The sequence below is a fragment of the Aequorivita sp. 609 genome (assembly GCF_014212065.1).
Classification (GTDB): domain Bacteria; phylum Bacteroidota; class Bacteroidia; order Flavobacteriales; family Flavobacteriaceae; genus Aequorivita; species Aequorivita sinensis.
Genome location: NZ_JACJVM010000014.1, coordinates 1 through 56,663, shown reverse-complemented (window position 1 = coordinate 56,663; position 56,663 = coordinate 1). Strand labels below are relative to the sequence as shown.

General features: G+C 35.0%; 50 protein-coding genes and 1 riboswitch. Of the genes, 27 read left to right on the top strand and 23 right to left on the bottom strand.

Translation table 11 applies throughout. The annotated features are described in order from the left end of the window. Positions 1-83: 83 nt before the first annotated feature. The 12 genes from H4O20_RS07005 to H4O20_RS06955 all read right to left on the bottom strand — a co-directional run bounded on the left by H4O20_RS07005 (position 84) and on the right by H4O20_RS06955 (position 9,916). Entirely contained in the window at positions 84-584 is a 501-nt protein-coding gene (locus H4O20_RS07005) for a hypothetical protein (protein WP_185098734.1), read from the bottom strand. A gap of 6 nt (positions 585-590) precedes the next feature. Then, positions 591-1,496, bottom strand: coding sequence for a GYDIA family GHMP kinase (locus H4O20_RS07000; RefSeq protein WP_221442762.1), 906 nt, complete (start codon positions 1,494-1,496; stop codon positions 591-593). A gap of 21 nt (positions 1,497-1,517) precedes the next feature. After that, complete coding sequence (locus tag H4O20_RS06995) at positions 1,518-2,831, bottom strand: hydroxymethylglutaryl-CoA reductase, degradative (RefSeq protein ID WP_185098733.1); 1,314 nt, start codon at positions 2,829-2,831, stop codon at positions 1,518-1,520. Positions 2,832-2,988: 157 nt separating this feature from the next. Next, a complete protein-coding gene (locus H4O20_RS06990) occupies positions 2,989-3,114 on the bottom strand; it encodes a 30S ribosomal protein THX (RefSeq protein WP_139856681.1) in 126 nt (41 codons plus the stop codon). 50 nt (positions 3,115-3,164) lie between these two features. Next, positions 3,165-3,293, bottom strand: coding sequence for a hypothetical protein (locus tag H4O20_RS15150; RefSeq protein ID WP_260402650.1), 129 nt, complete (start codon positions 3,291-3,293; stop codon positions 3,165-3,167). A 78-nt stretch (positions 3,294-3,371) separates the two neighbouring features. Then, positions 3,372-4,160, bottom strand: a complete 789-nt coding sequence (trpA, locus tag H4O20_RS06985; protein WP_185098732.1) for a tryptophan synthase subunit alpha — start codon at positions 4,158-4,160, stop codon at positions 3,372-3,374. 34 nt (positions 4,161-4,194) lie between these two features. Then, complete coding sequence (gene trpB, locus H4O20_RS06980; RefSeq protein WP_185098731.1) at positions 4,195-5,376, bottom strand: tryptophan synthase subunit beta; 1,182 nt, start codon at positions 5,374-5,376, stop codon at positions 4,195-4,197. Continuing rightward, positions 5,366-5,962, bottom strand: a complete 597-nt coding sequence (locus H4O20_RS06975; RefSeq protein ID WP_185098730.1) for a phosphoribosylanthranilate isomerase — start codon at positions 5,960-5,962, stop codon at positions 5,366-5,368. Before H4O20_RS06975 ends, trpB begins: the two co-directional genes overlap by 11 nt. A gap of 62 nt (positions 5,963-6,024) precedes the next feature. Next, positions 6,025-6,804, bottom strand: coding sequence for an indole-3-glycerol phosphate synthase TrpC (trpC, locus tag H4O20_RS06970; RefSeq protein WP_185098729.1), 780 nt, complete (start codon positions 6,802-6,804; stop codon positions 6,025-6,027). A gap of 91 nt (positions 6,805-6,895) precedes the next feature. After that, entirely contained in the window at positions 6,896-7,888 is a 993-nt protein-coding gene (gene trpD, locus H4O20_RS06965; RefSeq protein WP_185098728.1) for an anthranilate phosphoribosyltransferase, read from the bottom strand. A gap of 1 nt (position 7,889) precedes the next feature. Then, entirely contained in the window at positions 7,890-8,456 is a 567-nt protein-coding gene (locus H4O20_RS06960) for an aminodeoxychorismate/anthranilate synthase component II (RefSeq protein WP_185098727.1), read from the bottom strand. Between the two features lie 62 nt (positions 8,457-8,518). Then, positions 8,519-9,916, bottom strand: a complete 1,398-nt coding sequence (locus H4O20_RS06955; protein ID WP_185098726.1) for an anthranilate synthase component I family protein — start codon at positions 9,914-9,916, stop codon at positions 8,519-8,521. Positions 9,917-10,237: 321 nt separating this feature from the next. Here H4O20_RS06955 and H4O20_RS06950 point away from each other — a divergent pair, with 321 nt between their 5' ends. The 4 genes from H4O20_RS06950 (at position 10,238) to ctlX (ending at position 12,563) form a co-directional block, all read left to right on the top strand. Then, positions 10,238-10,549 carry a rhodanese-like domain-containing protein gene (locus tag H4O20_RS06950; protein WP_185098725.1) on the top strand — a complete coding sequence of 104 codons (312 nt, stop codon included), beginning with the start codon at positions 10,238-10,240 and terminating at the stop codon, positions 10,547-10,549. A gap of 10 nt (positions 10,550-10,559) precedes the next feature. Continuing rightward, complete coding sequence (locus H4O20_RS06945) at positions 10,560-10,955, top strand: rhodanese-like domain-containing protein (RefSeq protein ID WP_260402649.1); 396 nt, start codon at positions 10,560-10,562, stop codon at positions 10,953-10,955. A 127-nt stretch (positions 10,956-11,082) separates the two neighbouring features. Next, positions 11,083-11,460 carry a hypothetical protein gene (locus H4O20_RS06940; protein WP_185098724.1) on the top strand — a complete coding sequence of 126 codons (378 nt, stop codon included), beginning with the start codon at positions 11,083-11,085 and terminating at the stop codon, positions 11,458-11,460. A 200-nt stretch (positions 11,461-11,660) separates the two neighbouring features. Then, positions 11,661-12,563, top strand: coding sequence for a citrulline utilization hydrolase CtlX (gene ctlX, locus H4O20_RS06935; RefSeq protein WP_185098736.1), 903 nt, complete (start codon positions 11,661-11,663; stop codon positions 12,561-12,563). A 1-nt stretch (position 12,564) separates the two neighbouring features. Here the strand turns inward: ctlX and H4O20_RS06930 are convergent, their stop codons facing one another. After that, on the bottom strand, positions 12,565-13,998 hold the full coding sequence (locus tag H4O20_RS06930; protein WP_185098723.1) for an SDR family oxidoreductase: 1,434 nt from the start codon (positions 13,996-13,998) through the stop codon (positions 12,565-12,567). Between the two features lie 123 nt (positions 13,999-14,121). Between H4O20_RS06930 and H4O20_RS06925 the strand changes: the two genes are divergently transcribed. After that, entirely contained in the window at positions 14,122-14,328 is a 207-nt protein-coding gene (locus tag H4O20_RS06925; RefSeq protein WP_139856670.1) for a hypothetical protein, read from the top strand. A 3-nt stretch (positions 14,329-14,331) separates the two neighbouring features. On the opposite strand, the gene H4O20_RS06920 is transcribed toward H4O20_RS06925, so the two are convergent. Beyond that, positions 14,332-14,964 (bottom strand): MarC family NAAT transporter, encoded by a 633-nt coding sequence (locus tag H4O20_RS06920; protein ID WP_139856669.1) that lies wholly within the window; start codon positions 14,962-14,964, stop codon positions 14,332-14,334. Positions 14,965-15,147: 183 nt separating this feature from the next. Here H4O20_RS06920 and argS point away from each other — a divergent pair, with 183 nt between their 5' ends. Further along, positions 15,148-16,923, top strand: coding sequence for an arginine--tRNA ligase (argS, locus tag H4O20_RS06915; RefSeq protein WP_185098722.1), 1,776 nt, complete (start codon positions 15,148-15,150; stop codon positions 16,921-16,923). 85 nt (positions 16,924-17,008) lie between these two features. Here argS and H4O20_RS06910 read toward each other — a convergent pair whose 3' ends face one another. The 4 genes from H4O20_RS06910 to H4O20_RS06895 form a co-directional block, all read right to left on the bottom strand. Beyond that, positions 17,009-17,656 (bottom strand): carbonic anhydrase, encoded by a 648-nt coding sequence (locus H4O20_RS06910; RefSeq protein ID WP_185098721.1) that lies wholly within the window; start codon positions 17,654-17,656, stop codon positions 17,009-17,011. A gap of 74 nt (positions 17,657-17,730) precedes the next feature. Next, complete coding sequence (locus H4O20_RS06905) at positions 17,731-18,333, bottom strand: C40 family peptidase (RefSeq protein ID WP_185098720.1); 603 nt, start codon at positions 18,331-18,333, stop codon at positions 17,731-17,733. Between the two features lie 43 nt (positions 18,334-18,376). Further along, positions 18,377-19,495, bottom strand: coding sequence for a lipid-A-disaccharide synthase (gene lpxB, locus H4O20_RS06900; protein ID WP_185098719.1), 1,119 nt, complete (start codon positions 19,493-19,495; stop codon positions 18,377-18,379). A 74-nt stretch (positions 19,496-19,569) separates the two neighbouring features. Then, on the bottom strand, positions 19,570-20,550 hold the full coding sequence (locus tag H4O20_RS06895) for a D-alanine--D-alanine ligase (RefSeq protein WP_185098718.1): 981 nt from the start codon (positions 20,548-20,550) through the stop codon (positions 19,570-19,572). Positions 20,551-20,769: 219 nt separating this feature from the next. Between H4O20_RS06895 and H4O20_RS06890 the strand changes: the two genes are divergently transcribed. Both H4O20_RS06890 and H4O20_RS06885 read left to right on the top strand, forming a co-directional pair. Beyond that, a complete protein-coding gene (locus tag H4O20_RS06890; RefSeq protein ID WP_139856663.1) occupies positions 20,770-21,405 on the top strand; it encodes a PASTA domain-containing protein in 636 nt (211 codons plus the stop codon). Beyond that, positions 21,392-22,438 carry an RluA family pseudouridine synthase gene (locus tag H4O20_RS06885; protein ID WP_139856662.1) on the top strand — a complete coding sequence of 349 codons (1,047 nt, stop codon included), beginning with the start codon at positions 21,392-21,394 and terminating at the stop codon, positions 22,436-22,438. The genes H4O20_RS06890 and H4O20_RS06885 overlap by 14 nt, the downstream gene beginning before the upstream one ends. A 90-nt stretch (positions 22,439-22,528) precedes the next feature. Here the strand turns inward: H4O20_RS06885 and H4O20_RS06880 are convergent, their stop codons facing one another. Beyond that, complete coding sequence (locus tag H4O20_RS06880) at positions 22,529-24,286, bottom strand: T9SS type A sorting domain-containing protein (RefSeq protein ID WP_185098717.1); 1,758 nt, start codon at positions 24,284-24,286, stop codon at positions 22,529-22,531. Positions 24,287-25,630: 1,344 nt separating this feature from the next. Here H4O20_RS06880 and H4O20_RS06875 point away from each other — a divergent pair. The 10 genes from H4O20_RS06875 (at position 25,631) to H4O20_RS06830 (ending at position 39,369) form a co-directional block, all read left to right on the top strand. After that, the gene (locus tag H4O20_RS06875; protein ID WP_139856370.1) at positions 25,631-27,772 is read left to right on the top strand and encodes a S46 family peptidase; all 2,142 of its coding nucleotides are present in this window, start codon (positions 25,631-25,633) and stop codon (positions 27,770-27,772) included. Between the two features lie 138 nt (positions 27,773-27,910). After that, positions 27,911-28,879, top strand: a complete 969-nt coding sequence (locus tag H4O20_RS06870) for an alpha/beta fold hydrolase (protein ID WP_185098716.1) — start codon at positions 27,911-27,913, stop codon at positions 28,877-28,879. Positions 28,880-29,086: 207 nt separating this feature from the next. After that, positions 29,087-30,580 (top strand): MFS transporter, encoded by a 1,494-nt coding sequence (locus H4O20_RS06865; RefSeq protein WP_185098715.1) that lies wholly within the window; start codon positions 29,087-29,089, stop codon positions 30,578-30,580. A gap of 198 nt (positions 30,581-30,778) precedes the next feature. Beyond that, positions 30,779-31,852 (top strand): hypothetical protein, encoded by a 1,074-nt coding sequence (locus H4O20_RS06860; protein ID WP_185098714.1) that lies wholly within the window; start codon positions 30,779-30,781, stop codon positions 31,850-31,852. 227 nt (positions 31,853-32,079) lie between these two features. After that, complete coding sequence (locus H4O20_RS06855) at positions 32,080-32,961, top strand: DUF808 domain-containing protein (protein ID WP_185098713.1); 882 nt, start codon at positions 32,080-32,082, stop codon at positions 32,959-32,961. 62 nt (positions 32,962-33,023) lie between these two features. Next, a complete protein-coding gene (locus tag H4O20_RS06850; protein WP_185098712.1) occupies positions 33,024-35,429 on the top strand; it encodes a TonB-dependent receptor in 2,406 nt (801 codons plus the stop codon). Between the two features lie 55 nt (positions 35,430-35,484). Beyond that, the gene (locus H4O20_RS06845) at positions 35,485-36,042 is read left to right on the top strand and encodes a PepSY-associated TM helix domain-containing protein (protein ID WP_139856365.1); all 558 of its coding nucleotides are present in this window, start codon (positions 35,485-35,487) and stop codon (positions 36,040-36,042) included. A 697-nt stretch (positions 36,043-36,739) separates the two neighbouring features. Beyond that, positions 36,740-38,377: an ABC-F family ATP-binding cassette domain-containing protein gene (locus H4O20_RS06840; protein ID WP_185098711.1), complete on the top strand. Its 1,638-nt coding sequence runs from the start codon at positions 36,740-36,742 to the stop codon at positions 38,375-38,377. Positions 38,378-38,460: 83 nt separating this feature from the next. Next, complete coding sequence (locus H4O20_RS06835; RefSeq protein ID WP_185098710.1) at positions 38,461-38,961, top strand: DUF4251 domain-containing protein; 501 nt, start codon at positions 38,461-38,463, stop codon at positions 38,959-38,961. 30 nt (positions 38,962-38,991) lie between these two features. After that, positions 38,992-39,369 carry a PH domain-containing protein gene (locus tag H4O20_RS06830; RefSeq protein WP_139856362.1) on the top strand — a complete coding sequence of 126 codons (378 nt, stop codon included), beginning with the start codon at positions 38,992-38,994 and terminating at the stop codon, positions 39,367-39,369. A gap of 38 nt (positions 39,370-39,407) precedes the next feature. Here the strand turns inward: H4O20_RS06830 and H4O20_RS06825 are convergent, their stop codons facing one another. Further along, on the bottom strand, positions 39,408-39,791 hold the full coding sequence (locus tag H4O20_RS06825; RefSeq protein WP_185098709.1) for a DUF3037 domain-containing protein: 384 nt from the start codon (positions 39,789-39,791) through the stop codon (positions 39,408-39,410). Further along, entirely contained in the window at positions 39,769-40,566 is a 798-nt protein-coding gene (locus tag H4O20_RS06820) for a HipA family kinase (RefSeq protein ID WP_185098708.1), read from the bottom strand. The genes H4O20_RS06825 and H4O20_RS06820 overlap by 23 nt, the downstream gene beginning before the upstream one ends. A gap of 241 nt (positions 40,567-40,807) precedes the next feature. On the opposite strand from H4O20_RS06820, the gene H4O20_RS06815 reads away from it, so the two are divergent. The 6 genes from H4O20_RS06815 (at position 40,808) to H4O20_RS06790 (ending at position 50,571) form a co-directional block, all read left to right on the top strand. Next, entirely contained in the window at positions 40,808-42,283 is a 1,476-nt protein-coding gene (locus H4O20_RS06815) for a potassium/proton antiporter (RefSeq protein ID WP_185098707.1), read from the top strand. 76 nt (positions 42,284-42,359) lie between these two features. Continuing rightward, a complete protein-coding gene (locus tag H4O20_RS06810; protein WP_221442760.1) occupies positions 42,360-42,887 on the top strand; it encodes a DUF3124 domain-containing protein in 528 nt (175 codons plus the stop codon). Positions 42,888-43,004: 117 nt separating this feature from the next. Beyond that, on the top strand, positions 43,005-43,766 hold the full coding sequence (gene yaaA, locus H4O20_RS06805) for a peroxide stress protein YaaA (RefSeq protein ID WP_185098706.1): 762 nt from the start codon (positions 43,005-43,007) through the stop codon (positions 43,764-43,766). A 50-nt stretch (positions 43,767-43,816) separates the two neighbouring features. Further along, positions 43,817-44,476, top strand: coding sequence for a uracil-DNA glycosylase family protein (locus H4O20_RS06800; RefSeq protein WP_185098705.1), 660 nt, complete (start codon positions 43,817-43,819; stop codon positions 44,474-44,476). A 340-nt stretch (positions 44,477-44,816) separates the two neighbouring features. After that, complete coding sequence (locus H4O20_RS06795; RefSeq protein WP_185098704.1) at positions 44,817-48,323, top strand: HYR domain-containing protein; 3,507 nt, start codon at positions 44,817-44,819, stop codon at positions 48,321-48,323. Between the two features lie 124 nt (positions 48,324-48,447). Further along, positions 48,448-50,571 (top strand): M3 family metallopeptidase, encoded by a 2,124-nt coding sequence (locus H4O20_RS06790; RefSeq protein WP_185098703.1) that lies wholly within the window; start codon positions 48,448-48,450, stop codon positions 50,569-50,571. A gap of 144 nt (positions 50,572-50,715) precedes the next feature. Here H4O20_RS06790 and H4O20_RS06785 read toward each other — a convergent pair whose 3' ends face one another. Then, positions 50,716-52,884: a S46 family peptidase gene (locus tag H4O20_RS06785; protein WP_185098702.1), complete on the bottom strand. Its 2,169-nt coding sequence runs from the start codon at positions 52,882-52,884 to the stop codon at positions 50,716-50,718. 189 nt (positions 52,885-53,073) lie between these two features. After that, positions 53,074-53,307: riboswitch (cobalamin riboswitch) on the top strand. A 394-nt stretch (positions 53,308-53,701) separates the two neighbouring features. On the opposite strand from H4O20_RS06785, the gene H4O20_RS06780 reads away from it, so the two are divergent. The 3 genes from H4O20_RS06780 (at position 53,702) to H4O20_RS06770 (ending at position 56,404) form a co-directional block, all read left to right on the top strand. Further along, the gene (locus H4O20_RS06780; RefSeq protein WP_185098701.1) at positions 53,702-54,994 is read left to right on the top strand and encodes a DUF5074 domain-containing protein; all 1,293 of its coding nucleotides are present in this window, start codon (positions 53,702-53,704) and stop codon (positions 54,992-54,994) included. After that, positions 54,991-55,965: a T9SS type A sorting domain-containing protein gene (locus H4O20_RS06775; RefSeq protein WP_185098700.1), complete on the top strand. Its 975-nt coding sequence runs from the start codon at positions 54,991-54,993 to the stop codon at positions 55,963-55,965. Before H4O20_RS06780 ends, H4O20_RS06775 begins: the two co-directional genes overlap by 4 nt. 244 nt (positions 55,966-56,209) lie before the next feature. Continuing rightward, on the top strand, positions 56,210-56,404 hold the full coding sequence (locus H4O20_RS06770; protein ID WP_139856351.1) for a hypothetical protein: 195 nt from the start codon (positions 56,210-56,212) through the stop codon (positions 56,402-56,404). A gap of 56 nt (positions 56,405-56,460) precedes the next feature. Here H4O20_RS06770 and H4O20_RS06765 read toward each other — a convergent pair. Beyond that, on the bottom strand, positions 56,461-56,663 hold a 203-nt coding region (locus tag H4O20_RS06765; protein ID WP_185098280.1), incomplete at its 5' end, for a transposase.

Below are 56,663 nucleotides of genomic sequence, written 5' to 3'. Positions count from 1 at the left end.
TGATTAAAAATTCAGGCAGGATAAGTTTCAGTAGGTCTAGATAATTGTCCAAAGCTTTGTTTTAAAAAACAAAAATCAGAATTCTATTTCAATTCACACACAACTTTTGAGAATGATCCCTTATATACATAGTATATAGCTACAAACTCCTCGATAGTAACCAAATTGTCTATTGTAAATAATACATCACTATTGTAACTGGAATTGCCATTGTAAACTTTTCCGTCTCTTATAGTAAGGATGACATCACTTGAGTAATTAGAGTTTTTCTTATATAGCTTCCCATCCTTGATATTCATCAAGATGTCGCTTGAGTAGTTAGAGTTTCCTTTATAGACCTTTCCTTCTTTTACGTTAAATAGAACATCACTTGAGTAATTGGAGTTGTTCTTGTACACTTTATTTCCAGAAACTTTACAAAGAATTTCGCTCGAATAATTTGAGTTTTTCTTATAAACTTTTCCATCCTTAAGATTACAAATAATATCTCCACTGTAATTGGAATTTCCTGAATAAACTTTTGTTTGTGAATTTGATGTACCGACAGAAAGCAGCGTAAAAACGGCAATTATTATATGTTTCATACAGATTTAGGATTTAATCATATCTGCAAAAGATACGATTTTTTTAAATCCTTTTTTTCTAAAATACTCCATTTCTGTTTTGTTTCCGGTAGCTAAAACAAAATCGCCACCCCACGCGCCTAAGCTTTTAACGGTACCTGAAAAATCACTAAATAACTTCGACTTTACTGTAGGAAGGTTTATTATATCTGAAATAATTTGCTCGTGTTCCTTCATCAAGCTTTCAAATTCCTCAAGTGATCTGCAGACTAAAAGTGTATTTGTAATCTCCGAAATTCTCTTAATTGTTGCTTTCGTGACAGTCGCTTTATTAAATCTTGAAATCCCTTGCTTACTGTCTTGTTTTTGATTCAGATAAACAAAAAATATCGAATCGGTGAAACCCCAAGGAAGATGTGCTTTATTTATTTCGGGAATTTCATTGTTTAACCTATATACAATAGGAGTGTCGTTTTGAGCCGCTGCAATATCGTATCCGCTGCCTCCAAAACTATTTTTAAGTAATTGAAATGCATCAACATTGGCCCATTGGGCAATATTGTTTATTAAAGTAGAGGAGGTGCCTAAGCCCCAATTACGAGGAAAATCGAGTGTTGTAATAACGTGAAGCCCCGTGTCATTTAAAAGATATTCAGGATTTAAATTTCGAGCTTCAAGCAAAATATTCGATAAAGTTTTTGAAATGGAATTATTGGTATTTTTACTTTTTAAGCTTTTTAGGTCGAATACATCTGAAAACCAAATGGAGCCTTTTTCATCAAAGCTTTCCCAATGAAGTCCGCTTTTTTCTGAAAATTCAATTTTTAAACTTTGTCCATAAGCCGTTGGAATGGCTAAAGCAGAAGCCCCACTAAGCACGACATATTCTCCTGTGAGTAGTAATTTCCCGTTGCTATGAAAGTTATTAATCAATTTTCTATTCTTCTAAAATCTTCAGCTTCTCAATTCCTTCAAAAATGCTTCTACCGAACTATGGGAAACGGCATTTTCTTTAAAATACACTAAGGCTTTACTTTTTTCATCCTTAGTAGCCTGCATTTGATTCATAATATTCATCAAGTGCATTTTCATATGTCCTTTTTGAATTCCTGTAGTAACTAATGAACGTACTGCAGCAAAATTTTGAGCTAAGCCAGCAACTGCAATTATCTTCATCAATTCTTTAGCATCTGGTTTTTGTAGGATTTCAAAAGCAAGCTTAGTTAAAGGGTGAAGGGAAGTTAACCCTCCAATAGTTCCAATTGCTAAAGGTAATTCAATCCAAAAAGTGAAAGTATCGTCATCAATTTTTGCGTGAGTTAAGCTTCCGTAGTAGTTGTTTTTTGCAGCATAGGCGTGAACTCCAGCTTCAACAGCACGGAAATCGTTTCCAGTAGCCAAAACCACTGCATCTATCCCATTCATTATACCCTTGTTGTGTGTAACTGCTCGTCTTGTTTCCGTTTTTGCTATTTCAATAGCTCTTACAAACTTTTCAGCAAACTGTTTCCCATCGTGGTGTTTTGTTGTAAGTTCATCTACTTTACAGCTTACTTCAGCTCGAACTAAACATTCAGGTACATAGTTGGAGAGTATGCTCATTACAACCTCTGGAAAGATTTCTTCTTTTTGAAAGAGCTCATAGTGTCGCGCCTCTTCTTCAAAAACCTGAGCCATTTTCTCTAAACAACTATTAATGAAATTAGCTCCCATGGCATCCAAGGTTTCAAAAGTAGCGTGGATGTAAAAGTAGCCATCCAGGATATGCGACTTGTCAATTAAAGAAAGTTCTAAAAGTCCGCCACCACGAGCTTTCATATTTTTCTCGATAGATTGAATACTAGTGCGGAGTTTAGGCTTAACTTCTTCAAAAAACGCTTCAATGTTTTTTTCGTCTCCATAGAAATTTAAATGAACTTGGCCGTTCTTTTCTGTAGAAATTACTTCAGCTTTAAATCCGCCACGTTCCAACCAAAATTTTGCAGCATTACTAGCTGCAGCCACAACGGAGCTTTCCTCAATAACCATTGGTAAGGCGTACAATTTATCATTGATTAAAAAATTGGGAGCAATACCAAATGGGAGGTAATAGTTTGAAAGTGTGTTTTCAATAAAATCGTCGTGAAGTTGCTGTAAAGAAGCATCTTCATTCCAGTAATCTTTTAAAATTTGAATGGAATTTGGATTGTTTTGCAGATAATTTTCTGCTAACCATTCAATTTTTTCGGCTTTGGTTTTTTTAGAAAATCCAGAAACGGGCTGATTCATTTACTTAAATATGAGTTCGCTGCAAAGATAGTATTTCGACTTAGTTTCTTAGGAATCATTTAAAAAAGAAAAGGTATTTAGAACAAACTTGTCGTTCTAAATACCTTAAAGATTTACAAAATGTCACAATCAGAGTTTCCCTGATGGGATTTTACTCTTATTTTACTTGTGTACCTTTAGTAGGCATACTCCTAATTTTGAACTTTTTGCGCTTTGGCCTCAATTTTCCAAAAGAGCCAATATTAATTTTTCCGCGTTTGGTTTTTTTGTCTCCTTTTCCCATATTCTAAATTATCTTTTTAGTTGCATAAACGTTGTAAGTCTGACAATACTTTAATTTTTATTTTGTTGTTTTTTGATTGTCTTCTTGTCAATATCAAACTCATTGTTTTCGCGCTTTGTCTTCCCAGTTGGGTTGGTTGGATTCTTTTGCTCTTTTTTTCTTTCAAATTTCTTTTCCATAATCTCTCTGTTTTTTGATTTACCACCAAATTACAGAAATCTGAGTACAAATTATATTAAACTCTTGCTAAATAATGGTTAAACCTCACGGATAGAGGCTATAAAGTTTGAAATTCCACTTTTACCATCCCTAGCAAGTGTTTTTATAAAAGCACTACCAATTATAGCGCCTTTAGTTTTTGAAGTTGCCTGTTTAAAAGTAGTAGCATCCTTGATTCCGAATCCTACAATTAGAGGGTTTTTTAGCTGCATGGAAGCCACACGACTGAAGTAATTCTCTTGATTTTCATCAAATTCATCCGAATTTCCTGTAACACTTGAGCTGCTCACTAAGTAGATAAATCCATCGGAAGCTGTATCGATTTGCCTAATGCGATCATCAGAAGTTTGGGGTGTGACTAAAAATACGTTTATCAAATTGTATTTTTTAAAAATTTCGTGATAATGCTCTTTGTATTCCGACAAGGGAAGATCGGGGAGAATGAGGCCGTCGATGCCTACTTCTGCACATTTTTTACAAAAATCTTCAATTCCATATTGCAGAATAGGATTAAAATACCCCATAATTATAAGTGGAATTGAAACAGTTTTTCGCACATCTTTCATTTGCTGAAAAAGAATTTCGGTGGTCATTCCATTCTTTAAGGCTAGTTGTGAACTTTCCTGAATAGTGGGACCGTCTGCCAAAGGATCGCTAAAAGGCAAACCGATTTCAACCATATCGACACCGTTTTTCTGCAATTGCTGAAGAATTTCAACAGTATCATCCAATTTTGGATAACCAGCAGTGAAATAGATTGACAGTAGTTTTCCTGCCTTGTCGGCTTGTAGGTTTTTTTCTGAAAGTTTATTTTGAATTCTATTCATAGCTAAAAATTGAACCAAATAGGTCTAGATTTAATTAGAGGTTGAAATATTTTATAAAAGTATCAAGGTCCTTATCACCTCGGCCACTTAAATTCACAACAACCACATCATTTTTTTTGAATTTTCTCATTTCAAAAATTGCAAGAGCGTGACTGCTTTCTATTGCGGGAATAATGCCTTCTAGTTTGCACAATTCAAGACCTGCTTTCATCGCTTTATCATCGGTAATTGAGATAAATTCTCCTCGGCCCGAAGTAAATAGATTTGCGTGCATTGGGCCGACTCCAGGATAATCTAAACCAGCAGAAATGGAGTAGGGCTCTGTTATTTGTCCGTCTGCGGTTTGCATTAATAGCGTTTTACTACCGTGAATAATTCCCACTTTTCCTAATGCTGAAGTTGCAGCACTTTCACCACTATCAATGCCTTTTCCAGCGGCTTCTACAGCAATAAGTCCTACGTCTAGATTGTCTAAATAATGGTAAAATGCTCCTGCAGCGTTACTTCCACCGCCAACGCAAGCCACAACAAAGTCTGGGTTTTCGCGATCTTCTTTTTCACATAGCTGTGTTTTTATTTCTTCAGAAATTACACTTTGAAATCTCGCGACCATATCTGGATATGGATGTGGCCCTACAACACTTCCTATAATATAGTGTGTATCAACAGGGTTGTTAATCCAATCGCGAATGGCTTCGTTGGTAGCATCTTTTAATGTTTTACTTCCACTTGTTGCTGGAACCACTTTTGCGCCAAGCATTTTCATTCTAGCAACGTTTGGGGCTTGACGTTTTATGTCAACTTCTCCCATAAAAATAATACATTCTAACCCCATTAAAGCGCAAACGGTAGCTGTTGCAACTCCGTGCTGACCCGCACCTGTTTCAGCGATAATACGAGTTTTACCTAGTCGCTTTGCCATTAAAATCTGCCCGATGGTGTTGTTTACTTTATGAGCTCCTGTATGACAAAGATCTTCGCGTTTTAAATAAATTTTGGTGTTGTATTTTTCTGAAAGACGTTTTGCAAAATAGAGTGGAGTAGGGCGTCCTACATATTCTTTTAGTAATTGGCGGAATTCTTTTTGAAAAGATTCCTCGCCCATAACTTTTAAATAACTCTGCCTAAGCTCTTCCACGTTTGGATAAAGCATTTCTGGAATATATGCACCGCCAAAATCGCCGTAATACCCTTTTTCGTTTACGTTATAATTCATTTTTGAACCTTTTTAAATCTTCAATATTTTTCAAGCCTGGTTTAGTTTCTAATCTGCTGTTTACATCTATTGCGTAAATTGGGAGGTCGGTTTGTAGAAGCTCTTTTAGCGATTCGATTTCATCCAAACCAATGCCACCACTTAAAATGAAAGGTTTTTTAAGTGTATAGTCTTTCAAAATCTCCCAATTGAAAGTGTAGCCGTTTCCTCCTTTTTCCTTTCCTTTTGTGTCGAAAAGAAATTTATCTACTGTGTTTTCATAATTTGATAATTCACTAAAGTCGAATTTATCATCAAGACTAAAAGCTTTCCAAACAAGTGTGTCTGAAAACTCAAGATTAGATTGTAAATCCCGTACATACGCATTGCTTTCGTCACCGTGAAGCTGGATTATATCTAAAGTATGTTTTTTAGTCAATTCAATAACTTTTGAAATGTTTTCATCTACAAAAACACCAACTTTCTTAACGCCTGCAGGCAGTTGTGGGATTTCTTCCGCATTGAAAAATCGCGGACTTTTATCATAAAAGATGAAGCCCAAATAATCTGGCTGAAGTTTTGCTACTTCAGCGATGTTGTGTTTCATGCCGCAGATTTTCAACTTAACATTCATAGGTATATTTTGATATACCTTGCAGGTTTTAAAACCTACAAGGAGCTTATAAAAAGTTTAGCAGTTTCTCCAGGGTTTTCGGTTTTCATAAAGTTTTCACCTATTAAAAATCCTTGAAATCCATAAGTTTTTAGTTCTGAAATGGTTTCAATATCGCTAATTCCGCTTTCAGAAACTTTTACAAAATCATCGGGTATATGTTCCGATAATTTTTTACTCGTTTCTATATTTACTTTAAAGTTTTTTAGATTTCGGTTGTTTACGCCAATCATATCTATACTTGGTAATAATGATTTTTCGAGTTCTTCTAAATTGTGAACTTCCAACAACACTTCGAGATTTAAAGATTTTGCTAGATGGGAATACTGTTTCAACTCTTCAGAAGAAAGACAAGCAGCAATCAATAATATCGCATCTGCTCCGTAGGCTTTTGATTCGTATATTTGATAAGGATCAATTATAAATTCTTTTCTTAAAATTGGGATTGAAGTATGCTTTTCAGCAACCAATAAATCATCTAACGAACCTCCAAAAAAGTTAGAATCTGTCAACATTGAAATCCCTTTAGCTCCAGCTTCTTCATAACCCGTAACTACTTCGTGGATTAAAACTTTATCATTAATAACGGATTTGCTAGGGGAGCGACGCTTGTGTTCGGCAATAATTCCCGTAGTTGAAATCTGTAAAATCTCAGCTAAAGACTTCGTTTCTTTTTTAAACAATGGAAACCTCTCCAATAAACGCGTTGGAATTGCGTCCTTCTTGGCAGCAACTTCTTTTAGCTTGTAAGCTGTTATTTTATCTAAGATTGTCATTTTATTTGTGATTAAGTTTTCGGTTTGAGTTCAGTTTTGGGTTATTTGAAAAATTTTTAATCGCTTTTAAGCAGGTGTTTATTTAAGGTTTTCATTTAGAAAGTTCCTGTAATTTTCTTAATGAATTCAAAGCTTTTCCAGATTGCAGTGATTCTTTGGCTTTTTCAAAACCTTCAAGAATCGTACAATTCTCAAAAACTGAAATTGCCATCCCTGCATTTGCACAAACTACATTGTTTTGAGCTTCGTTACCTTTGCCGTTTAAAATATTTTGAAAGATTTCCGCCGATTCTTTTACTGTTTTGCCTCCATAGATTTCTGATTCCTGAATTTTATTCACTCCAAAATTTTCAGCATTTATGAAACCTTCAGAATTTTTTGAAATTATCTTAGTGGGTCCTGTTAACGAAATTTCATCGTAACCATCAATTGCGTGTAAAACAGCATAATTCTTTTCACTTTTTTGATAGAGATAACCATAGATTCTTGCCATTTCTAAATCGAAAACTCCAACTAATTGATTTTTTGGATTCACAGGATTTACCATGGGACCGAGCATATTAAAGAAGGTTTTTACGCCTAACTCTCTGCGAATGGGAGCAACATTTTTCATTGCTGGATGAAATAATGGAGCGTGTAAAACGCAAATTCCAGCTCTGTCTAAACAGCGCTTTAAGTTGTCTTCATTATTTGTAAAATTAATTCCTAGGGCTTCCATTACATTACTACTTCCGCTAACCGAGGATACACCATAATTTCCGTGTTTTGTGACCTTTACTCCAGCCCCAGCAGTAACAAACGACGCTAAGGTTGAAATGTTAAACGTGTTTTTTCCGTCGCCTCCAGTGCCGCATAAATCTATAGTGTTGTAATCGCTAAAATCTATCGACAAACAAAGATCTAGTAAAGCATCACGAAACCCTTCTAACTCTTCAAGGCATACATTTCGCATCATATAAACCGTTAAGAAAGCAGCTATCTGACTGTGATTGTATTTGCCTTCAGAAATATTTACTAAGACAGCTCTAGCCTCTTCTTTTTCAAGATGCTCGTGATTAATCAATCTGTTTAGAATTTGTTTCATATTAGCTTTCAATCCAATTTTTTACAATCTGTTTTCCCATTGGGGTAAGTACGCTTTCAGGGTGAAACTGAACTCCACAAACATCATATACTTTATGACGTAGCGACATTATTTGTCCGTTTTCATCCAAAGAAGTAACCTCTAAAACTTCAGGAAAACCTTCTTTTGAAACAACCCAACTGTGATATCGTCCTATTTCAAATTCTTTTTCCAATCCTTTAAAAAGGGGTTCGTCGGCTTTTACAATGGTAGCAGTGGTAGCAACTCCATGAAAAACTTTGCTTAAGTTTTCTAATGTTCCGCCAAACACTTCGCCAATTGCTTGTTGCCCCAAACAAACGCCTAGTATTGGTTTTGAAGAGGCGTACTTCTGAATTACTTCCTTCAGCAAACCTGCTTCGTCGGGAATCCCTGGACCCGGTGAAAGCAAAATTTTATCGTAATCCTCAACTTCTTCCAAGGAAAACTTATCGTTGCGTTTAATAGTTACTTCGCAATCTAATTCCTCTAAATAGTGGACTAAATTGTAAACGAAACTGTCGTAATTATCTATTACTAATATTTTCATTTTAAACTTGATCTATTCATTTAAATTATTTTTATACCTAATAGGCTAGAACCATTTTTAAGTTAGATGGATTCTGCTAATTCCAATGCTTTTGTTAGTGCGCCTAATTTATTATAAACCTCTTGTAGTTCATTTTCTTCATTACTTTCAGAAACAACTCCAGCTCCAGCTTGATAATGTAAAGTGTGGTTTTTACTCACGAAAGAGCGGATGATAATGGCGTGATTAAAGTTACCGTTAAAATCCATAAACCCTATGGCACCTCCGTAAAATTCACGGCTTCTGTTTTCGTATTTTTCTAGCAACTGCAAGGCTTTGTGTTTTGGAGCACCACTTAAAGTTCCTGCAGGAAATGTGTCTGCCACAATCTGCATTGTGGGTGTATTCGTGTTTTTTGTTGCAGTAACTTTACTTACTAAATGTATAACGTGTGAGAAAAACTGAACTTCGCGATAGGTTTCAATTTTTACATTAGAGCCGTGACGACTTAAATCGTTACGCGCTAAATCAACAAGCATAACGTGTTCGCTATTTTCTTTTTTGTCTTTGGAAAGCTTTCTTGCCAATTCAGCATCTTGTTCGTCGTTTCCAGTACGTTTAAATGTTCCTGCAATTGGATGAATTTCGGCTGTATTTCCCTTAACAATCAACTGAGCTTCTGGAGAACTTCCAAAGATTTTGAAGTTCCCATAATCAAAATAGAAAAGATATGGTGATGGATTCACACTGCGTAAAGCTCTATAAACATTAAAATCATCTCCGGTAAATTTTTGCGAAAATCGTTTACTCGGCACGATTTGAAAAACATCTCCGCGTTGGCAATGTTCTTTACACTTTTGCACTAGTGCCTTAAAATCTTCATCATCGATATTAGTGGTTCGCGCGCCACTTGTTTTAAATGAATATTCCGCAAAACTCTTCGATTTTAATATTTGTTCAATTTCGGCAATGTTGTTTTCAGTATTATAAGTGTGCGCAAAAATATAAGCTTCGTTATTGAAATGATTGATGGCTATTATGTTTTGATATACCGCGTAATAAATATCAGGGATACCAAGGTTCTCTTCTTTTTTTGTGAGTTTAATGTCTTCAAAATAACGAACTGCATCAAAAGCCATATACCCAAAAAGCCCATTATTTATGAATTTATAGTCGTTAGATTCTGAAGTAAAAGAAGAAGCAAATTTATCGATTATTAAAGGTAGTGAGGTGTTTTGATTAATCTCAATGCTAGTATTTTTTCCATCTGGAAAATGCTGAGAAATAGTTTCGTTTTCAACTTTTATTGAAGCAATAGGGTTGAAGCATATATACGTGAAACTATTGTCGTTGGCGTGATAATCACTGCTTTCAAGCAAAAGACTATTCGGGAATTTATCGCGTAGACGTAGGTAAATAGACACTGGGGTTAGCGTGTCTGAAAGTAACTTTTTTGAATATGTTTTTAACTTGTATTTCATAAGTCTTCGTTTCAATTCTATTCAACGATGGTTTGTATTTTATTTATTATAATTTTTTTGCGGCTTAGTTGAGCCGAATCCAAAAAAAAAGGCTTGTCGTGAATGACAAGCCTTTTTGTATATAATTTATACCATAGGTGTTTCGCTCACGACGTTTTCCGTAAGTTATTCCACCACCAAGTATTTATTGTAATTGTGTTCATAATTTGAAAGTTTAAAGATAGAAAGATTTTTAGAAAAATTGCATTTCAACTTATTAATATTTGAAATTTTGTTTTGCTTAGTACATATTGCTTAATTTTACCAAAAAAATATTTTACTATGGCAGATCTTACACAAGAAGAATGGGCTGAACAACTCAAAAATGACGATAAAGGAGTGATAATTGACGTTCGTACGTACGCAGAATTTGAAGAAGGTCATATACCTGAAGCAAAACAAATTGATATATACAACGGAGCCGAATTTCTTAAACAAGCTAAAGAATTAGATCCTGAAAAAAACTATTACGTATACTGCCGTTCTGGAGGTAGAAGCGCCCAAGCTTGTATGTTGTTAAACTCTGTTGGAGTAAAAAACGCATATAATCTTAAAGGTGGTATTACAGAGTGGGAAGGTGAAATTGTTGAATAAAAACATCATTATGAAAAATATTATAACCCTATTTGGGCTTACAATGCTATTGCTTTTTACTGCGTGTAAAGACAAAACTGTAGCCCAAGAAGTAAGCGTAATTCCGCCACAGGAATTTGAAATGGCTATTTCAAAAAACAAAGTACAATTATTAGACGTTCGTACTTCTGAAGAATTTGAAGCTGGACATATTGAAAATGCTGTGAATATCGATGTTTTACAAGATGATTTTACAAGTAAAATAAAAGACTTAGATCCCAAAGAACCAGTTTATCTTTATTGCCGCAGCGGAAGAAGAAGCGAAAAAGCCTCAACTATTCTTAAAGGTTTAGGGTTTGAAGAAATTTATGATTTAAAAGGCGGGTTCCTTAATTGGGAAAGTGAAGGACTTGAGGTTGAAAAGTAATTTCTTTCATAATTTTTTTAACTAACTGAATGCCTAGGCGTTAAACTGACGCCAAATTGCTATTTAAGCATATATCTTTTTACGAAACCTTCGTATCTTCATTGTATTGAATAAAAATACAGTATATATGGAGAGAGATGAGATGCTAATTTTAAATGAAATAAAAGCTTTAATTAGTAAGAGTTGTAAATTTGAAAATATGCCAAATGAGAGATTTCAAAATTTCCACAAAGACTTTTTTAAATTTTCATTTGAGTTGGTAAATGTAAAAATAGATTACGAAGCGAAACAGATCTTTACGTCAAACGCTAAGCCTCTTACTACAGACCTAGTTCGACTTTTTGATATGAATACTGCCTTAGCAGATAAGCTGTCATATACCGATTTAGAAGAAACATTATTAGGCTGTCTTAAAACCGGACATTTGCAAAACCATAGATATGAACTTTTTCTTCAAGAATATGGCGGTAATCCTTTTGATGATTCTGAGTTTTTATGTGCTTAAGCATTGATTTACATTTCATTTACAACGGCCTATTTCTTTAGCTAAATTCACAATAAAAATTAGATTTATTTCTCTGTTTTGATTTCCGTTTAACTAATTAATTTACATTCTTAAAACCGTTTTTTATCTGTTTAATTTCACTTAAATTTGCAGCCTAAAATTTTATTCAATTGGCAAAACAAATTACAGATACAATCTTAATGATTCGCCCAGTAGCGTTTAGGATGAACGAAGAAACGGCGGTTAATAATTTTTTCCAGGAGGACTTAGCACTAAAAAATGCTGAAATTAATGCAAATGCTCAATTCGAATTTGATGCATTTGTAGAGAAATTACGCGCAGTAGGTGTTCAGGTAATTGTGGAAAATGATATTAAAGAAATGGATACTCCAGACTCTATCTTTCCAAACAATTGGATTAGTTTTCACCAAAATGGAGATATAGGTTTGTATCCTATGTTTGCTGAAAATAGACGTCGTGAAAGACGAGAAGAGATTTTGGAGCGTCTAGAAAAAGAAGGATTTGTAATTAATAATGTCTACGATTATACCTCTGCAGAAGATGAAGGTATTTTCCTTGAGGGAACAGGTAATTTATTGCTTGATCGTGTGAATAAAAAAGCATACTGTGCTCTTTCTCCACGTGCTCACGAGGAGTTATTGATTGAGTTTTGTGAAGACTTTGAATATACGCCAGTAATCTTCACAGCAAATCAAACTGTGGATGGCAAACGATTTCCAATTTACCATACAAACGTAATGATGTGTCTAGGAGAAGACTTTTGTGTTATCTGCTTAGATACCATCGACGATGCCAAAGAAAAGAAAAATGTACTTCACCATTTAAAAGAAGATGGTAAAAAAGTAATTGCTATTACTGAAGAACAGATGCATCATTTCGCAGGGAATATGCTGCAAGTTCAAGGTAAGGATAAAAAGTACTTAGTAATGAGTACTGCGGCGCATAAAAGTTTGACCAAAGAACAAATTTCAGAAATTGAAAAGCATTGTGAGATTTTAAGTAGCGAACTCACTACCATTGAAACTTGTGGAGGTGGAAGTGCTCGCTGTATGATGGCTGAAGTTTTTCTTCCAAAAGAATAAGCTAAGTTTTCGGCTGAGTTTTACTGATATTGCGAATCATTCCATCAAAAATAAAATAGTGGAACGGAAGCATTGCATACCAATATAACCTTCCCCAAATACCTTTGGGCCTAAAGGTTGCCGTTTGTATAAGCTCATTTTTTTCGTTGATGCAAAACTCTAACCAAGCTTCACCAGGTAGTTTCATTTCGGCAAATAGAAGTAATCTTTTGTTTTCTTTATCGGCATAAAGTACACGCCAAAAATCTAAAGCATCTCCCGTGTTAATCCTTTTTGGGTCGGTACGTCCTCGGCGTAACCCTACACCACCAAATAAGCGATCTGCGAAACCGCGTATTTTCCAGAGATAATTTCCGTAATACCAGCCATTTTCGCCGCCGATAGCCCAAATATTGTCTAAAACCATTTCGGGGTTTTCTACTTCAACCACTTTTTCATCTTTTAAACACCCGTATTTTGGAACCTGAATATATTGTTTCAAATTTGTGATTCTTCCAGCTACTAACGAATCTTTCCAACTCGATACTACAAGATTCTGTTCGATTTTTTCAAAAGCTTTTTTAATTGCTTCTTCATAAGATATCGGCTGAATGTTCAAAATTTCTTGAAGATTATTGTCGTTAGCAACAACTTCCATCTTCATGCTATCAACTAGGTTTACGGCTAACTTATATGAAGTTGAGGTTACAAAATACAACCAATAAGAAGAGAGTCTTGGAGACATAATCGGAACTGGAATAATCCAAAGTTTTAAACCTCGAATCTTGGAATATTTCATCAGCATTTCTTTGTAAGTTAAAATGTCTGGCCCTCCAATATCAAAAGATTTATTGAAACATCTATCATTATCTAAAACCCCGTATAGAAAGTTAATCACATCGCGAATTGCAATAGGTTGTATTCTTGTTTTTAACCATTTTGGTGCAATCATTACGGGTAACTTTTCGCATAAGTCTCTAATGATTTCAAAAGAAGAGCTGCCGCTTCCAACCACTATTCCTGCACGTAGTACCGTTAAATTATAATTTCCTTTGTAAAGTATTTCTTCTACCTTTTTTCTTGAGGAGAGATGTTTAGATAATTCTTCTTGATTTACAATTCCACTTAAATATATCACCTGCTTAACAGAAGTAGTAGCCATATATTTATTAAAGTTAATTGCCGACCGCGCTTCCATTTCGTCAAAATCTGTAGTGGAGCTACTCATTGAGTGAATTAAGTAGTAAGCAGCATCAATATCTTTTGGAAAATCGTCTGTGTTTACCTCTTCAGCAAAATCTACTTCAACAACTGATACTTTTTTTGTGGTTTCAGGATCTAAAGGAAGTCTATTTTTATCTCGGACGGCGCAAATTACTTCGTGACCGTTTTGTAGAAGTTCGGGTAGTAATCGCATGCCAATATATCCATTGGCTCCAGTTAGTAGTATTTTCAAAGGTTCTAGTTTTATTTAAAAGTAATTGAAAATAATTAAAGCTATGCTAATTTGTAGTTAACATATTAGGCATTTATAAGTAATATCCTATCTTTAAGAATTCAACCAAACAAATATCTTTCTATGAAAATTTTAAAAGTAGCTCTTCTTGTTATTGGAGTAGCTCTAATAATTATTGGTCTTTACAATGCATTTGTTCCTCAATCTGTTCTAGAACTAGGCCCTTTAGAGGTTAATGCAAAAGAAGGTTTGTCTAATCAAACTTTAGGGATGATAGGTATAGGTGTATTAGCACTTGTGGGCGGAGCACTGTTGAAGAATAGGAGTTAAACTTTAGTTGTATATAGTTTTCAAAGTTGAAATAACTGCGGAACTGATATATTCTACACCAATTGAAATTACAATAAATCCTACTATTCTGGAGATAGCATTAATTCCTGAAGCTCCTAATATTTTACTTATATAGTGCGAGCTTCTTAAAATAAGTAGCGTAGCGATACCAACGGCTATTACTGCGAGGATAACGAATGCCATTTCACTCCATCCTTGGTATTCCTGATTAAAAGTAATTAATAATGAAATTGATCCAGGACCTGCAAGCATTGGTATTGCTAGAGGTGTAAGCGAGAATTTTTCACGCTTGTCTAAATCCTTTTTAACGCGCTTGTTTTTCATTCCCTTGTGTTTGGAAAAACTCCCTGTTAACAAGGCAAATCCAGAGGTTACGATTATCATTCCCCCAGCAATTCGCAAAGCGTTTAAACTTATTCCGAAAAAGTCTAATAAATAGGTTCCTGCAAAAAATGAAATTATTAAAATCACAACCACATTAACGGAAGTTAATAATGCAGTTTGATTGCGTTCTCGATTTGTCTCTTCAGTAGTTAAGCCAACAAATATTGGAACAGTGCCTAAGGGATTTATAACCGAAAAAAGTGCTGCAAATACGTATAAAAAAATGTCCATAGTTTTTTCTGCAAAGGACGCACGGCTTCTCGACTTAGACTTTACCAGAAGTTTAAATAAAGGTTAAGTGATAGGTTTGAAAATTTCAGAAATATCAATTCGGATTTAAGGTTTCAAAAAAGTATCTTTGCCGATTAACTCTAAGGCATTAGCGAAAGAGTTTTCCACTTTATATTCGATGTTATGACACTCCAAGAAACCCTTGAAATTAAAATTAAAGAAGCAGTTAAAAGCATTTATGACGCTGAACTTCCATCGGTAGAATTACAGCCAACACGTAAAGATTTTGAAGGCGATATTACCGCAGTTGTATTTCCTATGCTTCGGGTGGTTAAAGGTAATCCTGTACAAATTGGTGAATCCATCGGTAATTATTTAGTTGAAAATGTTGAAGAAATTGAAAAATTCAACGTTGTTCAAGGATTCTTGAATATAGTTTTAAGTGATTCGTATTATCTGAATTTCTTTAATTCAGTGACCGATTTTTCAACTTACGGAAAAGTGCCGCAAGGAAGTGAAGCTTTGATGGTTGAATATTCTTCACCAAACACAAACAAGCCTTTACACTTAGGACATGTTAGAAATGTTTTACTTGGATATTCAGTTTCTGAAATTGAAAAGGCTGCAGGAAAAAAAGTATATAAAACTCAAATTATCAACGACCGTGGGATTCATATTTGTAAAAGTATGCTCGCTTGGGAGAAGTTTGGAAATGGTGAAACTCCAGAATCTACCAATTTAAAAGGCGATAAGTTAGTTGGTAACTACTATGTAAAATTCGATCAAGAATACAAGAAGGAAATTGTAGCTTTAAAAGCTGAAGGTAAAACTGAAGATGAAGCTAAAGCACAAGCCCCACTTATGCTAGAAGCACAAAATATGCTTAGAAAATGGGAAGCAGGTGATAAGGAAACTGTGGACTTGTGGACTAAGATGAATGGTTGGGTTTACGAAGGTTTTGAGGAAACTTATAAATCTATTGGCGTAGATTTCGATTTCTATTACTACGAAAGTGATACTTATTTATTAGGAAAAGATATTATAGATGAAGGTCTTAAAAAGGGCGTTTTCTTTAAGAAAGATGACGGCTCTGTTTGGTGCGATTTAACCGAAGATGGCCTTGACGAAAAACTTGTTTTAAGAAGTGACGGTACTGCGGTGTATATGACTCAGGATTTAGGAACAGCAGTACAACGTGTAAAAGATCATCAAGATGTAGGTGGGATGATTTACACTGTAGGAAATGAACAAGACTACCATTTTAAGGTATTGTTTTTAATCCTTAAAAAACTTGGTTATAAATGGGCAGAAAACCTGTTTCACTTAAGTTACGGTATGGTGGATCTTCCATCTGGTAAAATGAAAAGTAGAGAAGGAACCGTGGTTGATGCGGATGATTTAATTGCTCAAATGACAGCCACTGCTCGCGAGATTTCAGAAGAACTAGGGAAAATCGACGAGTTTTCTGATGAAGAAAAAGAAGCGCTATACAGAACTATTGGTCTAGGAGCTTTAAAGTATTACATACTTAAAGTTGACCCGAAAAAGCGAATTTTATTCAATCCAGAGGAAAGTGTAGATTTCCAAGGAAATACAGGTCCTTTTATTCAATATACTTACGCTAGGATTCAGTCTATTTTGCGAAAGGCGGCTTCTACGTCACAAAGCGTAGACTCTTCCAAAGTTACAATGCATCCAAAAGAGAAAGAGCTGATAAAAATAATTAAGCAATATCCTGAAGCAATTCAGTTGGCAGCACAAAACTATAGCCCTGCACTTATTGCCAACTACACCTACGACTTGGTGAAGGAATTTAATAGTTTTTACCAAAACGTGCCAATTTTAGCAACAGACAATGAAGTTGAAAAAGCTTTCCGTGTAAAGCTTTCTGCAGCAGTTGGAGAAGTTATAAAAAGTGCGTTTGGGCTATTAGGAATTCAAGTGCCGGAAAGAATGTAATCTTGAATTAATAAAGAGATGCTTCCGTCTATTTAATAGGGGAGGTGTAAAAAAAAGCCGCTTCATTTTGTTGAAGCGGCTTTTTTTATTTTGACTTAATTTCATCTTTATCTAAATGATAAATCTCCATAATTCCTTCTAGAACTTTTTCGAAATCGATATTCAGGTCAATAAGTTTTCCTGTTCCTATATCCATTACCCATCCGTGTACAGACAATCTTCCTTGACGAACAGCAATTTGTACATCGGCTGTTTTAATAACGTTTACACACTGTTCTTGAACATTAAGTTCTACCAAGCGTCTGTATTTTTCTTCTTCACAACCTATTTCATTAAGCTCATCGCGATGTATGCGGTAAACATCTCTAATATTTCTAAGCCAAGGATTTAATATTCCTAGGTCTTTGGACTCCATAGCAGCTTTTACACCTCCACAGCCATAATGACCACAGATAACAATGTTTTTTACTTTTAAAACACTTACAGCGTAATCAATTACACTCATCGCGCTTAAGTCTAAATTGGATACCATGTTGGAAATGTTTCGCATAACAAAAACATCTCCAGGCTTAACACCCATAACCTCTTCTGCAGTAACCCTGCTATCGCTACAACCTATATAAAGAATATCAGGATTTTGTCCATTAGCTAGGTTTTTGAAATAATCTGGATCTACTCCTAGTTTTTTGTTAACCCAGTTTTGGTTGTTTTTAAATATTTGCTCAATGTCCATTTATTTCTGTTATTATATTTTGTAGTAAAAATAATTTTAAATTGTTTTTACCTAAAAGTAATGGCGATGTTTTTTTAAATTTCTAACACTCTCCTAAACGAAACAAATGCCTTTTTCCAATAAGCTTCATTTAATGAGGATATTATAACTCCTGCGCTCGTTGAAGAATGGATAAATTTTATTTCTCCATCTATTGCTTCAACTATTATACCTACGTGGTTAATTGTGTTTCGACGGCTGGTTTTAAAGAATACTAAATCTCCTTCTTCAACTTCATCTTTTGTAATAGGAATGCCTTTGGTTGCCATATCTCGAGAAATCCTTGGCAAGCTGATATTTTCTTTTTCAAATGCTACACATACTAATCCTGAGCAGTCCATTCCAGCTTCGGTAGTACCTCCAAACTTATAGCGCGTTCCTTCAAAAGTTTTGGCGTAGCTTATAATTTTATGCTTAATAGCTTCTAATTTCTCCTTAGCACTATCTAGGAAAGCTTCCTCTTCTGGTTCCTCAAAAGTTAATGCATTACTTTTCTGAACTGTAATATTCTTTATGGGCTTCTTCTTATTCAAGTTAACTTTACTTGTTTCATTAACCGGGTAGATAGAAGTATTTCGTGTAGTACCACACGATACTAGAAACAATGTGAAAAATGATAGCAACAGTATTTTTTTCATTTCAAGAATATAGTGGGTTAGCCCCTAAAATTAATAAAAATTTCTACTTAAGCTTTATAGAAGAGGTAATTAGTTTGGCGGTGTTTTCACTAGCACCTCTCCCGCCAAGAGTTTTTTCAAGTTCATAATAGTCCAAAAACATCACATTTCGTTTTTTTGGCTCTAATATTTTAGTGAGTTCTTCTTTTAAACGTTTGGTATTAAAGTCGGTTTGAATTAATTCTGTAACAACTTCTCTGTCTAGAATTAGGTTTACTAACGAAATGTATTTAAGGTTTATTACACGCTTTGCAATTTCGTAGGAAATTCTTCCACCTTTATAGCAAACTACCTGAGGTACTTTAAATAGTGCTGTCTCTAACGTTGCTGTTCCAGAGGTTACTAATGCTGCATTTGCAATACTTAAAAGTTCGTAGGTTTTGTTGGTGATAAAATGAACATTCTTAGTGGTTAAGAACGATTCATAAAACGATTTTTCCTGACTTGGAGCTCCGGCAATAACAAATTGATACTCTTTAAAATCTTTAGCCACAGAAATCATTATTTCCAGCATTTTGGTGATTTCTTGCTTTCTGCTTCCCGGTAATAGTGCAATTATAGGGCGTTCGTCAAGTTTATTTTCTTTTTTAAAGGCTTGAGGGTCAATTTGTTTTTGATTGTAAATTGCATCAATAAGAGGATGACCTACAAAATGAACTGGAAAATTGTGTTTGTTTTCGTAGAAATCTTTTTCAAAAGGAAGAATAACATACATTTCATCAACATCGCGTTTAATGTCTTTAATTCGCCCTTCTTTCCAAGCCCAAATTTGGGGTGAAATATAATAATGTGTTTTGTAGCCTTTTTGCCTTGCCCATTTTGCTATTCGAAGATTAAAACCAGGATAGTCAATAAAAATTATAACATCAGGATTAAAACTTTCAATGTCCTGTTTGCAGAATTTTATATTCTTCAGAATAGTTCGCAAATTCATTAACACTTCAGTAAACCCCATAAAAGCAAGGTCGCGATAGTGTTTTACTTCGGTCCCCCCAGTAGCCTTCATTAAATCCCCACCCCAAAAACGGAAATTCGCATCGGAATCCTCTTTTTGAATGGCTTTCATTAGGTTGGCACCGTGTAAATCTCCTGATGCTTCTCCTGCTATGAGGTAGTATTTCATTGTTTATAGGTTTGGCTGAATCTTTAAACTGTAAAAAGAAAAGTCGATTTTCCAATCACATTAGTTAAGATTCATCAATTTATTACATTCTGAATTAATATATCGAAAAATTGTGTTAGTGTCATTCCTGCTTCACGTACTTGTTTAGGAACAATACTTTCGGTGGATAGTCCTGGATTGGTATTGGTTTCTATAAAATAGGGTTTCCCTTTTTCTATAATAAACTCACTACGTGCAATACCTTTCATTTTTAGCAATTTGTATATGCGAACTGCTTCTTTTTTTACAACATCAGTTTCCTTATCTGAAATTCTAGCTGGGGTGATTTCTTGCGATTGGCCAAGATACTTGGCCTCATAGTCGAAAAATTCATTTTCACTTACAATTTCAGTGACTGGGAGCGCAATTATTTCATTGCCATCCTTATAAACTCCAACCGAAACTTCAACGCCAACCAAGGCGGTTTCGATGATTATCTCAGTGTCTTCTGAAAATGCCTTTTCTATAGCAGGTAAAATTCCGGACATTTCGTTTACTTTACTAATTCCGAAGCTAGAGCCAGAACGGTTCGGTTTTACAAAACAAGGTAGGCCGGTAATTCTAACAATTTCTTCTACGTTAATATCTGTTCCTTTATTAACGTAGTATGAGTTAGCACAAAGCACTCCAAAATTCTTTAAAACAGAAAGACAATCACGCTTGTTGAAACTAAGGGCGGCTTGATAATAATCTGCACTGGTATGTGGAATTCCAAGTAAGTCCCAATATGCTTGTAAATACCCATCTTCTCCAGGGGTACCGTGAATGGTGTTAAAAACAGCGTCAGGAACAATTGAAGTTTCTGAACCATTTTCAAAACTGAAATCAGCTTTATTTACAGGATATTTTGTGCCATTTTCGGCAACATAATACCATCCCGATTCCAAAATATGGATTGGATAAACGTTGTATTTATTTTTATCGAGTGACTCGCAAACCACTCCGCCACTTTTAATGGATATTTCAAATTCGCTTGAATATCCGCCCATGGCAACTGCAATATTATTTTTGCCCATAAAGAAAGATTACTATTCCACTAAAACCATTATCATAAAGGGTGGAAATCTACGTTTACAAAAGTATTAAAAAGTTAGTCTTGTATGTTATGCGAATCAAGTTATATCTATAAAAAGCTATTAAAAATTGATTTTGATTTCATTTCCCAATTAAATTTAATTTTAACCAAAAGATACTACCTTTGATTTTTATATTTTTGTGTCTTAACTAAGAAGCATATGACCTTTTTTCAGTTTTTGTTTACCAAAGCATTTGTCAAGCAGTTACTACTAGCAGTAGTGGTTTTAATAGCTTTGATATTCTTAACTTTATGGTGGTTGAAATTCACCACTAACCACAACGAAACTACCGAAGTTCCAAATCTTGCTAAAATGTCTTTAGATAAGGTTGAGGAAAAGTTAGACGAAATGAGTTTGCGTTACGAAATTTTAGACTCTGCAAATTACAACCCCGATTTTCCGAGGTATTCTGTAATTGAGCAAATACCTAAGCCTGGAAAATTTGTAAAAGAAAACAGGAAATTATACTTAACACTTAATCCCTCAGGATATAGAAAAATTGAAGTTCCAAACATTTTAGGAAGAACCCGTCGTCAAGCAGAACCTACACTCTTAGCAATGGGTTTTGAAATTGGTAAGATTAGCTATCGTCCACATATTAGTGATAACGTTTTGGAAATGCGTTTTAACGGTGAGAAATTAGAGCCAGGTACTAAAATTCAAAAAACATCTGTGATAGATTTAATAGTCGGAGATCAATCATTAAATAAAATCCAGACTGAAGGCGAAGAATCTTCTGAAGAAAATCAAGATACGCCAATAGAAAACATAGAAGAAAACAATGGCGAATTTTAACGAAGAAGAGATAGAAGAAAATGCAGGTAATGATGATCTTTATGAACATTACCGATTTAAAGCTGATAAAGGACAAAATCCATTAAGGGTAGATAAATACCTGATGAACCTTATTGAAAAGGCGACTCGAAACAAAATACAAAAAGCTGCAACTGCAGGAAACATCTATGTTAACGATGTACCTGTGAAATCTAATTACAAAGTAAAAGGAGGCGATATAGTTACTGTATTATTTGAACATCCTCCTTACGAGTTTTTATTAGTACCCGAAGATATTCCCATCGATATAGTTTATGAAGATGACGCTGTACTTGTAGTTAACAAAGAAGCAGGAATGGTAGTACATCCGGGACATGGAAATTATAGCGGAACGCTAATAAATGCTCTTACTTATCATTTTGAAAACCTCCCAAACAACAGTAGTAATCGCCCTGGTTTAGTACACAGAATAGATAAAGACACTAGCGGACTTTTAGTAGTTGCGAAAACTGAAGAAGCTATGACACATCTAGCAAAGCAGTTTTTTGATAAAACTACAGAGCGAGAGTATGTTGCTTTGGTTTGGGGTAATGTTGAAGAAGACGAAGGAACTATTGAGGGAAATATAGGGCGTCACCCTAAAAACCGTTTGCAAAATACAGTTTACGAAAATGACGACGAAGAAAAAGGAAAACCAGCTGTTACACATTATAAAGTATTAGAACGTTTAGGTTATGTTACTTTGGTTTCTTGTAGATTAGAAACTGGACGTACACACCAAATAAGAGTGCATATGAAGTACATTGGGCACACACTTTTTAATGATGAACGTTACGGAGGTGAGAAAATATTAAAGGGCACTACATTTTCTAAATATAAGCAATTTGTAGATAACTGTTTTAAAATTCTACCACGTCAAGCCTTACACGCACGAACGCTAGGGTTTGTACACCCAGTTACTGAAGAATTTATGCGTTTTGAGACTCCTATTCCTGAAGACATGGATTTGTGCCTAGAGAAATGGCGCAGCTATTCTAAGAACGTTATAGAGTAGTTTTGAAAGATTAAATTATTCATACAAATAGAACAAGTCCCTTTTCAGCTAATGAAAAGGGACTTGTTTTTATAGGTGTATTTTAATTGATTATTTCTTCATCCACTTTGCAGTAGAAGTGCTTTTGCCATCAGAAACTTTAACGAAATACAAGCCATTATTAAGGTGTTTTAAATTGTATGTTGAGGTTTTTTCTAGATTTCCTTTTTTAGAGAAAACCAATTTCCCGTCAATGCTGTAAACATTTACTTCAGCATTCTGAATAGCAGTAGGAATTGTAAAACTTAAAATTCCTTCTGAAGGATTAGGGAAAACTGAAATTTGTGAAACGGAACTAAAAGTAGAGACTCCAGCAGTGTCATCTAACTTCACTAATCCATCTCGAGTGTTATTTCCTTTGTAACCATTCCTTTTTATGCTTTCAGGATTGTATGGTACATTTAAACTATAAACACTAACAAAAGTTGAATCTACACCACTTCCAAAAGTTTGTGTGTAACTGTTCGCAGTTAAATCTAGTTGTCCGTCATTGTCAACATCTCCTAGAACAACTCCGTTTAGAAAAGTAAATCCTCTTGGTCTTATTGGGAAGCCATCAACTTCACCACTTCCATCCAGAGAGTAGGCGTGAATGTATCCAATACCATCTGCATCAGTCATGGTGCTTGGGAAAACAATGTCTAATACACCATCGTTATTTACATCTGCAATAGAAAGTACACCTTCAGTACCTCCATATTTCTCAAATGGGAAATTAGGCAGGTTGCCGCCGTCTGGGTCTAAGCCATAGATTACTGGTAATTCTTCTCCAGGGGTACCACTTGAAATTCTATCAGATAAAAATATTTCAAATGTACCATCGTTATCTACGTCAAGAACTGTTGCTGGAGAATATGTCCATCCGCTAAGTGTAATTGGCCAACCCGCTTTATAGGATCCGTCGTGCTCCATAACGTAAAAACCAGGTGAGTCTCCGTGATTACTGCCAATTATTTCTAAATCATCATCCTCATCCAGGTCAGCTAGAATAGGAGATTGGTAAGAGTATTTTACATTTGGATCTACAACAGGGAAACCTGGAAATATTTGACCTTGATTGTCAAAAATGTACATTCCGCCTGAGGAAGCAGAAATTACTACATCAAGATTTCCATTATTGTCTACGTCTCCAATTGAAGGTGTAAAACCAGGAGTAGCTCCAACTTCAACTGGCCAATTTGCGTTAATTGGCGTTCCGTCCATTTTAAGTGCGTGAATTTTCCCCAAAGTGCTACTTACACGTTCACACGTAATAATATCTAGAGTACCATCATCATTAAGATCTGCAACGGCAGGTGCGTTTATCATCCAATTATTATCAAAATTCAATGGCCAACCAGGAAGATCGTTTCCTTCATTATCTAACAAATAAACTCGACCAGCAAATGGAATACCTCCTGTGTTTACAATGATTTCAACGGTGCCATCATTATCTAAATCTACTACTGTAGGGGGTAGTAAAATGCTGCCGCTTATAGGTTTTTCCCACAAAACCGATCCGTCACCTTTTAGGACATATAATGTGTCCCAAAATCCGTATATTATTTCTTCCACCCCGTCATTATCAACGTCTGCAAGAGTAACACCTCTTGAGTTTTTAAATGTTGGATTAGCTGCTTGGCCAAATCGCCAGAGTAAATCAAATTCTTGGGTTTGTTCAGTATTGTTGTGTTTTTCTGGAAGTATAACTGTTTCTACCGAAATCGTTCCATCTTCATTTAAAGATGCCTTTTTCCCTTGCTGTTGAGCAATAGATGTTGAAACCAACCCTAAAAATAGCGTTGATAATAGTACTAGTCTTTTCTTCATATGATGTTCTTTAGTGATTAGATTTTAAAGTTATTGATAAATGTTGGGTTTGCAAAAAAGCAAAAAATTAATTAGTGAACTTATCTATATATTTTTCACACACAGCACCTTCCTCGCCCTCCGGGCACATCCCGAAACAAGTTCGGGACAAGCTCTCCCTTTCAGGGCGGGGAATTTTTTTTCACTTGCGTACTTTAATAATATCATTTACAAAACGTTCCTTCCCCTTCTGTTTTTTTTAATAAAATGTTCTAGGTTTCTTCTAGGGGAAGGTGTCTTTTGGTATTTTGCCAAAAGACGGAAGGGGTGGAGACTAGATTGTTTTTATTTTTTTTTAACGTTTCCCACCCCGCCCATTGGGCAGCTATTCCTTTCAGATTGGGGAGTTTTTCTCATACTTGCGTACACGAATAATTTTTTCAAACAAACAGTTCCTTCCCCTTCTATATATTTTTAATGAAATGTTCTAGGTTTCTTGTAGGGGAAGGTGTCTTTTGGTGTTTTACCAAAAGACGGAAGGGGTGGAGACTAGATTGTTTTTATTTTTTTTAATTTTTCCCACCCCGCCCCATTGGGCAGCTATCCCTTGTAGTTTGGAGAGTTTTACTCATACATTCATACACGAATAATAATTTTTTATATAAACAGTTCCTTCCCCTTCTGTTTTTTTAATAAAATGTTCTAAGTTTCTTCTAGGTGAAGGTGTCTTTTGGTATTTTGCCAAAAGACGGAAGGGGTGGAGACTAGATTGTTTTTATTTTTTTTAATTTTTCCCACCCCGCCCATTGGGCAGCTATTCCTTTCAGTTTGGGGAGTTTTACTCATACTTTCATATACGAATAATAATTTTTTATATAAACAGTTCCTTCCCCTTCTGTTTTTTTTAATAAAATGTTCTAGGTTTCTTGTAGGGGAAGGTGTCTTTTTACTTTTGCGTAAAAAGACGGAAGGGGTGGAGACTAGATTGTTTTTATTTTTTTTTAATGTTTCCCACCCCGCATATTGGGCAGCTATTCCTTTCAGTTTGGGGAGTTTTACTCATACTTTCATACACGAATAATAATTTTTTATATAAACAGCTCCTTCCCCTTCTATATATTTTTAATGAAATCTTCTAAGTTTTTTCCAGGGGAAGGTGTCTTTTGGTGTTTTACCAAAAGACGGAAGGGGTCTTATTTTCAACTTGGCCATTCCTAATAAAAAGTTAAATTTTAATGATTGCAACTCTTTTCAAAGGGATTTCCGCAGTTAAAATGGTTAATCTACTATATTTACAAGCTGAAAATTTTGTGTGATAACAAGATCATTTTTCAATTCATATTTAATCAATAATTACATTCACTAATGAAAAAATTAATTCTTTCTTTATTTATCGCAATTTTCGTTTTGCCGGTACAAGCAAATGAAGGTATGTGGTTCTTAATGCACATTGAACGGTTGAATTACCGTGATATGCAAAAAATGGGGCTTCAACTTACACCTGAAGAAATATACAGTATAAACAACTCTAGTATAAAAGATGCTATTGTTCAATTTAACCGTGGTTGTACTGCTGAAATAATTTCTGATAAAGGTCTTGTGTTGACTAACCACCACTGTGGGTATAGCCAAATTGCTGAGCTATCTACTGCTGAAAACGATTATTTAACAAATGGATATTGGGCAGCAAACCACAAAGAGGAATTAAAGCCTAAGAGTCTTTCTGTTCGTTTCTTTGTAAGAATGGACGATGTTTCTAAACGTATTTTAAGTAAGGTTAACGATAAAATGACCGAACTTGAACGCGAAGCAGCAATCAATAAAGAAATTGCATTAATCGAACAAGAGAATAACGAAGGTGGAAAATATACCGTTTCTGTTAAATCATTTTATGAAGGAAATGAATTTTACTACTTCGTTTACCAAGATTATAACGATGTTCGTTTAGTTGGAACACCTCCTGCTAGTATAGGAAAGTTTGGTGGAGACACCGATAACTGGGAATGGCCAAGACACACAGGTGACTTCTCTCTTTTTAGAGTTTATGCGGATAAAGATGGTAACCCAGCAGAGTATTCTGAAGATAATGTTCCTTTAAAGCCAAAACATCACCTAACTACAAGTATCAAAGGATTTGAAGAAAACGACTTTGCTATGATTCTTGGATACCCAGGTCGTACAAACCGTTGGATGCCTGCGGGTGGTATTGAGCAAAACGTAGAATATGCTTACCCTGCTTGGGTTGAGGCTTCAAAAACATCTATGGATGTAATGAAGGACTATATGGACCGCGATCAGCAAGTAAAATTAGACTATGCATCTAGCTATGCGTCTATTGCTAACTATTGGAAAAACCGTCAAGGGATGATTGATGCTTTAAAACATCACAAAACTGCTGAAACTAAGCGTGAAACTGAAGCGAAATTTCAGAAATGGGCTTCTAAAAAAGCTAATAAAAAATATGCTAATGTAATTCCAACTATAAATGATTACTACGCAAAAACAAATGAAGCAAGTAGTCATAATAATTACTTAGGCTTATTGTTAAGAACAAGAATGGCTACACTTCCTTACCGTTTAGGAACTGCTATTGAATATTACATCGAGCAAAATGATGCAAAAAGAGCAGAGTTAAAGCCAAAATTGGAAGCAGAAATTAATAATCTTTACGACGGACTTTACCTTCCATTAGAAAGAGATGTGTTGGCTGCTCAGTTTAAACTATACTCTACTAAAGCTACAAACATCGCTCCGATGATAGCTGACATTGCTACAGAAGCTAATAAAACCGAAGATGGGTGGAAGGAGTATTTAAACAATGCACTACAAAACAGTGTTTTTGAATCTAAAGAAAAGCTGCAAGGCTTCATGGCTAACCCAGATGCTGAGGTTCTTAAAAATGATCCACTATACCAACTTTCTGTTGATTTGTTAAAGCGTTACCGTTTCAAGTCGGAAGAAGAAACTCAATTAGGTCACGATTTCGACCGTGCATTTAGATTGATGGTTCAGGGAATGAGAGATCAAAATCCTGATGAGAAATACTACCCAGATGCGAACAGTACTTTGCGTTTAACGTACGGGAAAGTTATTTCATTGCCAGAAGATAAGCGTAACGACGCTAACAAAAACTACTATACTACTTTAAAAGGAACAGTAGCTAAGTATCAGCCTGGTGATGATGAGTTTGATATGCCTAAGGAGCTAATCGACCTTTATGAAAAGAGAGATTTTGGTCAGTATGCAGATAAGGATGGATACCTTCCAGTAAACTTCTTAACTGATAATGATATTACAGGTGGTAATTCTGGTTCTCCTGTTCTTAACGGAAAAGGTGAGTTAATTGGTCTTGCATTTGACGGTAATATTGAGGCAATGGCTGGAGATGTTATTTTTGACGACCAATTACAACGAACTATTAATGTAGATATACGTTATGTACTATTTATTATAGACAAATTAGCTGGTGCAACTCACCTTATTGATGAAATGACAATAGCTAAATAAGTAAACTTTTAATTTTTACTGAAGCCCACAAGTCTTATAATAAGATTTGTGGGCTTTTTTATTTCTAATGTTTATTATAAAAAGATTAACCATCAACACTAAAGTTCTTTACTACTTTTACCGCCAAATAATATGTGAATGAAAAACTTTAAATTTCTGTTGATCTTTCTTACTCTAGCATTATTTACTGCTTGTAAAAACGAGTACGCCGAGTTTTCTAAAAAGCCTGACTACATTTCAAAGCCTAGTAAAAAACACAAAGCATATTTTGAGGCTTACGATGAAACTATGAAGCAATGGGGTGTTGATTATCAAGAGCTTTATATAACCACCTCTCACGGTATAGCGCATGTGGTAGTAAGCGGAAATAGAAAAGCAACTCCAGTTGTTTTGCTACACGGAATGAATGCTAGTTCTACTATGTGGTATCCCAATGCTAAAGCTTTGGTGAAAGATTATAGAATATTCGCAATCGATCTATTGTCTGAGCCAGGAAAATCTTATAAAACAGCCGATTTTAATAATATAGATGAAATTACTAAGTGGTATCAAGAGGTTTTATGGGCGCTAAAATTAGATTCTTTTCATCTTATTGGCGCTTCAAGAGGAGGTTGGTTTGCCGTTGATTTGGCAACGAAAAGTAAAAGAGATATTAAAAGCCTTGTTTTGTTAAGTCCTGCACAAACTTTTATGTGGATTCCGCCTAGTACCGATTTAATTAAAAATATAATCAATGCACTTTCTTCTGATGAAAAGAAGTTAGAAAGAGAGCTTGAAACGATGTCAAGCAACGTAAACGCAATAAATAAGAGTTATTTAAAACAATATAGAATTGGAGTGAAAAATGATACTCTTCCTAAGTTTATGATGCAAATGACGCCATTTCCAAATAAAAGTTTACAAACCTTAAAGATGCCTACACTTGTATTGATTGGTGATGATGATGTAATTAACGGCAAAAAAACTCTTGGTATTGTAAAAAGAAATATATCAAGCAGTCACGCCGAAGTCGTTCCAAATGCAGGCCACTTTGTATCGGTGGACCAAGCTGAAGTAGTTAATAAGAAAATTTTAAACTTTCTCAATAACGTTGATAAAGCTGAGTAGGAGTTAACCAGAAGTCTTCATTAAAGTTAATTGTTTCTATTTATAGTATTTAGGCGATTTTTATCTTTTTGAAGATTCGTTATTTCTTATTATTTCTTCAAAGAAAATCTAGTTGTCACTGCTTTACTATTAATAGAACTTTTATTCAATTTCAAAATATACAGAAGTATTTGAAGGGCTATCTTTGCGCAAAAGTGAAATAGGAAAATGCACGACAAACCAGTAAAAGAAATGCGTAGAAATTGGGTGTTATTTGCACTCATGATTACTATGATGCTAGCTGCAATGGATAATACTATTGTTGCTACAGCCATTCCTCAAATAGTTGGTGATCTTGGTGGCTTTTCACTTTTTAGTTGGTTGTTTTCAATCTATTTACTTGTTCAAACGGTTACTATTCCCATTTATGGAAAGTTAGCAGATATCTATGGACGGAAACCAATACTCATTTTGGGAATTTTAATATTTCTTCTCGGTTCTGCTGCCTGTGCTGCCGCTTGGAATATGCATTCATTAATTTTTTTTAGAGGGTTACAAGCTGTTGGAGCTGGGGCAATAATGGCTACTGTAAATACCATAGCAGGAGATATTTATACTATTCAAGAACGCGCTAAAATTCAAGGTTGGTTGTCTAGTGTTTGGGGTGTTTCTGCAATAATGGGACCTGCAGTGGGTGGAGCTTTGGCAGATTATGCATCGTGGCGATGGATATTTCTAATTAACCTTCCTATCGGTGCTGGGGCAATAGCATTAATAATCATTTATCTTCACGAGAAAAAACCTAACAACCTCCACAAAATAGATTGGGCAGGTGCCTTGGCGATGTTAGTAACAGGAACGGTTATTATGTTTGGTTTACTACAAGGCGGTCAGTCTTGGCCTTGGTTATCCCTTAATACTTTGGGAATTTTATTCCTTGCAGTTTTATTGATATACATAACAATACGAATAGAACGAAGAGCAGTAGAACCAATTTTACCAGCATGGGTATGGAAAAAGAAAGTTATCCTAAGGGCTAATTTGGCAACCATAGGAATGGGGATTGCTACAATGGGGCCAAGTATGTATTTACCTGTTTTTGCGCAATCAGTTTCCGGGGTAGGTGCTATGGCGGCTGGGTTTATTTTGGCAAGTATGAGTATTACTTGGCCATTGTCTTCGTCCTTATCAGGAAAGCTTTATCTGCGCGTAGGATTCAGAAACACTGCTCTTTGTGGAATTATAATAGTTATAATAGGTGCTGCAAGTTTCCTGCTAATTCCTTTTCCAGGGCCAGTGTGGAGCTTAGTTGCAATTCAAATGACATTAGGGGCAGGTTTTGGATTAATTACTACCCCACTTTTGGTTGGAGTGCAGTCTACTGTGGTATGGGGGCAAAGAGGAGTTGTAACGGGTACTAATATATTTTCGCGTTATTTTGGGCAGAGTATAGGTGCAGCTGTATTTGCGGCTGTCTTTAACGCTACAATATCCGATAAGTTGCAAAACGCTCCAGATGTTTTACAAGGAAAACTGCCAGGAGTAAATAAAATGGTTGAGGTGTTACAAACTCATACTTCTGTTTCAGAAGTAAGTCTTTATTTAAGAGAATCTTTCTTTTATGCTACTAATAATGTTTATCTAAGTATGGTAGTTGCGGGATTAGTTACTTTAATTATTCTACTCTTAACCCCAGCTAAATTTCCTTCACTAAAAGAATAAAAACTAATTTTTTACTTCTTTTAATTTTAAAATCCACACTTCGTTAATGTTGTGTTAATGACTTATGTCATAGTTTCTTACGTTTATATTGGTTATGTTAGTATTTATGAGTTTTAATTAGATTCTTATTAAACCTACACGAAATTTAAAGCTGAATTTTTGTGATTTGAAATAGTATTAACTTAAAAAATATATAATATGAACATAACATTGAAAAAACTAAAAGACATTCGTTCTGAAAATTGTATCACAATTATTGCAACTACGCATAGAACAAAACCAGATTATTTAAATGATGGATTACGTTTAAAAAATCTTATAAAAGAAGCTGAAGATAGGTTAATGGCAGACACTACAAAGCGAAATGCTACAGGTTTGATAGAGAAACTAAACAACCTAGCTTCGTCTATCGACCATAGTAAGAATTTAGAAAGTCTGTTGCTGTTTGTAAATGATGATATTGCTGAGTTTACTCGTTTACCGATAAAAGTTGAAGATCGCGTAATAATAGACGACACTTTTGCTACTCGTGATTTAATTAGGGCTATGCACTTAGAAACTCATTACTATATCTTGGTTTTAAGTCAGGAGAAAACTAGACTTCTTGAAGTGATGAATGACAAAGTTATTCAGGAGGTCGGAAATCCATTCCCTTATGAAAACACCCAGTTCTTCTCAAAAAATAGGGCTGCCGCTGCAATAGCTTCCAAACAAACAAGTTTGATTGCTGAATACTTTAACCAAGCGGATAAATTGGTGAACGAGATACGAAAAGAAAACCCACTACCAGTTCTAATTTGTGGGCTAGAAGAAAACCATAATGAATACCTAAAGATTGCCGATAATAAGACTAGTATTTTTGAGGTGTATCTTAATAAGAATATGATTAATGAGCCTGCTCATACTATAGTAGAAGAAAGTTGGGAAGTTGTAAAAGAATATATCGTTCAAAAAAATAATGCGAGAAAGGAAGATTTGAAGAAGGCAGTTGGGCAGAATAAATTTTTGAGTGATACGAATGAAATTTGGCGAGCAATTTCTGAAGGGAAAATTCAAACACTATTTATCGAACAAGGTTTGTTCCAACCTGCAGTTATGAAGGATGATGAAATAGTATATGTTTCGGAGGAGAAGAGAAACGATAAGGGAGTGATAGACGATATTTATGACGAAATGATTGAAGCCAATATGGACTTCGGTGGGGATGTGGTTTTCCTTCCTAAAGGGGAATTATCAAAGTTTAATGGATTTGGAGCGATAACACGTTATTAGTCTTTTAGTAGTTATTGTTTAATAGACCCGATTTGCTTTCAATTTAGAAAGTAAATCGGGTTTTTATTTTCATACAAAAGGAGAAATTTATTTACGTACTTGATGTCTTGCAGCCATGAGATAAGTTGATTTTACTGATATAGCTAGATGTAAAGTAAATTGGGCAATAATTATAAGAAGTTTAATGTCAACTTGCCTATTTTTGCTAAAATTTAAAAGAAAATTTTATGGCTTCAGGAATCTTCGCAATACTTGATGATATAGCAGTTTTACTTGATGATGTGGCAGTGATGAGTAAAGTTGCTGCAAAAAAAACAGCAGGCATATTAGGTGACGACCTAGCTGTGAATGCTGAGAAAGCTTCAGGTTTTGCTTCTTCTAGAGAAATTCCAGTTTTGTGGGCTATCACTAAAGGTTCTTTTATTAACAAGTTAATTATTCTTCCAATTGCATTCTTATTAAGTGCTTTTATACCGATTGCCGTTACAATTATTTTGCTACTCGGAGGGCTATATCTAGCTTATGAAGGAGCAGAAAAAATATATGAATTCATTTTTCCTCACGCTCATTCCAAAAAAGAGAAAGTGGACGTAGAGATGAGTGAAGCTGAAATATTAGCTTACGAAAATGAGCGTGTGAAATCTGCCATTATAACCGATTTTATTCTTTCGCTAGAAATTGTGATTATTGCATTAGGAACTGTTCTTACTCAGCCCCTTGCTACACAGATAATCGTTGTAAGTATTATTGCTTTATTGGCTACTGTAGGTGTTTATGGTATTGTTGCACTTATAGTGCGTATGGATGAAGTAGGGTTTAAGCTTATAAAAAGCAGCAAAGAAGGTAAAAGCTTTAAAAAATCGTTAGGGCTATTCTTAGTACAGGCATTACCAATTATAATTAAAAGTTTAAGTGTAATTGGAACTATTGCTTTATTATTGGTTGCTGGAGGGATTTTTGTTCATAATGTAGATTACTTTCACAGTTTCCTACCAACATTACCTTCTTTTGTAGGTGAATTTATTGTTGGCTTAATTATTGGCTTTATTTGCTTACTTATAGTAATAGGAGCGAAAAAGCTTTGGAAGGTTATCAAAGGAGATAAATAGCGCAAATTTTAATTTAAAGTATTTAAACATCTGAAATAAGTTTTTACTTCAGGATTATAACTATGAGATATATTTTCACTTTAATTTTATTAATAGGTTGTGCGATTAATGGCTTTGGTCAAACAATAACTATTAAGGAAGAAGAATCTAATGAGCCTATTGAATTAGTTACTCTTTCGAATGTAAAAATGAATTTATATACCACTACAAATGCCAAAGGACAAGCTGATATTTCAGCTTTTAAAAATATTGAAAAGATAGAGATTCGAACACTAGGATATAAATCTATAACTAAAAGCTACGCTGAATTAGAGTCTGAAAATTTTGAAATTTATTTAGAAATATCAAACTTCAACTTAGATGAGGTAGTTATATCTGGCTCGCGTTGGCGACAAAGTAGTGATGATGTAGCTTCCAAAATTATTTCTATTTCTGCTAAGGAAGTTGCGCTTCAAAACCCTCAAACAGCTGCAGATTTACTGAGTACTTCAGGAAAGGTTTTTGTGCAAAAGAGTCAGCAGGGAGGAGGAAGCCCTATAATTCGTGGTTTTGCTACTAGTCGTTTACTTTATTCTATAGATGGTGTACGAATGAATACCGCAATTTTTCGTTCTGGAAACCTTCAAAATGTTATAAGTTTAGACCCTTTTGCAATTGAAAATACCGAAGTGTTATTCGGTCCAGGTTCTGTAATTTACGGTAGTGATGCTATTGGTGGGGTAATGAGTTTTCAAACATTAACCCCAAAATTCACTTTCACTGATAAACCTTATATCACAGGGAAAGCAAGTGCTAGATATTCTTCAGCAAATAATGAAAAAACGGGACATTTAGATGTAAATTTAGGTTTTAAAAACTGGGCGTTCATTACAAGTTTTACTTCTTGGGATTACGATCATCTTCGTCAAGGGAGACACGGTCCAAACGATTATATAAAAGATTTCTATGTCCAGCGACAAGGAGATTCGGACATTATCATTAAGCAAGACGACGAATTACTCCAAATCCCTTCAGCTTATTCACAAGTCAATTTAATGCAGAAAATTCGCTTTAAACCAAATGATAAATGGGATTTTCAGTATGGATTTCACTATTCAGAAACTTCTCCATATGGCAGATACGACAGGCATAACCGCTTAAAAGATGGATTGCCAAGATATGCCGAGTGGGATTACGGGCCACAAATATGGATGATGAATAATTTAAATATTAACCATACCGCCAACAATGCAGTATTTGACCAAATGAGCATACGATTGGCGCATCAATGGTTTGAAGAGAGCAGGCTAAGTAGAAACTTCAATAAAACTTCTCGTAGCAATCAAGAAGAAGAAGTTAGCGCATATTCTGTAAACTTAGACTTTGTAAAAAGTACCAGCGATAATAACACCTTCTTTTATGGTGTGGAATACGTTATAGACGATGTGAATTCTAAAGGGAAAGCTAAAGATATTACTACAGGTATTACAGAGGCCGCTCCTTCAAGATACCCTGTTTCAACTTGGCAATCGTTAGCGGTTTACTTCACAGATGAATATAAAGTTTCTGAAGAATTTACTTTAAGTGCAGGAGCGCGTTACAATCATATTTTGTTGGATTCAGACTTTGATACAAGCTTTTACTCTTTTCCTTTTTCAAAAGCAAGTATCAGCAAAGGTGCACTTACTGGGAGTATAGGAGGTGTTTACAGACCAACTAAAACATTAGTATTAAGTACAAACTTGGGTACAGCATTTAGAGCTCCAAATGTGGATGATATCGGTAAAGTTTTCGATTCGGAACCAGGAAGTGTTGTTATTCCTAATCCCAACTTAAAACCAGAATATGCTTATAATGCAGATTTAGGGATTGCTAAAGTATTTGGCGATATTGTAAAACTTGATGTTACTGCATACTATACTTCACTTAAAAATGCATTAGTTCGAAGAGATTTTAAACTTAATGGCCGGGATAGTATAATTTATGAAGGAGAACTAAGTCAAGTGCAAGCAATTCAAAATGCTGCAGTTGCACATGTTTATGGAGTTCAGGCGGGAGTTGAATTAAAACTACCAAAAGGATTTGGATTTTCTACAGATATAAACTTTCAGAAAGGAGAAGAAGAATTAGATAACGGGAAAACTAGTCCCGCACGTCATTCTTCACCATTTTTTGGAGTATCACGCTTAAATTACAAGAAGAATAAATTGAGAATGGAGTTGAACGTGTTCTACCAAGGAAAACGCGATTTTGACGACTTACCTGAAGGAGAAAAAGGAAAAACTGAAATATACGCTTTAGATGAAAATGGCAATCCTTATGCCCCGTCTTGGTATACATTAAATTATAAAGCCCTTTATAAACTTTCACATACATTTGATATAAGTGGAGGGGTTGAAAACATTACAGATCAACGTTACCGTTCTTATAGTTCGGGAATTTCAGGGGCAGGACGAAATTTTATTTTATCGTTAACTGCTCACTTTTAATCGGTAATAATTGCTGTTTCTTTATTGATGAAGAAACATAGACGTATTTTATAATATGAATAGAAAAAAACACGCTGCCATATTGCGATCTACTAGGAAAATTCATCGTTTGATGGGGATTTTTCTTGCAGTGCTGTTTTTGATAATGGCTGTTACGGGGTTGTTATTGGGATGGAAGAAGCACAGTTACGGAATAATGCTTCCGAAATCGGAAAAAGGAATCTCCACAAATATTGAAGAATGGATGCCTTTAGATAAATTGCATAGCATAGCGACAAAAACTCTTCACGAAAATGTTGATTCTAACTTATCTTTAGAATTAGACCGGATTGATGCTAGACCGGACAAGGGAATGATGAAGTTCGTATTTGAAGAAGGTTATCACGAAATACAACTAGATGCCACTACTGGCGAAGTTTTAAGTGTAGACAGAAGAATATCCGACTTAATTGAAGAGATTCACGACGGTTCAATAGTTGACGATTGGTTGAATATAAAAAACGGAGCATTTAAAGTTTTTTATAACACCTTAATGGGACTTTCTTTATTCTTATTTGTTATTACCGGAGTTTGGCTTTGGGTTGGTCCTAAACTTATGAAAAGAGCTAAATAAGGGGCCATATAGAACTGAAAAAGGGCCTATCAAATTAATCGACATTGGCCCTTTTCATCATCAAACCAACTATTTAAAAAAAAACAAACTAATATTAATTTTATGAATCGCTAAAAAATTTAGCCTTTGAATTTTATTGTGAATCGTTGTCTTATACACCTAAACTTTTTGGTGTAAAATTTATCTTAAAGCTTCAAATACCTTAAAAATATTATCTCATATAACACACAAATGGTGTGATTATATCGGAAAGATGGTATATAATTTATAATAAGAAATTAAGGATTTTCTTAACTGAGAAGTAATCCTATCGCATTCATTAAAATTACTAAGTCTAATCATAACGGGGGATTTTTTTGATAGAAGGACAAACATATCAATTTATTTATTGATAAACAAGTATTTGTAGTCAATAAAAAGTGGGTTTAAATATTTGATTTAAAGATTATTAAGTCTTTAATTTTTTCTACAACATAGACTCTGAATTATTTAATTAAAAAATCTAACTTGGTGAAAATTCATCTCACATTATCTCGATTTACTTTACTAGGGTTATAACTTATAATCCACTTTCTTTTAATAGTTTTGCAGCCTTTAAAAAAAAAAAATATGACGATTGGACGTGTAACAAATATTTTGACGATAAAATATTTGTCTTTAATTTAAGTTCAACGTTCTATTAAACACCTATCAGAATATGATTTCAATAGATAATTTGGCGGTTGAGTTTAGTGGAGACACGCTTTTTAGTGATGTGTCATTCGTAGTAAATGAAAACGACAAAATAGCCCTAATGGGTAAGAATGGTGCTGGTAAAAGTACTATGATGAAAATAATAGCAGGGGTTCAAAAACCTACACGAGGGAATGTACGTGCTCCAAAGGATACGGTAATTGCGTATTTACCTCAGCATTTATTAACGGAAGATAATTGCACTGTATTTGAAGAGGCGTCTAAAGCTTTCACTCAGATATTTGAGATGCGTGATGAAATAGACCGCCTTAATAAAGAACTCGAAACTCGAACAGATTACGAAAGTGATGAGTATATGAATATCATAACTAAAGTTGCAGAGTTAGGTGAAAAGTATTACGCGCTTGAAGAGATAAATTATGAAGCTGAGGTTGAAAAAGCGCTTCGTGGTTTAGGATTTAAAAGAAGTGATTTACATCGACAAACTTCAGAGTTTAGTGGTGGATGGCGTATGCGTATTGAACTTGCAAAACTCTTACTTCAAAAGCCAGATTTAATTCTATTAGATGAGCCAACAAACCACGTAGATATTGAGTCGGTTATTTGGTTAGAAGATTTCTTGCTGAATAAAGCAAAAGCGGTAATTGTTATATCCCACGACAAAACTTTTATCGATAATATTACAAACAGAACCATTGAGGTAACAATGGGACGTATTTACGACTATAAGGCCAATTACAGCCACTATTTACAATTACGTGCCGATAGACGTGCTCATCAAATAAAAGCATATGAGGAGCAACAAAAATTTATAGCAGAAACAAAACAGTTTATAGAACGTTTTAAAGGAACTTATTCAAAAACCAATCAAGTAAACTCTCGCGAACGAATGCTGGAAAAGCTTGAAATTATAGAGATAGACGATATCGATAATTCGGCCCTAGCTTTGCGTTTTCCACCTGCACAACGAAGTGGGGATTATCCTGTTATCGTTGAAGGGCTTACGAAAAAATATGGCGACCACGTGGTATTTCAAGATGCTAATATGAGTATTTCTCGAGGTCAGAAAGTAAGTTTTGTTGGAAGAAATGGTGAAGGAAAATCAACAATGATTAAAGCCATAATGGGCGAAATAGATTTTGAGGGAACTTGTGCTTTAGGTCACAACGCTAAGGTTGGATATTTTGCTCAAAATCAAGCAGCACTTTTAGATAAGGAACTTACTGTTTTTCAAACGGTAGATGAGGTTGCTAAAGGTGAAATTAGAACCCAAATTAAAAATATTCTCGGTCGCTTTATGTTTAGCGGTGATGATATCGATAAAAAAGTAGGCCTGCTTTCTGGAGGTGAAAAAACACGTTTAGCAATGGTGAAATTATTACTGGAACCCGTAAACGTTTTAATTCTCGATGAGCCTACAAACCACTTAGATTTAAAGTCGAAAGACGTTTTAAAAGAAGCCCTGCTTCAGTTTGATGGTACCTTAATTTTGGTTTCCCACGATCGTGATTTTCTTCAAGGTCTCTCTGAAAAGGTTTTTGAATTTAAAGACAAACGAGTAATCGAGCATTTTGAAAGTATTGACGATTTCCTTGAACGTAATAGAATTCAAAACTTAAAAGAAATCGATTTAAAAGCGTAAATTAATTCGTCTTATATTGTAGTCTGAATTCCTAATGCGGTATAATTGTTGTATTCTTTGTTTCACTCAAAAAAATAAATATCATGAAAAAACATATTTTAATATTCGCAGCACTGTTTTCTTTTGGATTTGCAAGCGTACAAGCTCAAGATAAGATCTCAAAAAATAAACTTTCTATTTCAGCCGAACAGAATAGTATAGAAGCTTTATTAAACTCCAAAAATTTTGAATTTATAGCAAATACGGCTTATCCTACAGGGGGAACTTCAAAAAACTTAGTTGGGAGTGATTACGCTATTATTTTTTCTCCAAAAATGGTAAAGAGTCATTTGCCATTTTATGGACGTGCATATAGCGGTATGAATATGAGTAAGGATAAAGGAATGCGTTTTAATGGCAAGCCACAGGATTTCAAAATAGAAAATAGCGACAAAGGATATCACGTGCAAACCAAAGTTGAAGACGATAACGATACTTTCTCAATATCAATTTCAGTGAGTAATTCTGGGTATGCTACGCTTACCATTAGTAGTAACAACAGAGGAACTATAAGTTATTACGGTGAAATTATTTCCGCGAAATAATTAAGAATTAATTCTTTACTCTTATAATTTATGAGTCTATTCAATAAAATACTTGGTAACGCAAGTGAGGTTTCTTCAGAAAAATTAACCGAAAAATACAGCCGACTATTAATAGAAGGAGAAGTTATAGAACTTGGTTTTAAGCTTTTTCGTGATGTCTTTATGTTTACAAATAAACGATTAATTCTAATTGATGTTCAAGGTGTAACTGGAAGCAAAGCAGAATTTAAATGCTTGCCTTATAAACATATATCTCGCTTTTCATTAGAGACAGCCGGAACATTCGATTTGGATGCAGAACTAAAAATTTGGATTTCAAGCGAAGACACGCCAACGGTAAGTAAGAAATTCAACAAGAGTATTGATATCTACGAAGTGCAAAAGTATTTAGCAACCAAGGTGTTGTAGTATTGTTTACATTCACATAATAGTGAAATTTTTATACCTTATAAAACTAACTCTTCAAACAATCTCTCTAAGGTAGCATCTAGGTCATTGCTAAATCCATTGTGAGGGCGTGAGGTTTGCAATGATGAACTTCGTTGTGCGGTAAGCCATCGAAATCTGTCGGAAGTTTCCCATTGTGCAACTGGCCCGCCTTGTTTTGCTCCCAAACAAATTTTCTCAAAAGCTTGGAGGTTGTCTTCAATCTCTTCAGCTTCAAGTTCGCAGGAAAAGGCTTTAAGTTTTTTAGTATCGATATGGTACTTGCAGTTCAAGTATTTTGCACCTTTACTGAAAAGTATAATACCTACATTCAAGAACTCCTCACGTTCAACGCGGGGTACCAAACGTATTACCGCATATTCATATAAGTGTTTTCCTGGCATCTTGAATTTGTTTTACAAAATTGTTTGCATTGTCTCTTCTCAGTACTAAAAATTGATAATATACATTTCTAATTTCCTCTGGATTCATATCAGTGCCTTCCCAATTTAGCCAATCTAAAGGGATAAGATTAGTGATTTCTAGTAGTTTGTCATCTGGGAAAAGAGAAATCATTTCACTGTTTATTTCTTCAACTTTAGTAGCTTGAGGTAATAAAACATGGTCTTTTATATATGGAAACGGACTCTGTGCCGCTTTTTTCCAATCGCCCCAAGAATGGTGAAAATAAAATGTTGCTCCGTGATCGATAAGCCACAGCTCTTTATGCCAAATAAGCATATTGGTGTTTTTTACCGTACGGTCTATATTGGTGATAAAAGCATCCAGCCAAACTATTTTTGAAGCTAGTTCCTCTTCAACTTCTGTAACTACAGGATCGAATGTTAAGGCACCTGAGAGAAAATGTAAAGCTAAATTTAGCCCTTGACTTCCTTTTAATAAATCTTGAATTTCTTCATCACCTTCACTACGTCCAAAAGCTTCATCTAGGTTTGCAAATACTAACTCAGGTACTCGTAATCCCATTGTTCTTGCAATTTCGCCACCTAACAATTCTGAGATTAATGCCTTAACACCATGTCCGGCGCCTCTAAACTTTAAAACGTATTTAAAATCGTCATCGGCTTCTGCCAATGCAGGTAACGAACCGCCTTCCCGAAGCGGGGTGATGTAGCGCGTAACGTTAACGGTGCGGAGTTCAATTTTATTCTTAGTCATCGCTTACAAAATTAGTGTTATTTGTGAATATGCTAGTAGAATACACAAGTGAAGTTATTATTGGGTGATTAAAATTTTACAAAACCTTGAACAACCAATGATAACAGATTTTAGAATCTTATTATTTCGAGAAGTCTCTTGTTGTTATTTTTGTTGAGAATTAAAAATTTAGATAGCAGATAATTTTACAGATTTTAATTTGTATTTTGCAATCATCCTAACATTTTAAAAGATAAAGTTATTGAATCTAACCATTGAAAACATTCTGCTTGTTGGCTCAATTCTACTTTTTATAAGTATTATAGCAGGTAAAACTTCGTATAAATTTGGCGTTCCAACCTTGGTACTTTTCTTGGGAATTGGAATGTTAGCAGGAGAAGATGGAATAGGAATTAGCTTTAACAATCCTCAAATAGCGCAGTTAATAGGAATTATTTCACTGAATTTTATTCTATTTTCTGGGGGGCTTGATACCGATTGGAAAGCTGTAAAACCCATTATGAAAGAAGGGTTTGCTCTTTCTACAATTGGGGTTTTTTTAACGGCTATTGGTTTAGGAACATTTGTTTATTACGTCACAGACTTTACAATATACGAAAGCTTGCTTTTAGGGAGTATAGTTTCCTCTACAGATGCAGCTGCAGTTTTTTCAATTTTAAGATCTAAAAACCTTGCGCTACGCGCCAATTTACGACCTACTCTTGAAATGGAGAGCGGAAGTAACGACCCAATGGCTTATGTGCTTACAATTGCATTTTTAGGCTTAGTGATGAATCAAGACCAAGGTTTGGTTTCGATGATTCCTTTGTTTTTTCAGCAGATGATTCTTGGAACAATTGCAGGTTTTGGCTTTGGGAAATTAAGTAAGATTATTATAAACAGAATAAAGTTAGACTTTGAAGGTCTTTACCCAGTGTTGGTAATAGCATTGATGTTTATCACTTTTTCGGTAACAGATTTTGTGGGAGGAAATGGCTTTTTAGCTATTTATATATGTGCTGTGTTTTTAGGAAACCAATATTTAATACACAAAAAGACTATTTTAAAAATGTACGACGGTCTAGCTTGGCTGATGCAAATAGTACTATTCTTGACCTTAGGGCTTTTGGTATTTCCTTCGCAAATTGTCCCGGTAATTGGTATCGGACTTGTAATATCATTGTTTCTGATTTTCGTTGCGCGACCAGTTGCAGTTTTTCTGAGCTTAATTCCATTTAAAATGAAATTGCGTAGGCGATTTTATATTTCGTGGGTTGGATTACGTGGAGCTGTGCCAATTGTGTTTGCTACCTATCCACTGTTAGCCGGAATCGACAAAGCAAATATGATGTTTAATATAGTGTTTTTTATTTCACTTACATCAATTTTAATTCAAGGAACTACGCTATCGGTAGTGGCAAAATGGTTGAATGTAAGTATTCCAAGTAGTCAAAAAATACTAACACCTTCCGAGAAGTTTTTAGAAGAACATCCTAAAACGGAAATGCGCGAAATTGGAATTGCTAATGGAAATAAAGTAGTTGGGAAGCAGATAGTAGATATAGAATTCCCTAAAACCGCTATTATCGCAATGATAAAAAGAGGAGATAAGTATATTACACCTAATGGAAATACTGTAATTGATGCAGATGATGTTCTTATCGTGCTTTCAGAAAATAAAAAAGGAATTAAAAAAGTGTTTAAAGCCTTAAATATTCGAGAGTTCTCAGCTGCGTAAACGAAATACGCATAGTTAAGTTTGAAACCAATAAATTATCGTAATTTTATGGTTGTAACAATTAAAGAAAACCTAGTTGAGCATTAAACAATTCTTCATATTAATTATTCTGTTTGGATTTTTTTCGGCTTGTGAAGAAACTACTGAAATAAGCTCTTTTAGCCCAAATCATTGGGAAGATCATTATATTGAAAATGAATTATTTTTACCGAAGAATGACTCGTTGCAAAACGGAAAAACTTATCTAAGTGTTTATTCTCACATTTATAGTATTTCATTAAAGAAAACTCAGAATCTTACGGCTATGATAAGTTTGAGAAATGTAAGTGAAACTGATACTGTTTTTATATCTAATGCCAATTATTACAATACCAATGGCGAACTGATTAGACAATATTTTAAAAAACCGATTTTTTTAAAACCACTTGAAACAGTAGAAATTGTAATTGATGAAGCCGATAATTATGGGGGTAGTGGGGCCAACTTTATTTTTGAATGGTCTTCTAAAATGACAACACCAGAACCAATATTTGAAGCTATAATGACATCGCTACGCGGCGCGCAAGGCTTAAGTTTTACAACAACAGGAAAAAGGATAGAGTAGTTCTCCTACTTGGTATCTTTTGTTAATCGATACCTATTTAATTATAGAAGTTTCTAGCTGATAACATTTTGTTTAGTTGTGTTTCTTTTCGTTATTTTTGAAGCAAAAGCTAAGAAAATGAAAATAGTAGTTTCCCCTGCAAAAACGCTGGATTTTGAATCTAAACTCCCAACCCCTCGTGCCACTCAACCACAATTTATAGAAGAAGCAGAGCTGATTAATAATAAACTTGAAAGAAAGAGCAAAAAGGCAATTGCTGATTTAATGAATATTAGTGATAAGCTTGCTGAACTAAACTACCAACGATATAAAGAATTTAATACTCCTTTCACGACAGAAAATGCTCGTCCTGCAGTTTATGCTTTCGCTGGTGATGTTTATACGGGCTTAGACGCTTATTCTATTCCACTAGAAAAACTCAATCTTTTACAAGACTCCCTCCGTATTCTTTCAGGAATGTATGGAGTTCTACGTCCTTTAGATTTAATGCAGCCTTATCGGTTAGAGATGGGGACAAAGTTTTCTCTAAATAGAAAAAAAGACCTATATGAGTTTTGGAAAAAAAAGCTTACTGAAACCTTAAACAAAGAATTAAAAGATGATGAGCTTTTTATCAATCTTGCAAGTGTTGAATATTTTAACGCCATAGACCAAAAAAAATTAAAAGTTCCAGTGATTTCTCCGGTTTTTAAAGATTTCAAAAATGGAAAGCTTAAAATAATATCCTTCTTTGCTAAAAAAGCTAGAGGTAGTATGGCTCGCTTCGCAATAGATAAAGAAGTAAAAACTCTAGAAGATTTAAAAGCTTTTGATTACGATGGTTATGGTTATAGCGAAGAATACACCGAAAAAGAGAATGAACCAGTTTTTATAAGGTAGCATTTTAAAATCCCTAAATTGAAAGTAGTAATCTAAATTCTACATTGCATTTGTTTCATCATATTCATCCATATCCTCCATTTATTCCTGAAACAGCAACGAAGTTGATTGTGGGTACGCTACCACCGCCACGTTTCACTACTGGGGAATTAAAAGAAGGCGATGTAGATTTTTGTTACGGAAGTCGTGATGGACAATTGTGGCTTATTTTAGACAAAATATTCAATTTAAATTTAAAATTCGAAAACACTGCTGAGGCTATAGAACAGCGTGAACGATTTCTTATAAATCGAGGAATTGGTGTTTGTGATATGGTAGCCTCAGCAAAACGAGAAAAGGTTGATGCGTCAGATATTGGAATGAGCGATGTAGAGCTACGTGATTTGGTAGTCATACTTCAGCAAAATCCAAAGGTCAATACCTTGCTTTTTACAGGGGGTAATAGTAAAAATGGGCCAGAATACTTCTTTAGAAGAAAATTAAAAGAGTACAATATTTCACTTAAGGTAATTTCAAACAAAATTCCTAGAATACATACTTTTCAATTGCCAAATAGCGGTAGGGAAATAAAAACAGTTTCTCTCATAGCTCCATCTGGAGCTGCAAATAGGGCTGTTGGTAGTCTTGCTTCTTATAAAAAAATGAAAGCAGATTTCCCCCAAAAAACTACAATAGATTTCCGCGTAGAACAGTATAGACCATTCTTCTAGTTTTTACAATTTACTTCATATAGATCAGTGAGCACATTAAATGTGGCTCATATACTGTTTTAGAGCCTATGATAAAATGTTAAACAAATTACATTCACACTGGGCTAATACAAATTTGATTTTAGTCGATATACTATACAATTTTCACAGTTTGAGTTTCTTGATTTTGTATGTATCTGTAAAGAAGATAGTTGCCTTATTTGTTAGAAAATCAGGCTAAATTATAAATAAAATTGCGGGTTGTTTAATATTTTAATTATGCTTTTAAGAATAATTTGTCAATTAATATAAAATGCTGTACATTTAACGTGATTTTAACTATTAACTTAAATTATGTTTTATGAAAAAAATTACCTTTTTAACCTTAATGGCATTATTTCTTACCTCCTTGGGGTGGCAAGCAAATGCCCAATATTGTGCTGCTGCAGGAAACAGTACCACATTTGAAAATATTACAAATGTTACCTTTGCGGGCATAAATAACACTACTACTGTTCATCCAGGATATAGCGATTTTACAAGTATGGTTGCAAGTCTTAGCCCTGGGGGAACTGAGCAATTATCAATCACCATAGATCCTGATGGTGGTGATTATTTATATGCATTTATCGATTGGAATCAAAATGGCATCTTAGACGATGCTGGTGAGGTATATAATATTGCCGGTCCTACTGGATCTAGTGGTCCACATACTTTAAATATAACAGTTCCTGCTTCTGCCTCACTTGGGGATACTCGTATGAGAATTAAGTTGAAATGGGGTTCTGCATCTCCTGGGCCTTGTGGTACTTTCTCTTATGGGGAAGTTGAAGATTACACTGTAAATGTTGGAAGCGTAGTTGGTAACCCACCTGTAATTTCTTGTCCTAGTGACATAACAGCATATACAGAATCTGGAGTTTGTACAGCTGCCGTAAATTTTAGTGATGCGATTGCGTTTGACACTGAAGATGGTGCGATTCCTACAACTCAAACTGCTGGTCCTGCTAGTGGAAGTGACTTCCCTATAGGGATAACTGTTGTTGAGTATTCTGCAACCGATAGTGATGGAAATACTGTTACTTGCCAATTTGAAGTTAATGTAATAGATGACGAAGCTCCTGTTGCGGTTTGTCAAGACATCACAATAGATCTTGATTCTGTAACTGGAATGGCTTCAATTACTGGTACAGATATAGATAATGGTTCTACCGATAATTGTGGAATTGCTTCTTATACTCTAGATATTTCAAGTTTCGATTGTTCAATGATTGGAGAAAATACGGTAACCCTAACGGTAACTGACAACTCAGGAAATTCATCAACCTGTACTGCTACCGTTACTGTTCAAGATACTACTGCACCAGAGGTTTTCTGTGTTGGAGGGTTTGGAAACTTTTCAGAGTCTGAAGATTTTGAATCGGCTTCTGTTCCTGCTGGATGGACAACTAATATAATTCTAGGTTCTCAAGATTGGACTTTCGGTTCAGGTGAAATGCCAACTGGGGGTGATTTCCCAACCAATGCTGCAATTTTTGATGACGACGCAGCGGGAAGTGAAGATAATATTGCAGAGTTAATTTCTCCAGTTTACGATTTAACAGGAGCAACCGCTGCAGATATTTCATTCGATTATGCACTACAAGATTTCGCAGGTTTAGGTTTATTGCGTGCTGAAGTTTGGGATGGAGCTGCTTGGCAAGAAGTTTTCTTGGCTGATAATGCAGATATCGATCCTACAAACACTGGGGCAATTGATGTAACTGCATATATAAACAATGCCTTCCAAGTTAAATTCACTTTTGATGACGAAACAGGATGGAATTGGGGTGCAGGTGTAGACAACTTCTTACTAAATTATCAAGCTGCTTCTGGTGGTGGATTAGATGTATATCTTGATGCCAATGGTATGGCAAGCATTGATCCTAGTGATCTTGTAACAGGTGTTACAGAGGCTTGTGGATACACAATTACCGCTGGAGGTGTTGGTGGAGGAGCTCAAGGTTCTTTAACAAGTCTATTTGCTTCTGGAAATAATGGAGCTATGGGTGGTGCTGTATATTTCGATATTACAGTTGGTCCAAGCGATTTAGATATTACAGAAATTGATATAAATACCGCAGACCCAGGCGCATTTACCATGGATGTTTATACTCTAGTAGGGACTTATGTTGGTAATGAGACCAATGCCGCTGCATGGGGAACAGCCGATGCGGTTGCTTCTGGTACAGGTGCAGGACAAAATGCTCCCTCTAATGCTGTATTAGATAATCCTATTACATTAAGTGCAAATACTACATACGGTATTGCATTGGTATTAGATGCTACTCATGGTCATTATTATACTAATGGTGACGGAAGTAATCAAAACTTCTCTAATGCCGATATGTCTATGTCTTTAGGGGCTGCCTCTAATACGCCTTTTACAACGCCAATTTTTGCACCAAGAGTGTTTAATGGTACTATTCATTATGTAACAGGTGGTGGTTCAGGTCTTGATTTTACATGTGCCGACCTAGGTGAGAACTTGGTAGAGGTTACTGTAACCGATTCTAGCGGAAATACTGCAACTTGTACAGCTGTAGTTAATGTAATTGATAACATCGCACCAGTAATTACCTGTGGTGTTGTACCTGTAACTACAGAATTGGAAGAATTTGAAGGATCAACTATACCTTCTGGATGGACAACTGAAGTGCTTAGTGGTACAGCAGATTGGGCTTTCGGATCTGGTGATATGCCTACAGGAGGAGATTTCCCTACAAACGCAGCAATCTTTAATGACGATGCAGCAGGTAGTGGTCAAGTAAACATGGCATCATTAATCTCTCCAGCATACGATATTTCAGGAGCTGTTACAGCATCTGTATCATTTGACTATGCATTGCAAGAATTCGCAGGTGATGGTACACTTACAGTAGATGTATACGATGGTGCAGCTTGGCAGCAAATTCTTTTTGTTGAGGTTGATACCGATCCTACAAACTCTGGTAGTATAGATGTTATGCCATACGCCAACGCCAATCTTCAAGTTCGTTTTACTTTTGACGATGAAGGCTCATGGGGATGGGGTGCTGGAGTTGATAACTTCGAGATTACTTACGAGACTTCTGCAACTGGTAACATGATAGATGTTGCTCTTGGTGCAGATGGAACGGCTACAATAGACCCTTATGCTTTACTTTCAAACATAGATGAAGCTTGTGGAATAGATACTATAGCAACTGATGTAACAACTGTAACTTGCGCAGATATAGGAACTACAGTAATGGTAACTGTATTTGTAAGTGACGCAAGCGGAAACGTTGCTTCATGTGTAGCAGAAGTGAATGTTGTTGATTTATTAGGACCAGAAATTACTTGTCCTGCAGATCAAACAGTTGATCCTGGTGTTGGAAATTTATATTATATCGTTCCAGATTACTTTGCAACAGGAGAAGCTACTGCAATGGATAATTGTACAGACCCTGTTACTATTACTTCGCAAGATCCAGCTCCTGGAGCCGCCTTGCCAGATGGAGTACATACAATTACTTTAACTGCAACAGATGAATATGGAAATTCTTCTACTTGTAGCTTCGAACTTACTGTTGAAACTGTGCTTGGTGCAAATGAAAACTCTTTAGAAACTGGAGTTACATTGTATCCTAACCCAGCTAGCACAATGGTAAACCTTGTTAATAAAACCAATATTGCTCTTGAGTCGATGACAATTTTCGATGTGAGTGGTAAAATGGTTAGCGAGATAAACCTAAGCGCTATGCAAGGGGAGAAAGCAGTTGATATTTCGACTCTTGCTACAGGAGTGTATGTTGTTCAAATTGTTGGTGACAACGTAAGTACTGTTAAACGATTGATAGTAGAATAATTCAAACTATAAAATAACCAATCAAAAAAAAGGAGACCCCTTCAGCTTTTGCTGAAGGGGTTTTCAATTTTGTTGCGAAAGGTTATTACGTATCTTTACAGTTATATTTTAAAAAATCAACATAATGAAAAAAGTTATTCCGTTTCTTACCCTAGCGTTGCTAGTGGTAGGTTGTAACAATTCTAAAGAGAAAGAGAATAAGAGTAAAAGCGAGGATGAAATGAGTACAGAAAATCCATTATTTTCTGAAAGCACCTTGCCTTATGGTGCTCCAGATTTTTCAAAGTTAAATGACCATCACTATAAGCCAGCGTTGCTTAAGGGTATAGAAGAACAAAAAAATGCAGTGCAGGCCATAGCAAATTCTGAAGAGGAACCTACTTTTGAAAATACAGTTCTGGCACTGGAAAAAAGTGGAGAATTGTTAGAAAGAGCTTCACAAGTGTTTTATGCGCTAACAGGTTCGCATACTAACGAAACCTTACAAGCTATTCAAGAAGAAATGGCTCCAAAATTTGCAGCGCAAAACGATATGATTTATCTAAACGATAAATTATTTCAACGTTTTAAAACTTTATACGATAAAAGAGAGTCATTAAATTTAGATGCTGAGTCGTTAAAGCTTTTAGAAGTATACTATGAGAATTTTGAAATAGCAGGAGCAAATCTTTCTTCGGAAGATAAGGAGAAACTAAAGCAGTATAACGAAAAAATAGCAACACTTACTAATAAGTTTGGTAAAGTGCTTTTAGATGCTAACAATGCAGGTGCAGTTATTTTTACGAATAAAGAAGAGTTGGCTGGATTAGATGAAGATTATCTTAAGTCGATTGAAAATGAGGATGGAAAAGGTTGGACAGTAGCTTTATTAAATACTACCCAACAGCCGCTATTGTCGTCTTTGGAAAATAGAGCAACACGTGAAAAATTATTTAAGGCTGCATTCCACAGAGCAGATCAAGGAGCAAATAACACTAGCGATATAATTAAAGAATTAGTTGAGGTTCGCGCTCAAAAGGCAAAACTTTTAGGATTTAACAACTATGCTGAATGGAGTCTTCAGAAAACAATGGCAAAAAGTCCAGCAACAATTAATAAGTTTTTTGAGGGGTTAATAGCTGCTGCAACTGCAAAAGCTCAAGTTGAGTCTGATGAAATTCAAAAAATGATTAAATCTAAAGGTGGAGATTTCACTTTAGAACCTTGGGATTGGAATTATTATGCTGAAATGGTTCGTAAAGAAAAATACGACCTAGACGAGAATCAGATTAAGCCTTATTTCGAAATGTATAACGTGTTGGAGAACGGTGTTTTCTATGCTGCAAACAAACTTTATGGAATTACACATAAAGAAAGAACCGACATTCCTGTGTATCACGAGGATGTAAAGGTTTATGAGTTATTCGAAGAAAATGGTGACCAACTAGGACTGTTTTATGTAGATTATTTTGCTCGTCCTAGCAAAAGAGGAGGAGCTTGGATGTCTAATTTTGTAACACAATCTAAGCTATACAACAAAAAGCCAGTAATTTATAATGTATGTAATTATCCAAAACCAGCTGGAAATGAACCTGCACTATTAACTTACGATGAGGTAGAGACTATGTTCCACGAATTCGGTCACGCGCTTCACGGGTTTTTTGCAGCCCAACAATACCCTTCACTTTCAGGAACAGCAGTTGCTCGCGATTTTGTTGAGTTTCCATCACAGTTCAATGAAAACTGGGCCTTATATCCAGAAATTTTGAAAAACTATGCAGTGCATTATAAAACAGGAGAAAAGATTCCACAGGAACTAATTGATAAAATTAAAAATTCTGGCACTTTTAATCAGGGCTATAGTCTTACAGAAAACTTAGCAGCTTCTAATTTAGATATGCAGTGGCATACTATTCCAGCTGATAAAAAGATAGAAGATGTTGCTAAATTTGAAAAAGACGCTTTAAATAGAACTAAATTGGATGTAGTTCACGCTGTGCCTCCTAGATACCGTTCAACGTATTTTGCACACGTTTTTGCTGGAGGTTACGCTGCAGGTTACTATTCGTATTCTTGGACCGAAATGCTACACCACGATGCTTACAATTGGTTTGAAGAGAATGGAGGGATGACACGTGAAAACGGGCAGCGCTTTAGAGATATGGTATTGTCTAGAGGAAATACTATGGAGCTTGAATCAATGTACAAAGCTTGGAGAGGAAGTGATCCAAAAATAGAGCCTATGCTAAAAGCTAGAGGGCTGAAATAAGTAGGGTACTTTGAAGTATTCCAATATCTCTCAAAGTAAGCATTAACCACAAACCGTTTATTTGTGGTATAGAAATTAAAAGCCCCCAACGAAAGTTGGGGGCTTTTAATTTTAAAAAAATTTGTGGTAATTACCCTAGGCTTATTATTTTCTCTTCTTAGATTTCTTATTTCCTTTTTTAGGGTGAACAAGTTTCATTTCATCAATAAGATTTGTTGCTCCTGCATACTTATCTACTATAAATAATACGTAGCGAATATCAACCATAATGTTTCTTGAAAGAGAAGGGTCGTAATAGTAATCACTCATTGTACCCTCCCAAACACGGTCGAAGTTTAGGCCGATTAGGTTTCCGTGTGCGTCGATAGCAGGGCTACCGCTATTTCCACCTGTAGTGTGGTTGGTACCGATAAAGTTTACAGGCATTTTTCCATTTTCAGCATATTGGCCGTAATCTTTAGCTTCGTATAAATCTATTAATTTTTGAGGTACATCAAACTCATAATCTCCTGGAATGTATTTTTGCATAACACCTTCAAGATGTGTTACTGGCTCGTAATAAACAGCATCAGCAGGAGAGTAACCTGCTACTTTTCCGTAAGTAACACGTAGTGTCCCATTTGCGTTAGGAAAAATTCGATCTTCTTTTGGGCTTAGTTCAATCAACGCTTTCATATAGTCACGTTGTAATCCAGTAATGTTTAGCTGAATTTCTTCATATTTAGGAGCGATTTTTTCGAAATATGCTTCTGCCATATCCTTCACAACTTTAAAACCTGGGTCGTTGTTAAGATTTGAAATTACAGTTTCGGCGTCACCTTCTAATAGTTTCTTCAATGAGTCGTAATCTACAAAAGCAGACTTACTATAAACCTCTTCAGTTAGTGCTTTTGAATCAATGTTATTAAATGAAGCAGGTAAAAACTCCTGTGGAACTTTATCGGCATAGATAGCAATTAAAGCTTCAAAAACCTCTTTGTCAACTTTTGCACTGTAGTCTTTATAATGGCCAGACATTCTCTCTACCATATTATCTCTTCTATCTTCAAAAGACTGAGCCCCTCTAGCATCATATACTTGAGTGAGCTGATAAGCTTGAAATCCAGTGCGAAGTAACTCCACATTTCTTAAAACCGTTTCAAAGAAATACTCACGAGCTAAAGTGTAAGGTTCAATTTCGGCGTAATACTTCTCAAATTGGGGTAGCAAATTTCCGTATTCATTTTGCTTTCCTTTTTTGTTTATTTGATTAGTAAGCGCTTTTTCTTGTTTCTGTTTAATACCAACGGCATTACTTTTTGTCAATCCAAGTGTTTCCCCTTGCCACTTTTTCCAATAGTTTGCGATACGTGCAAACTTTGATGCATATTGAATTTTAATTTGTGGGTCGGCACGCATATATTTATCCTGTACAGCTAAGGCAGCATCGCGAATTGCAATACGAGCAGGGTTTACCGTATTTATAATTTGTTCAATAGCTACTGAGGGTAAATATTCGTCGGTTGTTCCTGGAAATCCAAACACCATTGTGAAATCGTTTTCAGCTACTCCGTCTAATGAAATTGGAAGGAAGTGTTTTGGAGTATAAGGTACATTGTCTTCCGAATATTCTGCTGGACGATTGTTCTTGTCTGCATAAATTCTGAAAAGTGCAAAATCACCTGTATGGCGTGGCCAAATCCAGTTGTCGGTATCGCTACCAAATTTTCCGATAGAAGAAGGAGGGGTTCCTACGAGGCGAACGTCCTTAAAAGTTTCAACTACAAATAGCATGTATTGGTTTCCTTCAAAGAATGTACGCACTCGGTTTTCTTGCCAAGCTTCTTTCGGAAAGCTTTTTGAAACTTGAGCGATGTTTTCTTCTATTTTTTTCTGCTTATCGGCTTCAGGCATTGATTCTGTCACACCGTTCATTACTTGAGTGGTAACATCTTCAATTTTAATTATAAAAGTTGCTGTTACTCCTGGGTTTGGCAATTCTTCTTTCAAGTTCATTGCCCAGAAACCGTTTTCTAAATAATCGTTTTCGAGTGTTGAATGACTTTGAATTTGCGAATAACCGCAATGATGGTTAGTTAGTAAAAGTCCTTGGTTACTAATAACTTCAGAAGTACAACCACCATTAAAATGTGGTACCGCATCTTTTAAGCTAGCGTTGTTTACATCGTAAATATCTTGGGCAGACATTTTCATTCCAAGATTTTTCATTTCAGACTCATTCATTCCTTCTAAGAGCGAAGGAATCCACATTCCTCCTTGCTGCGCAAAGAGAGGGACGGATAAAAAGATAAAAAGTACACGTAATAATTTCATAGAATAATTTTTAAAGAATAATTGTCTGCAAGATAAGAATACCATGACAATTTTGAAGATTTTTAAGTGCGATAACTTATTTAACCTTCATTTTGGCTCCATATTTCATTGATAAACATTAGGGTATATAAGTCGTTTTACATTTTTGAAAATCTCATGTTTTGTAATAATTCACAATGAAATTTTAATTAGTTTTGCGCCACGTTTGGTTTGTTGCTGAAAAATTTCAGCACAATTAAAAGGGAATCAGGAAAAGTGAATTTTTGTACTTAATAAAAGCCTGAGCTGTTCCCGCAACTGTAAGCTTAGTCCCAAGATTGGGACGTCTGTAATTAAAACTTCAAAATCCACTGTTGGTGAACCAATGGGAAGGAAAATTACAGGACGCGAGCCAGGAGACCTGCCAAATGCCTAATAACTTAAAACAATGGCTTTCGGGTAAAAAGCTTCAGGTTTATGAAAGATTACTGCTGTAAACTAATTATTTGTATTACTATCCATTTTCTGAGATTCGCTCAGAGAAACGGCATAACTGTATTTAAATATTTTCTTCAGCAAATTTATCCTAAGTTATTGTTGTCACTGCTTTCTACCAACCTAAGGTGTACAAAATATCACTATAAATGTTTTCAAGATAAACACTTAGATATAATCAAATTAATCAACCTAAATGTGTTTAAAAACTCCTGTTTAGGTTTTTGTAAATCAAAGCAAATCAGTAGTGATTTAAACTTGATTTGTAATTCAAGTGCGTGATCATTGGTAGACTAAATCTCAAATAAATTCAATTCTAAATAAATTTTATAAAAAAGTGAACATGAAAAATTATTACAACAACTTACTAACCGTAGCGGCTACATTATTATTTTGTATTTGTAGTTATTCTCAAAATTATGAAGATGGAATATTTATCTTAAATGAAGGAATGATAGGAACCGAAACAGCATCAGTTTCATTTCTAAATTCAAATGGTGCATTAGAAAATAATGTTTTTTCAAATCAAAACATGGGTATGGCATTAGGTGATACTGGTCAAGGAATGGGGTTTACAGAGGATTTTGCTTATGTCGTTTTAAATTATAGTAATGAGGTTAAAGTGATGAATAGAACAACTTTTGAAATGGCTGCTAGCATCACAGACCAAATGGTTTATCCTCGAAATATTGCCTTTTCAGGTGACAAAGGATATGTCACAAATTGGGGTAATCCAGGAGATGATTCCGACGATTTCGTTGCTGTTATAGATTTAACTACAAATGAAGTTACTTCAACAATTCCTGTTGCTGAAGGGCCAGAAGAAATAGTTGAGAAAAATGGTGTTCTATTTGTTGCGCATCAAGGAGGCTATGGTTTTGGGAATTCTATTTCAATTATTGATGCTGCTACTAACGAGGTTACTGAGGTAGCTGTGGGCGATGTGCCTTCAGCCTTACGCGTTGATGATGACTTCCTTTATGTTCTTTGCACCGGAAATCCAAGTTATTCAGGAAATGAAACATCTGGAAAGATTGTAAAAATTAGCCTAAACGATTATCAGAACACTACAGAATTCACATTTCCTGGTTTAGATCATCCAGAATTTCTAGGTCTAGATGCTACTGATCTTTATTATGTATTAAATAGAAATATCTACAAAATGTCATTGACGGATACTGAACTTCCAGTTCAGCCATTTATTATTACATCTTCAAACAACGTTCTAATTCCTTATGGGTTTAATAAGATAGCTGATAAGTTGTATTTAACCGATGCCGTAAATTATGTGAATGATGGGAAAGTTTATATCTATAATGAAGATGGAAGTTTTGAAACAGAATACACTGTAGGCCAATTACCAAATGGAGTATATAAATATGAAGCCCAAACAGCATCGGTGTTAGATTTTGTAGCGAATAACATCGCGATCTACCCTAATCCTGCGACAGATGGTTTCAACCTCAATATTAATGGAAATGCAAAATTTTCAATTTACGATACATCAGGAAGAATGGTAAAAGCTGGAGTTTATAGCAATGAAACAGTAAAAGTAAACGACTTAAAAGCTGGAGTTTACTTAGTGCAAATAGCTTTTGAAGGAAATATTTCGACAGAGAAATTGATTGTAGAATGAGAGTATTTTTCTTCTTATTTCTTATAACCTCTTGTTCGCTGCAGTCGCAAAGTTATGCGCCTGCAGCTGGCCAAGTTGGGTCAACAGCCATTGCAGCGGATAGTGCTCTTTTTGTTTCTTGGGCAACAGGTGTTAGTATTGAAAGAGGTTATGTAGATATTTCGAATCCGGATTATCAGGCTAACGGTAGTAACTTTACAACTTATGGTGAGCCCGATAATGCAATAGGTCCTGCCACAAATAGTGCGGTAAGCTTGGGAGATGGTGGGCAAGCCATATTAACTTTTGATAGCCCCATAAAAGATGGTCCCGGCTTTGATTTTGCTGTTTTTGAAAATAGTTTTAGTGATTTTTATTTGGAATTAGCTTTTGTTGAAGTAAGCTCCAACGGAATTGATTTTTTTAGATTTCCTTCTCATAGCCAAACTCAAACAGAGATTCAAGTGGAAGGGTTTGATGAATTAGATCCTACCTATATAAATAACCTAGCAGGTAAATATCGGGCGATGTTTGGAACTCCATTCGACCTTGCGGAATTACAAGAAGATCCCCTACTTGATAAAAATAATATTACTCATATTAAGATAATAGATGTTGTGGGAAGTCTAAATTCTAATTATGCAAGTTATGATAGTCATGGAAATATTATAAACGATCCTTTTACAACCCCATTTCATTCAGGTGGGTTTGATCTGGATGCTGTAGGTGTTATAAATGAACAGCTTTTAGGTGTAGAGGAAAAAGAAAGTAAGAAGTTTCAGGTATATCCTAATCCTGCGGTTACACAACTTTTTATCAGAAACTCAAATTCTTCTCAAGCTAAAGTTTATGATATGGGTGGGCGTTTGGTTTGTTCTAAACAATTAAATAAAGATGATTTTATCGATGTTTCCAACCTTTCAAATGGGGTATATGTATTAATGTTGATTTTTAATGATACTGTTAGTCAGCATCGTTTCCTGAAACAATAAACCTGTTAATCTTGATTGAATAGGAAGCTAGATTGCTTTTTAAACCAAATGTGGAGAAATTAAATATGTGAAGTTTTGCTTAAAACACTACTTCTCGCAGCCAAATCAAACTTTGAATTGTCAATATTATATCCTTAATGTTAAGTTTATGATAATTAAGGCATAAGGAAATGTTATGTAGGGTAAATCTAAAATTATTCGTGTTAATTTTATTACCGAAATTAAAACTAACAAATTAAATGCTATGAATAGGATAGATATACTTCGCAGTACAACTGAAAGTTTGATAGCTCAATTAAACTTACAGCTAAAGTTATCCAAAAATGAAACACTTGATGAAAATCATAATAAATCGAAATCTACAGTAGGAGCCAGGAATAAGAAAAAAAATAAAACTGTAAATAAGAAAAAATCTAAAAATATACGATATACATTTTAGTTTAAGACACTATCCCGCTAAGTGTGTAAGTTTAAAATAACAGGGGTTGGACTTTTTTAAAGTCTGACCCTTTTTTCATAGATCGTTAGGAACTGATTTAAAATAATACCCCAATTCCTGATAGGCATAGTCCATTTTTTGGTTGCTTCACGCACTGACAAATATACTGATTTCATTACGGCATCGTCTGTTGGGAAAGAAAGTTTGTTCTTGGTATACTTTCTTATCTTCCCGTTCAGGTTCTCGATAAGGTTTGTTG

Excerpts from the sequence above, each read along its gene's own strand:
- H4O20_RS07005 (WP_185098734.1), bottom strand. The coding sequence starts at position 584 with ATGAAACATATAATAATTGCCGTTTTTACGCTGCTTTCTGTCGGTACA.
- H4O20_RS06995 (WP_185098733.1), bottom strand. The coding sequence starts at position 2,831 with ATGAATCAGCCCGTTTCTGGATTTTCTAAAAAAACCAAAGCCGAAAAA.
- H4O20_RS06990 (WP_139856681.1), bottom strand. The coding sequence starts at position 3,114 with ATGGGAAAAGGAGACAAAAAAACCAAACGCGGAAAAATTAATATTGGC.
- H4O20_RS15150 (WP_260402650.1), bottom strand. The coding sequence starts at position 3,293 with ATGGAAAAGAAATTTGAAAGAAAAAAAGAGCAAAAGAATCCAACCAAC.
- trpA (WP_185098732.1), bottom strand. The coding sequence starts at position 4,160 with ATGAATAGAATTCAAAATAAACTTTCAGAAAAAAACCTACAAGCCGAC.
- trpB (WP_185098731.1), bottom strand. The coding sequence starts at position 5,376 with ATGAATTATAACGTAAACGAAAAAGGGTATTACGGCGATTTTGGCGGT.
- H4O20_RS06975 (WP_185098730.1), bottom strand. The coding sequence starts at position 5,962 with ATGAAACACAACATCGCTGAAGTAGCAAAACTTCAGCCAGATTATTTG.
- trpC (WP_185098729.1), bottom strand. The coding sequence starts at position 6,804 with ATGACAATCTTAGATAAAATAACAGCTTACAAGCTAAAAGAAGTTGCT.
- trpD (WP_185098728.1), bottom strand. The coding sequence starts at position 7,888 with ATGAAACAAATTCTAAACAGATTGATTAATCACGAGCATCTTGAAAAA.
- H4O20_RS06960 (WP_185098727.1), bottom strand. The coding sequence starts at position 8,456 with ATGAAAATATTAGTAATAGATAATTACGACAGTTTCGTTTACAATTTA.
- H4O20_RS06955 (WP_185098726.1), bottom strand. The coding sequence starts at position 9,916 with ATGAAATACAAGTTAAAAACATATTCAAAAAAGTTACTTTCAGACACG.
- H4O20_RS06950 (WP_185098725.1), top strand. The coding sequence starts at position 10,238 with ATGGCAGATCTTACACAAGAAGAATGGGCTGAACAACTCAAAAATGAC.
- H4O20_RS06945 (WP_260402649.1), top strand. The coding sequence starts at position 10,560 with ATGAAAAATATTATAACCCTATTTGGGCTTACAATGCTATTGCTTTTT.
- H4O20_RS06940 (WP_185098724.1), top strand. The coding sequence starts at position 11,083 with ATGGAGAGAGATGAGATGCTAATTTTAAATGAAATAAAAGCTTTAATT.
- ctlX (WP_185098736.1), top strand. The coding sequence starts at position 11,661 with ATGATTCGCCCAGTAGCGTTTAGGATGAACGAAGAAACGGCGGTTAAT.
- H4O20_RS06925 (WP_139856670.1), top strand. The coding sequence starts at position 14,122 with ATGAAAATTTTAAAAGTAGCTCTTCTTGTTATTGGAGTAGCTCTAATA.
- H4O20_RS06920 (WP_139856669.1), bottom strand. The coding sequence starts at position 14,964 with ATGGACATTTTTTTATACGTATTTGCAGCACTTTTTTCGGTTATAAAT.
- argS (WP_185098722.1), top strand. The coding sequence starts at position 15,148 with ATGACACTCCAAGAAACCCTTGAAATTAAAATTAAAGAAGCAGTTAAA.
- H4O20_RS06910 (WP_185098721.1), bottom strand. The coding sequence starts at position 17,656 with ATGGACATTGAGCAAATATTTAAAAACAACCAAAACTGGGTTAACAAA.
- H4O20_RS06905 (WP_185098720.1), bottom strand. The coding sequence starts at position 18,333 with ATGAAAAAAATACTGTTGCTATCATTTTTCACATTGTTTCTAGTATCG.
- lpxB (WP_185098719.1), bottom strand. The coding sequence starts at position 19,495 with ATGAAATACTACCTCATAGCAGGAGAAGCATCAGGAGATTTACACGGT.
- H4O20_RS06895 (WP_185098718.1), bottom strand. The coding sequence starts at position 20,550 with ATGGGCAAAAATAATATTGCAGTTGCCATGGGCGGATATTCAAGCGAA.
- H4O20_RS06890 (WP_139856663.1), top strand. The coding sequence starts at position 20,770 with ATGACCTTTTTTCAGTTTTTGTTTACCAAAGCATTTGTCAAGCAGTTA.
- H4O20_RS06885 (WP_139856662.1), top strand. The coding sequence starts at position 21,392 with ATGGCGAATTTTAACGAAGAAGAGATAGAAGAAAATGCAGGTAATGAT.
- H4O20_RS06880 (WP_185098717.1), bottom strand. The coding sequence starts at position 24,286 with ATGAAGAAAAGACTAGTACTATTATCAACGCTATTTTTAGGGTTGGTT.
- H4O20_RS06875 (WP_139856370.1), top strand. The coding sequence starts at position 25,631 with ATGAAAAAATTAATTCTTTCTTTATTTATCGCAATTTTCGTTTTGCCG.
- H4O20_RS06870 (WP_185098716.1), top strand. The coding sequence starts at position 27,911 with ATGAAAAACTTTAAATTTCTGTTGATCTTTCTTACTCTAGCATTATTT.
- H4O20_RS06865 (WP_185098715.1), top strand. The coding sequence starts at position 29,087 with ATGCACGACAAACCAGTAAAAGAAATGCGTAGAAATTGGGTGTTATTT.
- H4O20_RS06860 (WP_185098714.1), top strand. The coding sequence starts at position 30,779 with ATGAACATAACATTGAAAAAACTAAAAGACATTCGTTCTGAAAATTGT.
- H4O20_RS06855 (WP_185098713.1), top strand. The coding sequence starts at position 32,080 with ATGGCTTCAGGAATCTTCGCAATACTTGATGATATAGCAGTTTTACTT.
- H4O20_RS06850 (WP_185098712.1), top strand. The coding sequence starts at position 33,024 with ATGAGATATATTTTCACTTTAATTTTATTAATAGGTTGTGCGATTAAT.
- H4O20_RS06845 (WP_139856365.1), top strand. The coding sequence starts at position 35,485 with ATGAATAGAAAAAAACACGCTGCCATATTGCGATCTACTAGGAAAATT.
- H4O20_RS06840 (WP_185098711.1), top strand. The coding sequence starts at position 36,740 with ATGATTTCAATAGATAATTTGGCGGTTGAGTTTAGTGGAGACACGCTT.
- H4O20_RS06835 (WP_185098710.1), top strand. The coding sequence starts at position 38,461 with ATGAAAAAACATATTTTAATATTCGCAGCACTGTTTTCTTTTGGATTT.
- H4O20_RS06830 (WP_139856362.1), top strand. The coding sequence starts at position 38,992 with ATGAGTCTATTCAATAAAATACTTGGTAACGCAAGTGAGGTTTCTTCA.
- H4O20_RS06825 (WP_185098709.1), bottom strand. The coding sequence starts at position 39,791 with ATGCCAGGAAAACACTTATATGAATATGCGGTAATACGTTTGGTACCC.
- H4O20_RS06820 (WP_185098708.1), bottom strand. The coding sequence starts at position 40,566 with ATGACTAAGAATAAAATTGAACTCCGCACCGTTAACGTTACGCGCTAC.
- yaaA (WP_185098706.1), top strand. The coding sequence starts at position 43,005 with ATGAAAATAGTAGTTTCCCCTGCAAAAACGCTGGATTTTGAATCTAAA.
- H4O20_RS06795 (WP_185098704.1), top strand. The coding sequence starts at position 44,817 with ATGAAAAAAATTACCTTTTTAACCTTAATGGCATTATTTCTTACCTCC.
- H4O20_RS06790 (WP_185098703.1), top strand. The coding sequence starts at position 48,448 with ATGAAAAAAGTTATTCCGTTTCTTACCCTAGCGTTGCTAGTGGTAGGT.
- H4O20_RS06785 (WP_185098702.1), bottom strand. The coding sequence starts at position 52,884 with ATGAAATTATTACGTGTACTTTTTATCTTTTTATCCGTCCCTCTCTTT.
- H4O20_RS06780 (WP_185098701.1), top strand. The coding sequence starts at position 53,702 with ATGAAAAATTATTACAACAACTTACTAACCGTAGCGGCTACATTATTA.
- H4O20_RS06775 (WP_185098700.1), top strand. The coding sequence starts at position 54,991 with ATGAGAGTATTTTTCTTCTTATTTCTTATAACCTCTTGTTCGCTGCAG.
- H4O20_RS06770 (WP_139856351.1), top strand. The coding sequence starts at position 56,210 with ATGAATAGGATAGATATACTTCGCAGTACAACTGAAAGTTTGATAGCT.